Below are 55,909 nucleotides of genomic sequence, written 5' to 3'. Positions count from 1 at the left end.
TGGGCGGTGTGCCCGGCCATGCGCTGCGCGCGCACCCAGATGTCGGCCTGGATGTAGCCGACCAGGTGGCCCAGGTGCAGGTGGCCGTTGGCGTACGGCAGCGCGTTGGTGACGAGAAGCTGGCGGCTCATGCGGATGCGTGGCGTGGCGGACCTGCAATTATGTCATGCCCGGAACGCGCCTTCGGACGGCACCGGAAGCGCTTCGCTACAATGACGGCCCTCCTTTGGATTTTCGTCCGATGAACGCCGCGAGCGCCGAGTACGTCAAGCAGCTGCTGTCCGCCGTGGTCGATCCGCACGACGGGCGCGACCTGGTCGGTTCCGGCGCGCTGCGCGGCGTCGGCGTCGACGGCGACCGCGTCACGGTCGACATCCAGCTGGCCTATCCGGCGGCGACCTGGCAGGCGGAACTGGCCGAGCGCGTGCGCAGCGTGCTGGAGGCCGATCCGGCGATCGCCGCGGCCGCGGTCGGCATCGGCACGCGCGTGCACGCGCACCAGGTGCAGGAAGGCCTCAAGCCGCTGACCGGCGTCAAGAACGTCATCGCGGTCGCCTCCGGCAAGGGCGGCGTCGGCAAGTCCACCGTGGCCGCCAACCTGGCGCTGGCGCTGAAGGCGGAGGGCGCCGCGGTCGGCATCCTCGACGCCGACATCTACGGCCCCAGCCAGCCGCGCATGATGGGCGTGTCCGGCCGGCCCGAATCACCCGACGGCAAGACCATCGAGCCGCCGCGCGGCCACGGCGTGCCGACGATGTCGATCGGCCTGCTGGTCGACGAGGAGACGCCGATGATCTGGCGCGGCCCGATGGTCACCCAGGCGCTGCAGCAGCTGCTCGGCGACACGCGCTGGGGCGAGCTGGACTACCTCGTCGTCGACCTGCCGCCGGGCACCGGCGACATCCAGCTGACCCTGAGCCAGCGTGTGCCGGTGGCCGGCGTGGTGATCGTCACCACGCCACAGGACATCGCCCTGCTCGATGCGCGCAAGGCGCTGAAGATGTTCGACAAGGTCAAGGTGCCGGTGCTCGGCATCGTCGAGAACATGGCGACCCACGTCTGTTCGGCCTGCGGGCACGAGGAACACGTGTTCGGCGCCGGCGGCGGCGAGCGCATGGCCGCGCAGTACGGTGTGCCGCTGCTCGGCAGCCTGCCGCTGGACATCCGCATCCGTGAACAGGCCGACGGCGGCACGCCGACGGTGGTGGCGCTGCCCGACTCGGACCTGGCGGCGCGCTACCGCGCGATCGCGCGCCATGCGGCGGCGCAGCTGTCGCTGCGGCCGCGCAACAAGTCGATCGCGTTCCCGAAGATCGTCGTCCAGAACGGCTGACGGCGGCGCCCCGCGGCCCGGCCGCGGGCAGCGGTCGATGCCAGGCGCTTCAGGCGCCGGTCGCGACCGGCCGTGAGCGGTCGCCGACCCAGCCGCTCCACGAGGGTGCGAACAGGCGCGAGCCGGGGAGGCCGGCGTGCGCCATCGCCAGCAGGTTGTGGCAGGCGGTCACGCCCGAGCCGCACATGTGCACGACCTCGGCAGGCGGACGGGCCTCGGTCAGCGCGGTGAACTCGGCCGCGAGGACGGCCGGCGGCTTGAAGCGGCCGGCCGCGTCCAGGTTGTCCGAGAACGGCCGGTTGCGCGCGCCGGGCACGTGGCCGGCGACCGGGTCGATCGGCTCGACCTCGCCGCGGTAGCGCGGCGCGGCGCGTGCATCGAGCAGGACGACCGATCCGGTGGCGAGCGCCGCCTGCAGTTCGGCATAGCCGATCGTCGCCTGCGCGTCGAAGCGCAGCGCGACCTCGCCCGCCGGCGCCGCAGCGACCTCGCCGCTTTCGAGCGGCAGGCCGGCCGCGCGCCAGGCACCGAAGCCGCCGTCGAGGACGGCCGCATCGGTGATGCCGGCCGTGCGCAGCAGCCACCACAGGCGCGCCGCGGCGAGGGCACCGCCGGCATCGTCGTAGGCGACGACCGGCAGGCCCGGCCGCCACCCCCAGCGCGCGAGCACGGCCGAGAACGCCTCGGCCGTCGGCAGCGGATGGCGCCCCAGGCCCGGGCGCGAATGATCGGAGAGGTCGCGGTCGAGGTCCGCATGCACCGCGCCGGGCAGGCGGGCCTGCGCGTGCTCGGCGGCGCCGCGGGCCGGATCGGCCAGGTCGAAACGGGCGTCGACCAGCAGCAGCGGGCCGGCGGCCAGGCGCGCGGCCAGGGCCGGGCCGTCGATGATCGGTTGCGTCACTGCACGGCCTCCAGGCGCTGGATCAGGTTGAGGATGATCGCCGCGGTCGCGCCCCAGACGCGATGGCCGGCGTAGTCGAACTCGTGGATGCGCCGCTGCGCGCCGCGCCATTGGACGCGCGTCGTCTGCATGCGGCCGGGCGTGAGGATGTAGGCGAACGGGACCTCGAACACCGCGCTGACCTCGGCCGGGTCAGGCGCGAGCGCGAAGTCCGGCTCGACCAGGCCGACGACCGGCGACACGCAATAGCCCGATACCGTGTCGAACGCGTCGAGATAGCCCAGCGGCTGCACGAAGGCCGGCGCGATGCCGGTCTCCTCCTGTGTCTCGCGCAGCGCGGCGCCGACGGCACCGTCGTCGTCGTCCTCGATGCGCCCGCCCGGGAAGCTGACCTGGCCGGCGTGCGTGCGCAGCGTGTCGGTGCGGCGCGTCAGCAGCAGGGTGAGGCCGTCGGCGCGACGCACCAGCGGCACCAGCACCGCGGCGGCGCTGCGCGGCGCGGCGGGATCGTCCGGGACGAGGCGGTCGGCGGCCGTGGGTGGGCACGGCGGCGTGTCGAGCGGATGCACGGCGCGGCGCAGCCGTGCGATGTCCGGCGTACCGCCGGCACGCAGCGCCGCGCTCACGGCCGTTCCTTCTCGCGCTGCGGCAGCACCACCGCCATCAGGTGCTCGCGCTCGGCCGGCGTCATCGACAGCCAGCCGGCGATCTCCGCGCCCGTGCGCAGGCAGCCCTCGCAGCGGCCGTCGCGATCGAGCAGGCACAGGCCGATGCAGGGACTCTGCACCGGTTGGGGCGGACGAGGAGCGGGAAGCCAGGCCATGCGCGGGAGGTGATCGGAACCCAAGGACGTCGGACCGTCATTCTACGCCCGGTGGCCCGGGCGGCCGCCCCAAACGCGAACGCCGCGGCAGGCCGCGGCGTTCGGCGTGTGACGTCAGGCGATGCCGCTTACTTGACGTCGACGATCTTGATTTCCCAGATCACGACCAGGTTGTTGGTGCTCTGGTCCGGCGGCAGGAACACGCGCCAGTAGTCGCCCACCTTCATGCGCTGGACGACCTCGGCCAGGTTGCCGTTGCCGGAGACCTGGGTCAGCTCGGGCGTCTTGAGCTTCGGCGGCGGGCCGGCGAAGGTGCTGCGCAGCTCCTGGCCGTCGGTCTTGGAGATGCGGAAGTGCATGGTGACTTCGGCGGCGGCCGTGACCTGCTTGCCGGAGCCCTCGTCGATGACCTGGTACTGCACGCCCGACGGCAGCGCGACGATGCCCTTCTTGCTGCGGTTGCTGGCCATGAAGGCGTCGCTGGAGCGCTTGTTGGCGGCCAGCTCCTGGTCGGCCTCGCCCTTCTTCTTCTCGGCGTACTTCTCCATCGCCGCGCGCAGCTGGTCTTCCGGCACCGCCGGGCCGCGGCCGGCGAAGCCGTCCTGCAGCGCCTTGACCACGGTGTTGATGTCGAGATCGGCACCCGACTGCGCCTTCATCTTGGCGCCGAGATCGTAGCCGACCGCGTACGAGACCTTTCCTTTGTCGCTCGAGGTGTCCTGCGCAAACGCGGAGCCCGCCACGACCAAGCCCGCCAATGCGAGCGACCAACCGAACTTCATGCCTGCCTCCGGAGATGGGGTTGATGCATCGGTCGCGGACGGCAGCCGCAGACCGGTGAAAAGCGGTCCAGTGTACCCGACAACGGGACCCGCACCAACGCGATTGGTTCCTCGCGTCCGGGTGCGGCATGGACGGGCTGCTATGATCCGCGCCCTTCCTGAACTTACGGCAAGGAGAGGCGATGGCCTTCCGCAACCTGCTCAGCACCGACCGCGGCGGCGTCCGCACGATCACGATCAACCGGCCGGACAAGCTGAACGCGCTCGATCGCCAGACGATCGGCGAACTGCAGATCGCCTTCGAGCAGGCGCGGCACGACGAGGCGGTGCGCGTCGTGGTGCTGGCCGGCGCCGGGGAGAAAGCCTTCGTCGCCGGCGCCGACATCACCGAGCTGGCCACGCTGACGCCGGTCCAGGCGCAGGCGTTCGCCCGCGCCGGCCAGCGCATGGTGCGCGCCATCGAGACGCTCGGGAAGCCGGTGATCGCCCGGCTGAACGGCTTCGCGCTGGGCGGCGGCCTGGAGCTGGCGATGGCCTGCCACCTGCGGATCGCCTCCACGCGGGCCAAGGTCGGCCAGCCGGAGATCAACCTCGGCGTGATCCCGGGTTTCGGCGGCACGCAGCGCCTGGCGCGCCTGGCCGGTCGCGCCGCTGCGCTGGAACTGTGCCTGCTGGGCACGCCGATCGACGCCGCGCGCGCGTATCAGCTCGGTCTGGTCAACCGGGTGGTCGAGCCGGAGGCGCTCGACGAGGCCGTCCAGGCCGTCGCCGATCAGCTCGCCGCGTCCGCGCCGCAGGCGCTCGCCGGCGTCCTCGACACCGTGCTCGCCGCCACCGAGCTGGCCATCGAGGAAGGGCTGGACTACGAAGCCAAGGCGTTCAGCCTGTGCTTCTCGACCGAGGACATGCGCGAAGGCACGGCCGCCTTCCTCGCCCGCCGCAAGGCGGTCTTCAGCGGACGCTGAACCGGGCGCTCGAAGGCGGCGGCGCGTTCAGTCGCCGTCCGCGGGCTCGGATTCCTCGACGAACGGCGGCGTGACGCAGCCGCTGCGGATCGCCGTCGCCGGTACCAGCAGCCAGTTGCGCCGGTTCGACGTGCCGATCGGCAGTGCCTCGGCGCGTGCCACGCAGGGACTGAGCGCCTCGTCCAGCACGAACAGCCAGCGGTCGCGCGGCGCCGCGGCGCCCCAGGCGGCGGCCTCCTGCCACTGCAGGTGCCAGGGCTGCTTGAAGCCGAACTCGGTGACCGGCCGGTCGGCCTGCAGCAGGTTCTGCTCGCGCCAGGCCACCATGCCCAGTTCGGCCGCCGGGCCGATGCGCGTGCCGACGCGGGCCATCAGGCCGCGGGTCGAGGCGGTCGCGTCCAGCGCAGGGGCCAGGGCCAAGCCGTAGGTCGTCCACAGGACCGCAGTGAACACCGCCAGCGCGGTGCCGCCGCGGCGCAGCCGTGACCAGGCGGCCAGGGCCAGGCCGGCCAGGCCGAGCGCCAGCAGGCCCAGCAGGAACCGGCGCAGTGCGTCGCTGGCGATGCCGCGCTGCGCGGCCAGCCCCTGCGCCCAGGAATGCAGGCCCGACAGGCCGCCCGCCGCCAGGTGGGTCGCGACCAGCGCGGCGACCAGCAGGTAGGCGCCGAGCAGCCGTTGCACGCCGCGGCGCCGGAGCAGGGCCGGCAGCAGCGGCGCGGCGGCCAGGCACAGGGCCGGCAGCGCCGGAAACAGGTAGACCTCGCGCTTGCCGGGGCTGGCGCTGAAGAACACCAGCACCAGTGCGCTCCAGCCCAGCAGCAGGATCTGGCGCCGGTCGCCCCGGCGCAGCCGCCGCCACCAGGCCGGCAGCAGCCAAGGCAGCAGCAGGGCGCCCGGCAGCCACAGCGTCGCGATGACCTGCAGGTAGTACCAGGCCGGCTGCACGTGGTGCCAGGCATGGGCGTAGCGCGCGGCCGTCTGCTTGAACACCAGCTCCTGCGCGTAGGCGCGCAGCGCCGGATCGTCGCCGGCGGCCAGCGCCGCCAGCAGCGGGCCGAGCCAGAGCGCGGTGCCGGCGAGGAACGCCAGGCCGGCACCGGCCCAGGTCGCGAACGGCCGCACATCGGCCGGCGGCGCACCGGTCCGGCGTGCGAACAGCCACGGCAGCACGACCAGCAGCGGCAGGAAGCCGACGCCCTTGGTGACGGTGCCGACGCCGGCGGCGAATGCGCCGAGCCACAGCGCCCGGGGCGCCGGGCCGCGGAGCAGGTGGCGCAGCAATCCCCACAGCGCCAGCGTCGTCATCGCCACCAGGACCATGTCGATCTGGCCGCGCCGGGCCTGCAGGCCGAACTGCAGGCACACCCACAGCGCGGCCGCCGCATGCAGCGCGACGCGCCGGTTCCACAGCCGGCGCGCCAGGTCCCAGGTCAGCCCCAGCGTGGCCAGCGCCGCCAGCCAGGACGGCAGCAGGAAGGCGACGCGCCAGTTGCCGGTCAGCGTGTATGCCGCCGCCTGCAGCCACATGAAGACCGGAGGCTTTTCCGCATAGAACTCGCGCCCCCGCTGCGGCACCAGCCAGTCGCCGCTCTCGACCATGTGCCTGGCGGCGAGCACGAAGCGCGGCTCGTCGGGCGGTGACGGCTCGCGCAGGCCCAGGCCGGCGCCGAGGCTCGATGCGGCGAGCACGACGAGCAACAGCCAGCGCCATCGCAGGTCCTGCGGTGGCGTGCGTGCGATGACCGTCATCGGCGCGACCGGGCAAGGAAAACCGCCATCCTCGCCGGTGCGGTGTAGGACGGATGTCGGAATGGCCGGCGGTTGCCCGCGGGGTTCGCGGGGTGGGGCGGCGGTGTACGCTTCGAGCGGCCCGGCACCCCGGCCTCGCGTTCGCACCGGCCAAGGACGTTCCTCGATGAGTACCGGTTTGACCTGGTTCGGATGGGCCTTGCTGTCGGCGCTGTTCGCCGCGCTGACCGCGATCTTCGCCAAGGCGGGCCTGCAGCGGGTCGATCCGGACCTGGCCACGTGGATCCGCACCGGCGTGGTCTGGGGCGCACTCACGCTGCTGCTGACGCTGGCCGGGAAATGGAGCGACCCGTCGGCGCTGCCGGCGCGCACCTGGACCTTCCTGGTGCTGTCGGGTCTGGCTGCCGGGGCGTCCTGGCTGTGCTACTTCCGTGCGCTGAGCCTGGGCGACGCCTCGCAGGTCGCGCCCGTGGACAAGGCCAGCCTCCTGCTGCTGGTGCTGTTCGCCTACGTGTTTCTCGGCGAGCGCCCGTCCTCGCGCGAGTGGCTGGGCATCGCGCTGATCGGCGCCGGCGTGCTGCTGCTGGGCTTGCGTCGCTGAAAGACCGCTGCCGATCCATCCGCGGAGCGCCCGAGCCGCTGCCTGCGCCCGCACCGGCGGCATCATCGACGCGCAGGCCGACCTCGCGCAGGTGCAGGCCGCAGCGCATCGAGCGGCCCGGATAGCACGCCCGGTGCCGGCGATGGCCGGCACCGGGCCAGGTGAGGACGCGCGTGGCCGTCCGCGACGGCGGGCGGTCAGGCCGGGCGCTGCAGCGACGGCCCCAGGTCGAGGGTGACGCGGGTGCCGTGGCCGACGCTGGAATCGACCGTCAGGGTCCAGCCCAGGTGATCGCAGATGCGCGCGATCAGCTCCAGGCCGATGCCGCCGCCGTCGCGGCCGCCGCCACGCGCCAGGCGCATGTGGATCGCGCTGATCTCCTCCGGCGACATGCCGTGGCCGGGATCGTCGATCGTGACCACCGCGTCGGCGCGCAGGGTGATCGTGATCGTGCCGCGATCGCTGTTCTCGATCGCGTTGCGCAGCAGGTTGCCTATCGCGGTCTGGACGATGTGGAACGGCGCGACCAGCTCGCAGGCCGGCAGCGGGCCGAGTGCCAGCTCCAGGTCCTTGTCGCGGCACAGGTACCGGTGATCCTCCACGATCACCGGAAGCAACTGGTCCAGCGCGATGTGGTCGCTGACCTCGGCCAGCCGCGCCGGGTCCTTGGCCAGCACCAGCAGCAGCGCGATCAGCCGCTCCACGTCGCGGGCGGTGCCGTGGATGCGCGCCAGCTGGCCGCGGACCGCCGGCGGCAGGCCGGCGCTGGCCCCGGCGATCTCCGCGGCCCCGGCGATGACGGCGATCGGCGTGCGCAGCTCGTGGCTGGCGCTGTTGATGAAGGCCCGCTCGCGCGCGACGAACTGCTCGTTGCGCTGCAGGTAGTCGTTGAGCGCATCGGCGATGATCGCCAGTTCCGCGGTGGCGCCGTCGGGCAGCGGCAGGCGCTGGCCGGTCTGCTGCGGCTGCAGTCCGGCGATGCGTCCGGCCAGTTCGCTGAGCGGCCGGGTCAGCAGGCCCACGCCCCAGGCGACGGCACCGGCCATGACCAGGACCATCGCCAGCGCCGAGGCCAGCAAGGCCCAGCCCAGGTCGTATTCGCGCCGCTCCAGGTCGCCGATGTCGAGCGCCAGGACCAGGCGCTGGCCGTCGACGTCGCGGATCAGCACGACACGCTCGCGTCCTTCCAGCATGAACTCGTCGTGGACGCCCGGTTCCAGCGTGTCGAGCGGCGGCGGGATCGTCGATCCGGCCGGAAAGGTCAGCAGTTCCAGCGTCTGCGTATCGGGCCAGCGGTAGTCCGGATCGGTCGCCCGGCGGTTGAGGAAATGGTCCATCTCCGCATGCAGCAGCGATTCCCAGACCAGGTGCTCGGCGTTCTCGTTGACGAAGAAGCCGTGCACCGCCACGGCGATCGACAGCACCACGGCGTAGGCGATCAGGCCGACGGTGATGCGACGCCTCAATCCCCAGCGCGGCTTCATCGCGTCCGGGCCCGCAGTCTTCTCATGGCGGCGATGATACCGATCCGGCCGCCGCCGGCGCAGCGGCACCGCCGTCAGCCGCCGGCCAGCGCGGGACGGCCGGACGGCCGGCGGCAACCGGCGAACAGGTCCTGCTCCGGCGCGTAGGCCGCGGTGGTGACGTCGAGCAGGCCGAGCACCGAATGGAAGAGGTTGTCGTGGCTGGCCGGCGCCTCGGCGCGCCGGCGCAGGCAGGCCGCGTCGATCCCGTCGTCGGCCAGCCAGGCCGGCGACAGCCAGGCGATCATCGGCACCTGGGTCTGCGTGCGCGGCGCGATCGCGTACGGGACGCCGTGCAGGTACAGCCCGCCCTCGCCGAGCGATTCGCCGTGGTCCGAGACGTAGATCAGCGCAGTCTGGCGCGTGGTGTCGGCGGCCAGCAGCGCGATCGCGCGCGCCAGGAAGCGGTCGGTGTAGAGCAGGGCGTTGTCGTAGGCGTTGACGATCGCCTCGCGCGAGCAGTTGCCGAGCTCGGCGTCCTCGCAGGCCGGCGTGAAGCGGCGCAGGTCCGGCGGATAGCGCCGGTAGTAGCTCGGCCCGTGATTGCCGAGCGGGTGCAGCACCACCACCCGGTCGCCCGGCTGGGCGTCGACCGCCTCGCGCAGGCCCTGCAGCAGCACCTCGTCCAGGCAGCCCTGGGCATCGCAGTAGACGTCGTCGCGCCCGTGCTCGTAGGACTCGAACGGCAGGCCGTCGCAGACGCCCTTGCAGCCGGTCTGGTTGTCGCGCCAGAGCGTGGCGATGCCGGCGTGGTCGAGCACGTGCAGCAGCGACTCGGAGCGCTTGATCCGCTCCTTGTCGTAGTCGCGGCGGCCGTACGGCGAGAACATGCACGGCAGCGAGATCTCGGTGCTGGAGCCGCAGGCGGTGACGTCGGTGAAGTTGACCGGACCGATCCGCGCCAGCTCCGGCGTGGTCTGGCGCGCGTAGCCGTTGAGGCCCCAGTTCTGCGCACGGGCGGTCTCGCCGACCACCAGCACCAGCAGGCGCGGCTTGGCGGTCGCCGGGCGCGCGGCGACGCGGGCATCGGTACCCACCGGGATGCGCGGGCGGTCCTTCGCGGCGGTGTCCTCGGCCAGGACGCGCACCAGCGACACCAGGTAGTTGCCCGGTGTCGCCAGGTGGCGGAGCTCGCGGTGGTTGCGCATCAGTGCCGACAGGCTCTGGAAGGACACCAGCGCGGCGGCGGCGACCGTCGCCAGCGCCGCCGCCAGCACCAGACCGCGCACCAGCAGCGCCCGGCCGAGCGGCCGCTGCCGGATGCGCACGCGCCAGAGCAGCAGCGCCGGCAGCACGCCGAGCACCAGCACGCTGGCGACCAGGCCCGGCGCGATCAGCTCGCGCGATTCCTTGCCGTCGGTATGCAGGATCGTGCGCACCATGTCGGGGTCGAGGTAGACGGTGTAGGCGCGCATGTAGTAGACCGCCATCGCGGTCACGACCAGCAGCACGGTCAGCACCGGCTTGGCGGTGCGGCGGGTCAGCAGCAGGCCGAGCAGGAACACGTTCGCGGCGGTCAGCATCACGAACAGGCAGATCGCCGTCAGCGCGCCGGCGCCGTCCAGGCTGCCGGTATCGCCGACCGCGGCCCAGAACCGGCCGTTGCAGAACAGCGAGAAGTACACGGCGGCGATCAGCGCCAGGGTCTCGCTGGCCAGTTCCGGCCGCCATGCGGCCCATGCCGCCAGCCGCTCGGCCAGCCGGTGCGGACCGCCCGCGTGGACGACCGCGCTCATCGTGCGGGCTCTACGTCCGTGACGCCGCGGACCAGGACCGCGTAGCCGGCCAGCGCGACCAGCCAGCAGATCGCCAGGGTCCACAGGTCGTGCGAGAGGAAATGCGCGCCGCGCAGCTGCTGGCCGATGCCGAACACGGCGCCGAGGCCGAGGCCGGCCGCCAGGCCGGCCCAGCGCCAGGCCGGCCGCGTCGCGCGCAGGAAGAAATACAGCGCCACCCAGGCATAGCCGGCGCTGGCGTGCCCGGCCGGGAAGCAGATCCCGCGCGGCAGGCCGGCCGGACGCAGTGCGAACAGGCCGGTCAGCGGGCGCTCGCCGCCGTAGCGCACCAGGTCCCAGGGGCAGTCCACGTTGGTCCACGACTTGGTCCAGGCGACCAGCAGCGTCGCCGTCAGCGTGGCCAGCGCGAGGTAGCCCAGCGGCCGGCGCCAGCGGCGCAGGCGCGGGCGGATCGTCGCGGTCAGCCAGGCCGCCGCCGCCGCGAGCCACAGCGCGGTGCTCGCCTGCTTGCCGAAGTCGTGGATCAGCGTGGCGGTGACCGGATGCGACTTCAGCGACCAGGCATGGCCTTCCCAGGCGTACAGCCGGTCGGCCAGCCACTGGTCGCCGCCGAACGTGCGCAAGACCAGCGTCGCCAGCACCAGGGCCAGCAGCGGCCAGGCCAGGTGCCGCAGCAGGAACCCGGGTACCGCGGCCGGCATGCCGGAACGCGGGAGGGGAAGCGCCGGGGTGGAGAGCGGGTCGATCACGGGCACGGGCGGGTCGCACGCCGGCAGTGGCGCGACGGGATCATCGGCGGCGCGACGTCGGAGCGCGGTCGGAGCCGTGTTGCCGCAGCGTTAGCGCGTACCGGGGAGGCTGAACCGGGTGCGAAGGCCGCCGCGGCGATCCGGGCCGGCCGGGGCGGCCGCCCGGCCCAGGGCCACCATGCGCCGCGCGACGAGCCTTCGCACCGGCGCGACGCCTCCCCGTTCGAGGTCCGGTCCGGGCGCTGTGCCAGAATCGACGGCATTCCGACCCGGCTCCGACGGCGGCGGCACCAGACTGCCGGCCGCCGCGCCGCAGGGTCGCCGGAGCACCGCATGCGCCTCCTGGTCATCGAAGACAACCGCAACCTGGTCGCCAACCTCTTCGAGTACTTCGAGGCGCGCGGCCACACGCTGGACGCCGCGCCGGACGGACCGACCGGCTTCCACCTGGCCAGCACCCAGCCCTACGACGCCATCGTGCTCGACTGGATGCTGCCGCGCCTGGACGGCCGTCAGGTGCTGCAGGCGCTGCGCGAGCAGCGCGGGCTGGACACGCCGGTGCTGATGCTGACGGCGCGCGACGAACTGCCCGACAAGATCGCCGGCTTCCGCGCCGGCGCCGACGACTACCTGACCAAGCCGTTCGCGCTGCCGGAGCTGGAAGTACGCCTGGAGGCGCTGGTCGCGCGCGTGCAGGGCCGCGGCCGCAGCCGCGTGCTGCAGGTGGCCGACCTGCGCCTGGACCTGACCACGCTGGAGGTGTTCCGCGGCGGCCGCGCGCTGCACCTGTACCCGGCCTGCCGCAAGCTGCTGGAGGTGCTGATGCAGGCCAGTCCCGCGGCGGTCACGCGCGAGCGGCTCGAACAGGCGCTGTGGGGCGACTCGCCGCCCGACGGCGACATGCTGCGCTCGCACGTCTACGACCTGCGCCGCAGCGTCGACGGGCCGTTCCCGGTCAAGCTGATCCACACGCTGCCGCGGGTCGGCTATCGGCTGGCCGAGCTCGCTCCCGGGACCGACGCGCCCGGCTGAGCGGGTGCCGCCGTCAGCGCGGGCGGACGGTTTCGGGCGCGGGCGGCGTTCCGGGCGTATCCCAGGCCTCGTCGGCGCCGCGGCTGCGCGCCAGCACGCGGATGCCGACGCCGTCGCGGCGCTCGATCAGGCTGGTGAACGCGAACGGGACCTCGTCGAGCACGATCTGGCCGCGCGCCAGGAAGTAGCTGCTTTCGACGCCGAGCAGGCGCTGCGTCGGCGGATCGAGCGCGACGCCGGTGCCACGCAGGAAGTCGCCGAACGCGGCCACGTCGTTCCATCGCGCCTGGCCGCCGTTCCAGGCACGCTCGGCCACGCCCTGGGTGATCGTCTCGGCCAGCGCCATCAGCACCGGCACGCCGGCGGTGTTGACGTTGATCCGCGAGCCGGCCGGCACCGCGCAGACGTACGGCGCCAGCCGCGCCTGGACCTCGCCGGCGACACCGCGCACCAGCCGCAGCTCCGAGGCATGGGCGAAGGCCCGGCGGGCCGGCCGGTACGGCACCGGCTGGGCCAGGTAGTAGCCCTCGTCGTTGCCGGCCTGGCTGCCGAGCCAGGCGGTGACCGCGTCGGCGATCGCCGGATCGGCGCCGCGCACCGACAGCAGGCGCCGGAACACGCGCTGCCAGGCGGCCAGGTCCGGCCGGTCCGGCGCCAGGTTGTTGAGGTTGAAACAGCCGTTGAGGTCGCGCAGGCGCGCGCTGATGAGCCCGCCCGGCACCGGCTGCGCCGGCAGCGGCGTGTTCCAGACGCTGGCGTTGTGGTCGATGCGGCCGCCTTCGCTGCGCGTACGCAGCAGTACCTGCGCGGCATAGGCTTCCAGGCCTTCGGCATAGGCCTGGGCCTGCTCGCCGCGCAGCACGTTGCGGGTGCGCGCCAGCGCCAGCTCGCCGCGGTCGAGCAGGCCGGCGAGCAGGATCACCGCCAGCGCGACCACCAGCAGGGCGACGATCAGCGCGACGCCGCGCTGGCCGCGCGGCGACGGCGGGCATGCGCGTGGGTGGCGCGCGCTCATGGCTGCTCCGGTGCCGGGCCGCCGGTCGCGTCCGGCGCCAGCGGCGGCAGGGTCGAGGGCAGCGCCAGGATGCGGCGCAGCTCGCCGAGGTCGGTCAGCGTCAGGCGCAGCTCCACCGCCCGCGGCAAGGTGGCCGGGTCGGCGCCGTCCGGCGGCCAGGCTTCGCGCCAGGCGCCGTCGCCACCCAGGTAGCGCAGCCGCAACGAGCGCACCCGGTCGAACCGGTCGCGCGTCGCCGGCACCGTCGACGGCGCCCGGTCGAGCACGGCGTAGCGGCCCTGCTGCAACGTCTCGCCGTCCAGTGCCCAGACCACGCGTTCGAGGTTGCTGCGCGTTTCGGCCAGCGGGTTGGCGAAGCCGAGTCGCGTCAGCTCGACGTGCTCGGGCGTGCCGACCAGGGCCGGGCGCAGCTCGCCGTAGGTGCCGCGTACCGGCCGCGCGATCGCCTGGCGCAGGTCGCGCGCGAGGTCCGACACGCCGCGCACGACGTCGGTGAAACGGTCCTGCTCGGCGGCCAGCGTGCCGCGCACCTGGGCGATCCGGTCGAGCGCACCGTAGGCGATCGCGGCGACGGCGGCGAAGACCGCGAGCGCGACCAGCAGCTCGACCAGGGTGAAACCGCGCAGCGCGCGCCGGCTCACGGCTGCGGTTCCAGGCCGGAGAAGCCGGCCAGTGTCGCCGAGGCGGCATCGGCATCGGCGGCGTACACGCTGACGTCGATCCGGCGGATCGCCGGATCCGGCGTGGCCTGCACGTCCACGGTCCAGCGCCAGTCGCGGTCGGCATAGCGCACCCGGCCGTCGCGCCGGCCGGTCGGCGGCAACGGCGTGGCCAGCCGCGTCTCGGTCAGGACGTCGGCGGCGATCCAGCCGGCCAGCGTGCGCTCGCGCAGCGCGCCGAAGGTCTCCACCTGCAGTGCGGCCGTGCGCGTCAGCGCGAGCAGCGCCAGCGCGACCACGGTCAGCGCGATCAGGACTTCCAGCAGCGTGAAGCCGCGTGCGCGCCGTTTCATCGCGGCGCCACCGCATCGACCCGCAGGCGGCCGTCGCCCTCGCCGCGCACGCGCCGCGCTTCCTCGGCGTCGCCCAGGCGCAGCACCAGGTCGAACGGCGTCAGCTCGCCCGAGGCGAAGCACACCAGTTGCGGCCGGTCGGCGGCCTCGGCGATGCGGACCGGCCGGCCGTCGCGGCTGAGGCGCGCCTCCAGGCCTTCGGGCCAGTCGCGCGCGCGCAGCTCGCCGTCGGCCGGCAGCGGCCGCCAGCCGTCGCCGTCGAAGCGGCTGAAGCCGTAGCCGCGCGCCAGCAGGGCGATGCCGACGTCGCGCCCGCTCAGTTCGGCATGGGCGCAGGCGTGCGCGGCCAGGGCGGCGAAGCGGTCGGCCTCGCGCGCCAGGCGGCGTTCGGCGGGACGGCCGATCGCCAGCGTGACGGCGAGTGCGAGCACGCCGACGATGACCACGACGACCAGCACCTCGACCAGCGTGAAGCCGGCGCCGGGCGCCGGGCGCGGCACGCGGGAAGCGCGGCGGCCCTCGTCCATCGCGCGGCGCGGGCCGTGCGCTCAGTTGTCCCAGTTGCCGACGTCGGCCGCTTCGCCGTCGCCGCCGGCACGGCCGTCCGCGCCGAGGCTGAAGACGTCGACCGCGCCGTGCTGGCCCGGCATCTGGTACTGGTAGGCGCGGCCCCACGGGTCCTTCGGCATCTGGTTGAGGTACGGGCCCTTCCAGTTGGGTGCCTCGGGCTGGCCGGACGGCCGCGCGACCAGCGCTTCGAGCCCCTGCGCCGCGCTCGGGTAGGTGAAGTTGTCGAGCTTGTAGAGATTGAGCGCGGTGACGATGCCCTGGATGTCCTGGCGCGCCCGCGTGACGCGGGCCTCGCCGGGCCGGTCCATGAACTGCGGCACCACGATCGCCGCGAGGATGCCGATGATCACGACGACGACGATGATCTCCAGCAGCGTGAAGCCGCGTGGCCGGCGGAAGGCGCGACGGGACGTGGGCAGGCGCATGGTCGACCCCTTGTGCGGATGCGAAGTGGCGCCGATCATAGCAAGCCATGTCCGTTTCCCGCTCCGCCGCGCTCGCCGCGCGCGATCTCGCCGTCGTCTGGCACCCTTGCACGCAGATGCACGACCACGAAACCCTGCCGATGCTGCCGGTCGAGCGTGCCGAAGGCGTCTGGCTGCACGGCTACGACGGCGAGCGCTGGATCGACGCGGTCAGCTCGTGGTGGACCAATGTGCTCGGCCACCGCCATCCGCGCATCGTCGCCGCGCTCAAGGACCAGCTCGACCGGCTCGACCACGTGATGCTGGCCGGCTTCACGCATGCGCCGGCGGTGGAACTGGCCGAGGCACTGGTCAGCGTCGCGCCGCCGGGCCTGGCGCGGGTGTTCTACGCCGACAACGGCTCCAGCGCGATCGAGGTCGCGCTCAAGCTGTCGTTCCACTACTGGCGCAACCTCGGCCGCGGCACGCGCACGCGCTTCGTCGCGCTGACCGGCAGCTACCACGGCGAGACGCTCGGCGCGCTGTCGGTCACCGACGTGGCGCTGTACCGGCGCACCTACGCGCCGCTGCTGCTGGAGCCGTTCCTGGTCGCGCCGCCGGACGGCCCGTCGCGCCGGCCCGGCGAGACCGTCGAGGGCCAGGTGGCACGCAGCCTGGCCGAGCTGCGCGAGTTGCTCCAGGCACAGGCCGACGTGGTCTGCGCCGTCATCGTCGAGCCGCTGGTGCAGTGCGCCGGCGGCATGCGCATGTACCCGCCGGCCTACCTCGCCGGCCTGCGCGCGCTCTGCGACGAATTCGACGTGCACCTGATCGCCGACGAGATCGCGACCGGCTTCGGCCGCACCGGCACCCTGTTCGCCTGCGAGCAGGCCGGTATCGCGCCGGACCTGATGTGCGTCTCCAAGGGCCTGACCGGCGGCACGCTGCCGCTGGCCGCCGTGCTGTGCACGGCCGACATCTACGCGGCGTTCTACGCCGACTACGCCAGCGGCAAGGCGTTCCTGCACTCGCACAGCTACACCGGCAACCCGCTGGCCTGCCGCGCCGCCTGCGCCACCCTGGCGATCTTCCGCGACGAGCCGGTGCTGGCGCGCAACCGCGACCTGGCCGCACACCTGGCCGCCCGGCTGGCCGGGCTGGCCGATCATCCGCACATCGCCGACGTGCGCCAGACCGGCATGATCGCCGCCTTCGACCTGGTGCGCGACCGCGCGCGCGGCCTCCGCTTCGCCGCCGCCGAGCGGCGCGGCCTGCGCGTCTACCGCCACGCGCTGGAGCACGGCGTGCTGCTGCGCCCGCTCGGCGACGTGGTGTACTTCATGCCGCCGTACGTCATCACGCCCGAGCAGATCGACCATATGGTCGCGGTCGCGGTCGCCGGCGTGGAGCGCGCGGCCGCCGATTGAGCGCGGCCGGCTACAGGCTGCGGGTCAGGAAGCGGCTGTACGGATCGGCCGGGTAGTCGGCGAACGGCGCGTCGTCGGCGAAGCCGAAGCGCAGGTACAGCGCGTGCGCCGGCGCGAACGCCGGGCCCGAGCCGGTCTCGAGACTGAGCCGGCGATAGCCGCGGCGGCGCGCTTCGGCGAGCAGGTGCTCGAGCAGGCGCGCGGCGACGCCGCGCCGGCGATAGGCGTCGACGGTCCGCATCGACTTGATCTCGCCGTGGTCGGGAGCGAGCGCCTTGAGCGCGCCGCAGCCGGCGAGGTGGTCGCCGTCCCAGACGCTCCAGAACGCGATCGGCGCGGCGCGCAGCGCGGCGGCGTCCACGTCGAGCGCGTGCACGCTCTGCGGCGGCGAGTGCCGGGCGAGGTCGGCGCGGTGCGCGCGCAGCAACGCGACGACGCGCGGGTCGGACAGGTCGTCGGGGCGGATGTCCATGCGGGCGGGGCGTTGTCGGCGGCCGGGGGCGCGCGCAGCATAGCCGGTACGCGGCGGTGCGGCTGTGAGATTTTCCGCTGTGCCGCGAATCACTCCTCGACCCTCTTCGCAGCCGAGCGCCCGTGTCCGCCACGCACGCCACCGTTTCCGTCCCCGCCGACTTCACCGGCCTGGTCGACGCGCACCGCGGCATCCTGTTCAAGGTCGCGGCCAGCTACGGCCGCAGCGCCGAGGACCGTGCCGACCTGGTCCAGGACATCACGCTGCAGCTGTGGCGTGCCTGGCCCGGCTACGACCGCGGCCGGCCGTTCGCGACCTGGATGTACCGCATCGCGCTGAACGTGGCGATCTCGCAGCAGCGGCGCGAGCGCCCGCTGGACGCGCACGACCCGCTCGGGGACGAGCACGCCGACCTCGTCGGCCTGGCCGACGTCGATGCCGAGGACCGCGAGCGCCTGGCGCTGGTCCGCCGCGCGATGCACGCGCTCGGCGCACTCGATCGCGCCCTGTTGTTGCTGCACCTGGACGGCTGCGGCCATCGCGAGGTCGGTGAGGTGCTCGGCATCAGCGAAGGCAACGTCGCGACCCGGCTCGGTCGCATCAAGCAGCACCTGCGCCGGCAGACCGGCGCGGCATCCCGGTCCGAAGGAGACCCGACATGAACTTCGAAGAACTCGAGCACGCCTGGCGCGGCCTCGGCGAGCGGCTCGACCGCTGCCAGCTGTCGATCGACCGTCAGCGTCGCCGCGATGCGCTCGGCGCGGCGCGGGCGCGGCTGCGGCTGGTGTCGCTGGGCCAGATCGTGCAGCTGGCGGCCGGCCTGGTGATCGTGCTCACGGCCGGCAGCTACTGGTTCGACCGGCTCGGTCAGCCGCATCTGGCGGTCTACGGCATCGCGATCCATCTCTACGGCGTGGGGCTGCTGATCGCGGCCGGCGCGCAGCTCGCCCGGCTCGCGCGGATCGACTATCGCGCGCCCGTGCTGGCGGTGCAGCGCGAGCTGCTGGCGCTGCGGCGCCTGCGCGTGAACTGCGACCGCTGGCTGCTGATCGCCGGCTTCCTGGTCTGGGTGCCGTTCGTGTTCGCGCTGCTCGCCGCGGCCGGCCTCGACGTCTGGCTGAGCCGTCCGGCCGTGGTCGTCTGGAACCTCGCCGCCGGCGTCGCGCTCGCGGCGCTGGCCGGCTGGCTGACGGTCCGCTTCCGGGCGACGTTCGAGCGTGATGCGGCCGGCCGCAGCCTGCGCGAGGCGCAGGCCGACCTCGCCGAGTTCGAAGGCGCTGACTGAGATGCCAGCGGCTCGGCGATTTTCGTACACTTCCCGCCGTCATGCGCATTCCCCGTGTCTACGTCGCCGCCACCCTGGTCAGCGGCCGTGAAATCGATCTGCCGGTCCAGGCCGGCGAGCACCTGATCCGCGTGCTGCGCCTGGATCGCGGCCACCCGCTGGTGCTGTTCAACGGCGACGGCGCCGAGTACGCCGGCGAGATCGTCTCGCTGGCCAAGCGCAGCGTCACCGCCCGCATCGGCGACAGCCGGCCGCTGGCCGATCGCGAGAGTCCGCTGCAGCTGGTGCTGGCGCAGGGCATCGCGCGCGGCGAGAAGATGGACTGGATCCTGCAGAAGGCGACCGAGCTGGGTGTCGGCCGCATCGTGCCGCTGATCACCGAACGCACCGAGGTGCGGCTGGACGCCGAGCGCGCCGAACGGCGCCTGGCCCATTGGCAGGCCGTGCTGGCCGGCGCCTGCGAACAGTCCGGCCGCAATCGCCTGCCGCTGCTCGACGCGCCGGTCAAGCTGGCCCACTGGGCGGCCGCGCTCGGCGCCGAGGCCGGCCGGCGCCTGGCGCTGGACCCGGACGGCGCGGTGCGGCCCGCCGACCTGACCGCGCTCAGCGCGGCCACCGTCGTGGTCGGTCCGGAAGGCGGCCTGTCCGACCAGGACCTGGCGACGCTGGGCCAGGCCGGCTTCGAGGGCCTGCGGCTCGGGCCGCGGATCCTGCGCACCGAGACCGCCGGCCTCGCCGCCATCGCCGCGCTGCAGGCCTTGCACGGCGATTTCTAGCTTGATGCCGCGAAAGCGGCCTCCTGCCGCTTCCCCGGTCGAGCGACGCGAGCGCAGCTCGCGTACCCCCTCCGGGCCTCGACCGCTGCGCGTTCGCGGCCCGAGCGGGCCATCCATGGCCCGCACCGCAGCCCGCGTCTCGGCTGCCTGCGGGCCGATGCCGTGAAAGCGGCTTCCTGCCGCTTTCCTGATCGAGCGACGCAAGCCAAGCTCGCGTACGCCCTCCGGGCCTCGACCGCTGCGCGTTCGCGGCCCGAGCGGGCCATCCATGGCCCGCACCGCAGCCCGCGTCTCGGCGGCCTGTGGGCCGATGCCGTGAAAGCGGTCTCCTGCTGCTTTCGCGGTCGAGCGACGCGAGCCAGGCTCGCGCATGCCCTCCGGGCCTCGACCGCCGGCAGGGCCGGCGCGCGCGCCGGATGCCGCGGTTCGTTCTGCCTGCATTGCGGCGCCGTCCGCCGGCGCGCGACTATGGCGGAACCCCGCGCCGATGCGACAATCGGCGTTTCGCGCGCACCTGTGGACCCGGCATGCAGGACACCACCCAACGCCTCGCCAACGCCCGCGATCGGCAGATCAAGCCGATCGACGCCGATGCCATCCCGCTCACCGTCAACGGCAAGCCGTACTTCCACGGCGGCGACCCGGAGATGCCGCTGGTCTGGTTCCTGCGCGACGTGCTGCGCCTGACCGGCACCAAGGCCGGCGGCTGTGGTGACGGCGGCGACTGCGGTGGCATCTGCACGCTGCTGGTGGAAGGCCGCGCCGTGCGCGCCTGCCGCACGCCGATGAAGCAGCTGGCCGGCAAGCGCGTGGTGACGATCGAGGGCCTCCAGGAAGGTGCGCTGCACCCGGTCCAGCAGGCCTGGATCGAGGAGGACGTCTCGCCGACCGGCTATGCGCAGCCGGCCGCGATCATGGCCGCGGTGGGGCTGCTGATGCGCAACCATCGCCCCGGCGAGGAGGACCTCGCGCGGATCGCGGTGCTGTGCCGCGACGGCTCCTATCCGCGGATGCGCAAGGCGATCCTGCGTGCGGCCGAGCTGATGCGGGCGGCCGACGCATGAGCGCGTCCGATCGTTCGAAGACGGCCGATCCTTCGCGGCGGCGCTTCCTCGGCGTGGCGCTCGGCGTCGGCGGCGCCCTGCTGGTCGGTTTCCGGTCGGCGCAGGCGGCGCAGTTCCCCGAGGATTTCCCGACCGAGCTGCTCGGCGACGACCTGACCGCGCTCGGGCCCTTCGTGCGCATCGAGCGCGACAACCGCGTGGTGATCGGTGCGTCCGGCTGCGACGTCGGCCAGGGCGTGACCACCTCGCTGCCGATGCTGATCGCCGAGGAACTGGACGTGGACTGGCAGCAGGTGCGCGTGCTGCAGCTGCCGTATGGCTACGGCGGCACCGGCGCGGACGCGTCGAACCGCTACGGCCGGCAGGGCGGCGCCGAGCCCGGCCGTGTCGACGAGGAACGGACCGACCTGCGCCAGGCCGGCGCCACCGCGCGCTGGCTGCTGGTAGCCGCCGCTGCCGAGGAGTGGAAGCTGCCGGCGGACGGGCTGCGCACCGCGTCGGGGCAGGTGATCGCACCGGACGGCCGGCGCCTGAGCTACGGGGCGCTGGCGCGCAGCGCGGCCACGCTGACGCCGCCGGCCGATCCGGTGCCGCTCAAGCCGGCCGACCGCTTCGGCATCATCGGCCGGCCCACGCGCATCGTCGATGCGCAGGACCTGGTCACCGGCCGCACGCGCTACGGCAGCGACGCCTATCGCGCCGGCGCGCTGTTCGCGGTGGTGCTGCGCTGCCCGTACCGCGACGGCGCCATCGACCAGGTCGACGACACGGCGGCCCGCAAGGTCGCCGGCGTGCGCGAGGTCATCACCTTCGAGGGACCGCCGGCCGACGAGCCGCTCGACGGCCACCAGGCCGCCGGCGTGGCCGTGCTGGCCGACTCGACCTGGGCGGCGCTGCAAGGCCGCGAGCGCCTGGCGGTGACCTGGAAACGCGGCCCGTGGGCCGAGGAATCGAGCGCCGCGCTCACCGCCCAGGCGCACGCCGCGCTCGACAGCGGCGAGGGCGCGCTGGAGCTGCGCCGCGACGGCGACCTCGTGCGCGCGCGCCGCCAGGCGCTGCGCCTGGTCGAGGCGCGCTACGAGCTGCCGTTCCTCGCCCATGCCGTGGACGAGCCGCCCGGCGCCTTGATCGAGCTCAAGCAGGACCGCGCGCTGCTGATCGCCTCGCTGGAGAATCCGGACGAGGCCTCGGTGATCGTCAGCCGCCTGACCGGCCTGCCGCGCAGCGCGGTCGAGATCCGCCTGACCCGCGCCGGCGGCAGCTACGGGCGCCGCCTGCGCAACGACTTCGTGGCCGAGGCGGTGCTGATCGCCAAGGCGGCCGGCAAGCCGGTCAAGCTGGTCTGGACCCGCCAGGACGACCTGCGCCACGACTTCTATCGTCCGCTCGGCGTGCACCAGCTGGCCGCGACGCTCGATCGGCGCGCACGCATCACCGGCTGGTCGCACCGCTGCGCGGCGACGCCGCGCAGCTATCGCGACCGGCACCTGGCCGGCCAGCCGATCTGGACCGGCTGCCTGGAACCGGACAGCTTCCCGGCCGGACTCGTCGAGCATTTCGAGAAGACCTTCCAGCCGGTCACTGCCGGCCTGCCGCGCGGGGATTTCCCGGGCGGCGCGCACACCTTCAGCGCGTTCGCCGAGCAGTGCTTCCTCGACGAGATCGCGGTGGCCACCAAGCAGGATGCGGTCGCGCTGCGCCTGGCCCTGCTCGGCGAGCCGCGGACGTTGCCGTACCGCGGCGCCGGCGGCCCGACGTTCGACACCGGCCGCATGGCGCACGTGCTGCAGGCCTGCGCGACGCGCCTGGGCTGGGGCGTGCGCCGCAGCGACGGCCATGGCCTGGGCATCGCCTGCCACTTCACCGACGGCGGCTACGTCGCGCAGGGCATGGAGGTGTCGGTCGAGGGCGACGCGCTGGTCATCCATCGCGCGCTGTGCGTGGCCGACATCGGCCGCCTGGTCAACCCGCTCAACACCGAGTCGCAGCTCTCCGCGGCGATGCTCAATGGCATCTCCTGCGCGCTCGACCAGGCGATCACGGTCAAGGACGGCCAGGTCCAGCAGAAGGACTTCGGCGACTACGCCTTGCTGGCCGCCGCGCAGGCGCCGCGCCAGGTCGAGGTGGTGATCGTCCCGTCCGACGCGGCGCCGGCACCGGCCGCCGATGCCGCCACCGCACCGGCGGCACCCGCGCTGGCCAACGCGATCCATGCCGCGACCACGGTGCGCATCCGCAAGCTGCCGCTGCGGCCGGAGCTGATGCGGATGCTGTAGCCCGCCCGCATCGTGCCGGCGGGCTGCGGCGCTTTCAGTGCTTGCGCTTGAACAGCTTCGGCAGGGCGCTGCCGAACGCGACCACGGCCAGCGCGATCAGCTTCCAGAACTTCAGCAGCACCAGGCCGATCTTGGCGAACAGTCCGGTCTTGGCGGCCAGCGTGCCGGCGACCAGGGCGCCGATCCCGTAGGCGGCGGCCTTGTCGGTGGCGGCGTCGTAGTCGGCGTAGCGGTAGCCCGCGTCGAACTCGGCCATCGTCAGCAGCTCCTGCATGCCTTCGCGCACCTGCGGCAGCGCATCGAGCGGGGCGATCGCATTCAGGCTCAGGTAGCCGTGCCGGCCGAGCGTGCGGATGTCGTAGTTGAGCGTGTGGTCCGGGCTCTCGCCGAAGACCAGGTCCTTGGCCCAGTACAGCTTGTTGCTGGCGCCGTCGTAGCGCGGTGATTCAGCCCAGCCGGTCAGCTCGACCGCGTCGTAGCCGTTCTCCTGGCGTGCCGGATTGGCCTCGCGCGTGGCGGCCTGCATGTCCGTGAGCATCTGCGCGTAGTCGATCGTGGCCGCTTCGGCGTCGGAGACGTGACCGTCGTCGGAATAGGTCACGGCCACCGCCCAGCTGCGCTCGTCCAGCAGGCTGTCGCGACCCTGCGGCAGGATCAGGCCGAGGATGTCCGTATCGGGCGGGTTGCCCCAGAGCTGTTCGAGCACGGCCTGGGCGTCGGTCGCATCCAGGTAGGCATAGCCGGGCTTGAGCGCCAGCGTGGCGTGTGCCTCGGGCACCACCACCGTGCCCGACCTGAAGGTCAGGCCGGCGAGGAACGCCTGCAGCTCGGCATCGCCGGTTTCTTCTTCGGCACGGCCGGACGCCGGCAGCAGCAGGGCGATCAGGACGATCGCGCGCAGGAACGATGACATCGGAGGGACTCCCTGGATCAGTAGGTGACGGCCGCGCCCGCAACGGCGCGCCGGACGCCGGCTTCGGACGCCGCACGCGCGCCCATTATCGCCGGCCGGGCGGTGCGGCGGGTGGTGGCGCGGGTGGTGGCAGCCGCAGGTCCAGGCGCGGCGGCGCCTCCGATACCGGCGGATCGGGCGTGGCGCCGGGCGTGGCCGGCGGCGGCGCCGCGGCATCCGGCGCACGGCGCGGCATCGGCGGATCGGCGCGCATCGCCTTGATCTCCTCGATCGTGGCGTGCGGCGCCTTGCCCCAGGTGCAGCCGCCGAGGATCAGCATCCACGCGCAGTGCAGCTGATAGCCCTGCGGCAGGTCGACCGTGCGCTCGGCGATGGCGTTGCGCAGCAGTTCGCCGCCGAGCGTCTCGTCGCGCGGGACCCAGTACTTCTCGAAGCGCGTCGGCGTGTACGGCAGCATGTCGCGGTTGACCATCGGATTGACCGCCTGCGGGTCCATCAACGGGCGGTTCGAGAACGTCCGGGCCGGCGCGGTCGCGGCGCCTTCAGGCAGCTGCACGCGTCCGTTGCGGTCGCGCAGGCGCGGCACCGGCGCCGGCGGACCCGCCGCGGTCGCGGCCGCCTCCGGCACGGCCGCCGTCGCGGCCGGTGGCGGCGCTGGCGTGCCGGTGTAGGGCACCGGCTGCAGCGGCGCGGGCATCGGAAGCGGCATCGGCACCGCGGCCGGCGCGGCGACCGGGTCGTCGATCAGGCGCAAGTGCATCACCGTGTCGTCCGGGTCGCGCTGCGTGGGTGCCGCGTCCGGGTGCGGCCGCGCCGCCAGGTAGGCGCCGATCGCCAGCAGCAGGTGCAGGCCGGCGGCCAGTGTCGCGGCGGCGATGCGCCGCCGGCGGTCGGCCGCATCGGCTGCGCGGTGAAACGGCCGGTGGATGGCGAGGGCGGCGGCAGCGGGGGAGGACATCGAGGCGGGCTGCCGGTGCGTGGGTTGGCTGGGTCAGCGCGCCGGGTCGCAGCCGTCGCTGGCGCGCCCTTCGCGCTGCGCGGCGTTGCGTTCGATCGCCGCGCCGTCGGCCAGGCCGATCCACGCCAGGTACTTGCGCGCCACCTCGTCGCCGGCCGTTTCGTCGCGGCGGAACGATCGGGCGAAGCGCGTGCGCTGGCAGTCCAGCGGATTCTCGCCGCGCTGCCGGATCTCGGCCCAGCGCTGCTGGCCGGCCTGCTGCGGATTGGCCGGCGTGGCCGGCGCGCCGGTGCGCTCGGGCAGGCGTACCGAGCCGTCGGCATTGAACAGGCCGGTGGCGGCACCGGGACCGATGCGCCCCTGCGTCGTCGTCTGCGGCTCGGCGGTGGCCGGCGGCGGTGGTTCGATGCGGGCCTGCGGCGGCGTGACCGCGATCCGGCTGGGGCGCACCGGCAGCGCCGCCGGCTGCGGTTCGGGCGGCAGCGGCTGCACCGGTGCCAGGTCGATCACGCTGACCTCGATCGGGCGGTCGGCCTGCCGCGCGGTGCGGATCGAGCGGTGCATGCCGGTCACGAAGCCGGCCAGCTCGATCAGCGTCATCACGATCGCGAACACGATCCCCAGCGCCAGCCGGCGGCGATTGATCTCCGGCTTCTGCCAGCGCAGGCTGCGCTGCCACGGGCCGCGCGGCACCAGCGCGCGCAGGTCCTCGTCAGTGAACGGTGCCGGGCGTCGCGTGGGGGCCGAGGCGTCGGCAGGGGGCACAGGCGGTGGCGGAGCGATGACGAGCCTCGGTGGCGGCAAAGCGGCGCGACAGCATAAGCAACGACGGCTAAAGCGCCGTTAACTCGGCGGTCATCCTGGCGCCGGCATCGCGCGGCGCACTCAGCTCTTCGTACCGCCGCGCCGGCCGATGCCGACCAGGTCGAACAGGCCGGCCTGCTGGCGCTTGCCGAGCCGGTCGAACCATTCGAGCAAGGCGGCCTGCTGCGGACTCAGCATCGCGTAGGGGCTGTCGTCGTCGGCGATCGCGTCGATCGGCTGTCCCTGGATCTTCGGGCCGCGGCCGGTCGCGAGGTACTCGAAGGCCAGGCCGGTGCGGCGCGCCAGCGCGATCAGGTTCTCCACGTTCGGGCAGGTACCCTCGACCATCTCCCACTGCGCGACGGCACCGCGCGAGACGCCGAGGTCGGCGGCGAGGTCTTCCTGCGACAGGTCCACTCGCGCCCGCGCTTCGCGGATTCGTAGATACAGCTTGCTCACGCCCCTGCCCGTGCTGATCGGCAGTCCTGTATAGCGCGGCGGTTCGCAGCGGCGTGTTCATATCGCTTGCACGAGGCGTTATGAAAGTAATACTTTCTGCTTGCGGAGGCGATCGGCGGACCGGACGGGCCGCCGGTGGGACATCGAACGGAGACGGCCATGTCATGGAACATCATCGAGCAGGCGCCGGCGGCCCTGCTGATCGCCGCGGTCGGGGCGGCGGATGCCGGCAGTGGCGCCGGCCGCTGCCGGGCGATCAACCGCCGCTTTCGCGAGCTGACCGGCTACGACCGGCGCGAGATCCGCGACGTCGGCCGCTGGCTGGCACGGGTGCAGGCGGACCGGCCGCAGGGCACCGCCGCCGCCCGGTTGCGCCAGGCGGTGCGGGCCGCGCCGGCGGCGCGCCCGTTCGAGGCCTGCATCGTCCGCAAGGACGGCCAGGCACGCTGGTTCGCGATCGACGTCGCCCGCTGCGAGGGCGACGCCGAGGCGCTCTACGCGATGGTCTTCACCGACATCACCGAACGCGTCGGCATCGGCCACCGGCTCGAGCGGCTGGCACGGGCCGATCCGCTGACCGGCCTGCTGTCGCGGCAGTCGCTGCTCGAACGGCACGCCGCGGCGACGGCATCCGGCTACGGCCTGCTGCTGTGCGACGTCGACGGCTTCCGGTGCATCAACGAACGCCACGGCCACGCCGCCGGCGACGCGGTACTGGTGCGCTGCGCGGCGCGGCTGCGGCGGCTGGCCGGGCCGGCGGCCCTGGTGGCGCGCTGGGAGGGCGACCGCTTCGCGGTCCTGGTCCCGGGCGGCCGGGCCGCGGCACTGCACCGGCTGGCCGGGCGGATCGCCCGCGGTGCCGGTGCGACCTCGCCGGCGGTCACGCTGACGATCGGCGGCACCTGGGCGACCGCCGGCACGCCGATCACCGAGGCCTTGCGACGCGCGGCCGGTGCGCTCGGCTTCGGCAAGAGCGCCGGCCGCAACCGCGTCGAGTTCGACTGAAGGCCGCCGTCAGGCGTCCGGCGCCGGCAGCCGCAGCGACAGCCAGGCGGCGGCCCGCTCGGCGCAGCCGGCGGCGGCGCGGCCGAGCAGGGGATCGACGTGGCCGATGTCCGGCGGGCAGACGAAGTCGGCGCCGATGCGCGTCGCCAGTGCGCGGCCCACGCTCGGCGGCACGTCGGTGTCGAGCGCGCCGCAGAGCACCAGGACCGGGCAGCGCGGCGGTTCGACGGCGACGCCGGCGCGCGCTTCGGCGATGACGGCACCGGACTCGTCGCGCCAGCGGCGGTAGGCGTACAGGCAGGCGGCATCGTCGCAGCCCTGGAGCGCGCGGCGCGTGCCGGCCAGCGAGCGCTCGCTGCCCCACGGCACGATCGGGCCGGGCGGTGCGTGCAGCGGCCGCGCGAGGATGCCGGCGGGCGGCAGCGGATTGACGAGGATCAGCGCGGCCGGCCGCACCTGGGCGGCGGCGGCCAGCGCCAGCAGGCCGCCGAGGCTGGCGCCGGCCAGGATCGGCGCGGTGCCGGCGGCCTCGCACCAGGCGACGACCTGGGCGCGGTAGTCGGCCAGGCGCGTCGCCGCCAGCCCGTCGCCGGCCGGCATCAGGTCCGGCGCGATGACCGCGTGGCCGCGCGCGGTGAACACGCGCGCCCAGATCGCCCATTCCCAGCCGCCGGCGCCCGCGCCGTGGACACACACCAGGGGCGGCGCGCTTTCCTGCATTGCGACTTGACCGTTGACGACGAGGGGAGAAGTCTAGGCCCTGTCATCGATGCCGCACCACAGGTGGCGTCACCCGGCGGTCCGAGCCGCCGTGTCCCGCACCGCACGCGACGCGGCACCGATGACCGGCCGGCTCCCCGCTGCGCACGTCGCGCCGCCCGAGCCGGCCGGACATGCCGTTCCGCGAACCTCCCGCCGGTTCGCCGAGAGGGCCGGAGCGGCCGCGACGATCACCCGCCGGATGGCGGGACGCCGGCGGCGGCCGGCGTCGCGCGACGGGCGATCCGGACCTTCCTGGACCCGAGAGGATCGACCATGCCCTACAGCACCGCAGACATCCGCAACATTGCCCTGGCAGGACACGCGGGCGCCGGCAAGACCACGCTTTTCGAAGCCCTGCTGCTGGCCGGCGGCGCGATCCAGGCGGCAGGCACCGTCGAGCGCGGCTCGACCGTCTCGGATTTCGATCCGATGGAGAAGGAACGCAAGCATTCGCTGCAGGCGGCGATCGCCGCGATCGACCGGCCCGGCTGCCACATCAACCTGATCGACACGCCCGGGCTGCACGACTTCCGCGGCCCGGCACTGGCCGCGCTCGATGCGGTGGAGACCGTCGCGGTGGTCGTCAACGCCGCTTCCGGCATCGAGCACTCGACACGGCGCCTGATGGAGCATGCGCGCCTGCGCGGCGACGCGCGGCTGCTGGTCGTCAACAAGATCGACCAGGAAGGCGTGGACCTCGCCGCCCTGGTGGACGCGCTGCGCGAGGCGTTCGGCAACGAGTGCCTGCCGATCAACCTGCCGGCGGAAGGCGGCCGGACCGTGGTGGACTGCTTCTTCCAGCCGTCCGGGACCAGCGATTTCTCGTCGGTCGCCGAGGCGCACCAGCGCATCATCGACCAGGTGGTGGAGATCAACGAAGGCCTGATGGGGCGCTACCTCGACGACGGCGAGGCCGGCCTGGCCGGCGCCGACCTGCACGCGGCGTTCGAGCAGTGCCTGCGCGAGGGCCACCTGGTACCGATCTGCTTCGTCTCCGCGCGCACCGGCGCCGGCGTGAGCGAGCTCCTGGACCTGGCCGAGCGGCTGCTGCCGAACCCGGCCGAGGGCAACGCCCCGCCGTTCGTGAAGGGCAACGGCCCCGACGCGCGGCCGCTGCAGGCCGCGCCGGACCCGGAGCGCCACGTGATCGCCGACGTGTTCAAGATCGTCAACGATCCCTTCGTCGGCAAGCTCGGCATCTTCCGCGTCTACCAGGGCACCGTGCGGCGCGACACGCAGCTGTTCGTCGACGACGGCCGCAAGCCGTTCAAGGTCGGCCACCTGTTCCGGCTGCAGGGCAAGGAGCACGTGGAGATCGACCAGGCGATCCCCGGCGACATCGCCGCCGTCGCCAAGATCGAGGACATCCACGTGGACGCGGTGCTGCACGACTCGCACGACGAGGACCACATCCACCTCAAGCCGGTGGCGTTCCCGCAGCCGATGTTCGGGCTGGCGGTGGAACCGGCGCACAAGGGCCAGGAGCAGAAGCTGGCGACGGCGCTGGCGAAGCTGTGCGAGGAAGACCCGTGCCTGCGCGTGGAGCATCATCGCGAGCTCAACGAGACCCTGCTGCGCGGCCTCTCGGACCTGCACCTGAAGCTGGCGCTGGAACGCATGCGCCAGCGCTACGGCGTCGAGGTCACGACGCGGCCGCCGCGCATCGCCTACCGCGAGACGATCGCGTCGGCCGCCGAGGGCCATCACCGCCACAAGAAGCAGACCGGCGGTGCCGGCCAGTTCGGCGAGGTGTTCCTGCGGGTGGAGCCGCTGGAGCGCGGCTCGGGCTTCGAGTTCGTCGACGAGGTCAAGGGCGGCGCGATCCCCGGGCAGTTCATCCCGGCCGTCGAGAAGGGCGTGCGCCAGGGCCTGGCGGCCGGCGTGGTCGCCGGCTTCGCGATCCAGGACATCCGCGTCTGCGTCTACGACGGCCGCTCGCACCCGGTCGACTCCAAGGAGGTCGCCTTCGTCGCCGCCGGCCGCAAGGCCTTCGTCGACGCGGTCGCCAAGGCGCAGCCGGTCGTACTCGAGCCGATCGTCAACCTCGACATCAGCGTGCCCGACACCAGCATGGGCGACGTGACCGGCGGCCTGGCCGGCAAGCGCGCGCGCATCCACGGCACCGATGCGCGGCAGGGCGGCGAGTGCGTCATCAAGGCGCAGGTGCCGCTGGCCGAGGTGGTCGGCTACCAGACCGAGCTGAAGGCGATGACCGGCGGCCGCGGCCGCTACGCGATGGAGTTCAGCCACTACGAGGCCGTGCCGGCGCAGGTCCAGAAGCACCTGGTCGGCGCCTGGCGGCCGGCGGCGGACGAGGACTGACACCGGCCGCGATCGCGCGCCGCCACCGGCGCCGGCGGTCATGGCGATCGGCTATGCTCGCGGCGGCGGCGGTGGCGCGCCGCCGTGCCGGCGCCTGCCGCCGTCCGTGCCGAACTTCCGCGATCCGAGCCTCCCATGCCCATCCTTCCGCTACGCCGGCTGTGCGTCGGCCTTCTCCTCCTCGTGCTGGCCGGCTGCGGCCTGGCGCCGCCGCACAAGGCCGGCGACCTCAAGATCGCCAGCTGGAACCTCGAGCATCTCGCCGAGGCCGACGGCAGCGGCTGCCGGCCGCGCACCGAGGCCGACTACGCGGCGCTGCGCCGCTACGCCGACCAGCTCGATGCCGACGTGGTCGCGTTCCAGGAAGTCGAATCGGCGCAGGCGGCGCGGCGCGTGTTCCCGCCGGACCGCTACGACATCGTCTTCTCGCGCCGGCCCGACAGCGGGCGGCACGGCTATTGCCGGCGCGGCGGCGAGGAAGGCGGCCTGACGATCCGCCAGCAGAGCGTCGGCTTCGCGATCCGCAAGGGGCTGCCGTATGCGCGCCACCCGGACCTGAGCGCGCTGGCGCTCGGAAACCCGGACCTGCGCTGGGGCGTGGACGTCACGGTACGCGGCGCGCAGCCGGTGCGCCTGCTCGCCCTGCACCTCAAGAGCGGCTGCTCCAGCGGGGCCAAGGCCGAGGCCTGCCCGACGCTGTTCGACCAGATGCCGGTCGTCGGACAGTGGATGGCGGCGCGCCGCGACGAAGGCGTCGCCTTCGCCGTGCTCGGCGACTGGAACCGGCGCCTGGCGCTGGCCGGCGATCCGCTGTGGCCGCAGCTGGCGCAGGCCGCCGGCGTGCCGCTGACCGACGCCGCCGGCGGCCGTGGCGCCACCTGCAAGCAGCGTTTCCGCGACTTCATCGACCACATCGTGCTGGGCCCGGCCGCCGCCGGGCGCCTGGCGCCGGATTCGTTCGAGGAATTCACCTACGGCGTCGCGGAAGCCGAGCACCCGTCGGACCATTGCCCGATCGCCGTCCGCCTGCGCTGAGGCCGCCGCCACCGCGCAGTACCGGCCGGCGCCAGATTCGCATACGCTTGGCATCCACATCCGCCGCCGCCGCCGGCACGGCAGCCGCCGTGCCCGGATCGGCCGTGGCCGGTCCATCCGTATCTACGCAGGAACCATCCGATGGGCAGAGGTCCCAGCATCGAAGGCCGCAAGAACGCCGAGGACGCCCGGCGCGGCAAGATCTTCACCAAGCTGATCCGCGAGATCACGATCGCCGCCCGCAACGGCGCCGATCCGGCGACCAATGCGCGCCTGCGCATGGGCGTGGACAAGGCGCTGTCGGCCAACATGTCCAAGGACACGATCGAGCGCGCGATCAAGCGCGGCTCCGGCGCGGACGGCGCCGACAACATGCAGGAGCTGCGCTACGAGGGCTACGGTCCGGCCGGCGTCGCGCTGATCATCGACTGCATGACCGACAACCCGGTGCGCACCGTCGCCGACGTGCGCCATGCATTGTCGAAGAACGGCGGCAACCTCGGCACCAGCGGCTCGGTGGCGTTCCAGTTCGCGCGGGTCGGCGAGCTGGTGTTCGACACGGCCGCGGCCGGTGCCGAGGACCGTGTACTGGAGACCGCGCTGGAGGCCGGCGCCGACGACGTGCAGAGCGAGGGCGACCGCAGCACGGTGCTGTGCGCGCCGGAGCAGTTCGAGACGGTCAAGCAGGCGCTGGTCGCCGCCGGCCTGGCGCCGCTCAGCGCCGACGTCGTGATGCGGCCGGGCAACCGCGTGGCGGTGAGCGGCGAGGCTGCCGAGACGCTGACCGACCTGCTGGACTGGCTCGAAGAGCTCGACGACGTGCAGGACGTCTACCACAACGCCGCCTTGCCGGCTGCCTAGCGGCCAGCCGTCCGCTGGCCGCGTCGGTGCCGCCGGGCGCTCAGCGCCCGCTGCCGCCGCGCGGTGCGGCCGGCGGCGCCGGCGGTGCGGGCGGCGGTGATGCCGGCACCGCGGGCGGTGCCGGCGGTGCCGTGGCGCCCGGGTAGGGCGGCGGTGTCGGCGGCTTGGGGGGCGGCGGCGGTGCCGCGGGTGCCGCCGGCGGTGGGGGCGGCGCGACGAAGTCGACGTCGTAGATCGCCTTGTACTCCGGCGCCTTGGTCTTGAGCGCGAGCGTCTTGCGGTCGCGCAGCACGCTCACGTCCACGTCGCCGCCGGCCGGCTGGTCGCGCAGCGCGCGCAGTGCGTCTTCCGGCCGCGCGACCTTCTTGCCGGCCACCGACTGGATCACGTCGCCGGGCTTGAGGCCGGGCAGGGCGCGTTCGCCGGTCTGCAGCACCAGCACGCCTTCGTCGGTGCCGAAGTAGCGGCCGAGGTCCGGATTGAGCGAGGCCAGGTTGATGTTCCACCACGGCATCGTGTCACGGACGAACTCCAGGCGCGCCAGGTCGGCGTGCTTGCCGGCGTCGATCGCCACCACCCGCGCGCGCTTGCTGATCTCGGCGGCATCGACTGCCGCCAGGCGCGCATGCGCGGTCGCCCGCCGGACCCTGTCGTCCAGGTCCGGCGGCAGGCCGGCGCCGTCGATCTCGATGCGGGTGATTTCCTGGCCGTCGGCGTTGCGCTCGGTGCTGCGGTCGACGAACACGCGCGGCCACTGTTGCGCCTGGCGGCGCTCGGCGGTGAGCTTCAGGTCGGGCTGGGTCTTACCGTCGCGCTGCCAGGCCAGGCGGATCTCCTGGCCGGCCTTGATGCCGTCGAGCAGGCTGCGCGCCTTTGCCAGCGACGCGTCCGGATCCTTCTTCGCGAGCTTCTGGCCGTTGACCGCGGTGATGAGGTCGCCGCTGCGCAGGCCGGCACGGGCGGCCGGGCCGTCAGGCGTGACGCCGTTGACGCGCACGCCGTCGGCCTCGGTGCCGAGCACCACGCCGATGATCGCGCGGTCGGGCTCGTTGAGGTAGCGCAGCGCGTAGGCGCGCGGGCCGGTATCACCCAGCTCGCGCGACAGGTCGGCCATGCGCCGCGACAGGTCGCTCATCTGCTGGCGCAGCTCGCCCAGTTCCTTGCGGGCCGCTTCGGTGTCGGGTGCGGCAGGCGCCTGCGTGTCGGCCGCCTGGACGTGGGCGCAGGCGATGGCCAGCGCGAGCAGTGAAATGACGGGCTTCATCGGTTTTCCTCGGTGCATGTTCGGGGTTCAGAGCGCGGCGCGGAGAGCGTCGCTTCCATCGGCCAGCGTGCGGCTGCCGGCCAGGCTGTAGGGCGTGCTGCGGATGACGGCGAGGTCCTCGAGCAGGGCGACGCGCTGGCGCCACAGCGGCAGCGCCTCCTCGGCGTTGCGCGACGCGCCCAGCTGCATGTCGACCAGGGCGATCAGGTCCTCGGTCTCGACGGTCGCCATCAGGTTGCGTCCGTCCTGCTGCGAGGCGGCCGGCAGCGCGGCCAGCCAGCGCTCGATGCTCTGCGAGCGGTCGCGCAGGCGGGTGGTCTCGGCCGCGACCGCGGCGTCCGCTCCGGCGGCCGGCGTCGCCGTCGCAACGGTGTCGCCCGGGGCGACGCCGGGTCGCAACGGCAGCCACAGCAGGGCCGCCGCCACCAGCGAGGCGGCCAGCGCGGCCGGCAGGACGGTGCGGCGCCAGACCGGCGGGCGCCGGCCGGGCAGGTCGCGGGCGATTCCCGCCCACAGGTCGGCCGGCGGCGCGGCGGCCGGCAGCCGCCGCAGTGCGGCACCGAGGCCGGCATCGGCCGGGTCGGGAGTCATGCGGGCACGGTCAAGCATGGCGCCACCTCATCGATCGGTTGCAGCAGCCGGCGCAGGCGGGCCGTGCCGCGCGCCAACTGGGACTTGGAGAAACTCGCCGTCATGCCGGTCATCTCGGCGATCTCGGCATGGGTATAGCCTTCCACGTGGTAGAGCCAGATCACGCTGCGGGTCATCGCCGGCAGGTGGGTCAGCGCGCCTTCGAGGCTGCTCGCATCGGCCTGCAGCCACGGCGCCGGCGCCTCGCTGGGCAGGTTGTCGTCGGTGTCGATCTCCTCGAACACCACGGTGCGTTCGCGCCGCAGGCGCATCAGGGCCTCGTTGAGGACGATCTGGCGCAGCCAGCCCCAGAACGGCGCGTCGCCGCGGAACTGCCGCACCTTCTCGAACGTGCGCAGCATCGCGTCGTGGACCACGTCGCGGGCGCCCTCGGCATCGGCGGTCAGCCGCAGCGCCAGCGTGTAGGCTGGCCGCTCGAACAGGCGATAGATCTGCTCGAAGGCCGCGGCCTCGCCGCGCCGGGCGCGGGCGACGAGGGTGTCGGGGACGTCGATCTGGAAGGAACTCGTGCTCACGTCGATGCCGGATGCGCAGGCGCGCCCAAGGGTCGCAGCGGCAGGGCACGCCGTTCAAGCGCCGCGGACCGGCGGCGCCGGCCGATCCCCGCTGTCCGCGTGTCCGGACGTCCCGGCCGGACAGCGGCACCGCGCCCGTGATCCGCATATAAATACATCAATATCAATTACTTGTTTGTTGGCATTGCTCTTGCTTGGGGCCGGGTGTGGCGGTCAACCGACCGCGGGAGGCCAGAATGATTCGTGACACATCAGCTCAGGACCGGGTGATGGCCGCAGTACCCCAGCGGCGCCGGATGTTCGTCTGGGTCGGCATCGGTGCGGCGGCGGTGGTGGGGCTCGCCCTGCTGGTACCGACCGTGGCGCGCCTGTTCTCGGCCGATTCGGCCGCCAGCATCAGCCGGCTGCGGATCGCCGAGGTGACGCGCGGGACGCTGACCCGCGACGTCTCGGTGCAGGGCCGCATCGTCGCGGCGGTCAGCCCGACGCTGTACGCGCGCACCGCCGGTACCGTCAACCTGATCGCCCAGGCCGGCGACCAGGTCAAGAAGGGCGACGTGCTGGCCGAGATCGACAGCCCCGAGCTCAGCAACCGCCTGCAGCAGGAGCAGGCCACCCTGCAGAGCCTGGATCTGGACGTGCAGCGCGCCAGCCTCGACCACCGCAAGCAGGCGCTGGCCGCCAAGAAGCTGCTCGACCAGGCCAAGATCGACCGCCAGACCGCGGCGCGCGACGTGGAGCGCACCGAGAAGGCCTGGAAGGCCGGCGCGATGCCCGAGCTGGACGTGCTGCGCGGCAAGGACGCGCTGGCCAAGGCCGACATCGACGTGGCCAATGCCGAGCAGGACATGAAGCTCGACATCGAGACGCTCGACTTCGACCTCAAGTCCAAGCGCCTGGCGCTGGATCGCCAGCGGCTGCTGACCGTCGACCTGCAGCGCCAGGTGGACGAGCTGAAGATGCGCTCGCCGGTGGACGGTCAGGTCGGCCAGCTGATCGCCCAGCAGCGCGCCAACGTGGCCGCCAGCGCACCGATCCTGACCGTGGTCGACCTGACTGCGCTGGAGGTCGAGGTGCAGGTGCCGGAGGTGTTCGCGCACGACCTGGCGATCGGCATGCCGGCCGAGATCCAGGACAACAGCGGCAAGTACACGGGCGAGATCCGCGCGGTGTCGCCGGAAGTCATCGACGGCCAGGTCACCGGCCGCATCCGCTTCGGCGACAGCAAGCCGGCCGGGCTGCGCCAGAACCAGCGCCTGACCACGCGCATCCTGATGGATTCGCGCCCCGATGTGCTGATGGTCGAGCGCGGTCCGTTCCTCGACGCCGGTGCCGGTCGTGTCGCCTACCGGGTGCGCGACGACATGGCCGAGCGGGTCGCGATCCAGGTCGGCGCGACCAGCCTCAATGCCGTGGAGATCGTCAGCGGCCTCGCCCAGGGCGACCGCATCGTGATCTCCGGCACCGACCAGTTCAACGGCGCGCAGCGGATCGCCCTCTCGCGCTGACACCTCTTTGCACCCGCCGGCGCACCTGCGCCGGCGGATCGTCCCTCTCCCCGCCCCGGCCGCCCCGCGTCCACCCCAGGAAACCGCCATGCTGAAGATGACCCACCTGCAGAAGGTCTACCGTACCCACCTGATCGAGACGCACGCCTTGCGCGACTTCTCCATCCACGTCCGCGCCGGCGAGTTCGTCGCGGTGACCGGTCCGTCCGGCTCGGGCAAGACGACCTTCCTCAACATCGCCGGCCTGCTGGAGGAATTCACCGGCGGCGAGTACTGGCTCGACGGCGTGGACGTGCGCGGCCTGGACGACAACGCGCGCTCGAAGCTGCGCAACGAGAAGATCGGCTTCATCTTCCAGAGCTTCAACCTGATCCCCGACCTGAATCTCTTCGACAACGTCGACGTGCCGCTGCGCTATCGCGGCTTCCCGGCGGCCGAGCGCAAGCGTCGCATCGAGGAGTCCCTGGGCCGCGTGGGCCTGTCCTCGCGCATGAAGCACTACCCCTCGGAGCTGTCCGGCGGCCAGCAGCAGCGCGTGGCGATCGCGCGTGCGCTGGCCGGCTCGCCGCGCCTGCTGATGGCCGACGAGCCGACCGGCAACCTCGATTCGCTGATGGCGCGCGGCGTCATGGAACTGCTCGAGGAGATCAACCGCCAAGGCACGACGATCGTCATGGTCACCCACGATCCGGAGCTGGCTGCGCGCGCGCAGCGCAACGTGCACGTCATGGACGGCCAGGTCACCGACCTCGGCGACGAGATCAGCCTGCGCCGGCACAAGGCGGCGGGCGCGTCCGATCACGCGGTCGCCGGCTGAGGAGACCCCGATGTTCAACTACTACCTGCAACTGGGCCTGCGCAGCCTGCGGCGCAACCCGATCCTGACCGCGCTGATGGTGCTGGGCATCGCGCTCGGCATCGGCGCCAGCATGACGACGCTGACCGTCTTCTACCTGATGGGCAGCGATCCGATTCCGTGGAAGAGCAGCAAGCTGCACTACGTGCAGCTGGACAACTGGAGCCCGGACGAGGGCGCCAATTCGGACAACCAGCCGCCCGACCAGGTCACCTACCGCGACGCGGTCGCGCTGATGGACGCCGGCAAGGCCGACAAGCAGGCGGCGATGTACAAGATCTCGCTGCCGGTGCAGCCGGAGAACCCGGACGTCAAGCCGTTCATGGCGCTCGGCCGCGCGACCTACGCCGATTTCTTCGGACTGTTCGAGCCGGCGTTCGCCTACGGCCAGGCCTGGGGCCGCGACCAGGACGCCCAGCACGCGCGCGTGATCGTGCTCAGCGACCAGACCAACGAGACGCTGTTCGGCGGCGGCGACAGCGTCGGCAAGAGCGTGCGCATGGACGGCGTGGACTACACGGTGGTCGGCGTCCTCAAGAAATGGGACCTGCGCGTCAAGTACTACGACCTGACCAACGGCGCGTTCAACAATCCCGAGGAATTCTTCATGCCGTTCACGACGGCGATCGACACCAAGCGCCGCTCGACCGGCAACAACAGCTGCTGGCGCTCGCCGGGGGCCGGCTGGGAGGCCTACCTCGACTCGGACTGCGTCTGGATCCAGATGTGGGTGCAGCTCGACTCGCCGGCACGCCAGGAGGAATACATGGCCTTCCTCAACAGCTACGTCGAGGAGCAGAAGAAGCTGGGCCGCTTCCCGCGCCCGCTCAACAACCGGCTGCCCGACGTCAAGCAGTGGATGACCGACCAGGAAGTGGTCTCGCGCGACGTGGAGGTGCAGGTCGGGCTGGCGTTCGCGTTCCTGATGGTGTGCCTGATCAACACGATCGGCCTGCTGCTGGCCAAGTTCACGCGCCGTGCCGGCGAGATCGGCCTGCGCCGCGCGCTCGGCGCCAGCCGGCGCCAGGTGTTCGCGCAGTTCCTGATCGAATCGGGCGTGGTGGGCCTGAGCGGCGGCCTGATCGGCCTGGCGCTGACCGGCCTGGGCCTGGTCGCGGTGCGCAGCCTCTACCAGCAGTACGCCAACGTCACGCACCTGGACTGGACGATGGTGTTGATGACGATCGGCCTGGCGATCCTCGCCGCGGTGCTCGCCGGCCTGTATCCGACCTGGCGTGCCTGCCGCGTGCAGCCCGCCGCGCAACTGAAGATGTAAGGGGAGCCAAGATCATGGAAATCCGTCCGATTCTCTCCGCGCTGATGCGCAGCAAGGTCTCGATGATCCTGATCGGCCTGCAGGTGGCGCTGACGCTGGCGATCGTCTGCAACGCGCTGTTCATCATCGGCCAGCGCCTGGACCTCATGAACCGCCCCAGCGGCATGAACGAGGCCGACACCTTCACGATCGGCAGCATCGGCTTCGGCCAGGGCTTCGACGTGCGCTCGACGATCACCGCCGACCTCAACCTGCTGCGCGGCCTGCCGGGCGTCGCCGCGGCGACCACGACCAACGCGTTCCCGCTCAGCAACAGCGGCTGGAGCAGCGGCCTCAGTCTCGCGCCGGGGCAGCGCACGTCCACCGCCAACACGGCGTTCTACTTCGTCGACGAGCACGGCATCGCCGCATTCGGAACCCAGCTCGTCGCCGGGCGCGACTTCAAGGCCGAGGAGATCGGCTTCCGCACGCCCAACGACGAACAACTGCCGCGCGTGGCGATCATGACGCGGGCGCTGGCCAAGCTGATGTTCCCCGACGTCGCCGATCCGGTCGGCAAGTCGTTCTACTTCGGCGGCGACGATGACGCCGAGCCGGCCACCGTCATCGGCATCATCGACCACCTGCAGGCGCCGTGGGTCGGCTCCAGCATCGTCGACAACGCGCTGCTGCTGCCGTCGGTGCTGACCGGCGGCAGCTCGGCGAGCTACCTGATCCGCACCGAGCCCGGACGCCGCGACGAGGTCATGAAGGCGGTCGAGGAGAAGCTGGGGACCGCCAACCGCAGCCGCATCGTCCGCGGCCTGCGCTCGATGGAGGACCGCCGCACCCAGGTCTACGCCGAGGACCGGGCGATGACGATCATCCTCGGCAGTGTCATCGTCGCGCTGCTGGGCATCACGGCGCTCGGCATCGTCGGCATGGCCAGCTTCTGGGTCGCCCAGCGCACGCGCCAGATCGGCACCCGCCGCGCCCTCGGCGCCACCCGCGGCGACATCCTGCGCTACTTCCAGACCGAGAACTTCATCATCACCACGCTCGGCCTGATCGTCGGCGGCGTGCTGGCGTACGCGTTCAGCCTGTGGCTGATGAACAGCTACCAGTCGCCGCGGCTGCCGTGGTACTACGTGCCGGTCGGCTTCCTCTGCCTCTGGCTGCTCGGCCAGCTGGCGGTGCTGGGACCGGCGTTGCGCGCGTCGCGCGTGCCGCCTGCCGTCGCCACGCGAAGCGTGTAAAAATGCAACCTTTCGGCGCTGCCCTGCATCTGTGTGGGGCATGCGCCGTCCGACCTCCCAGCGAAAGCCCATGCGCACCATCCTGGTGATCGACGACAACCCCGCGGTCGGGACGGCACTCGACGTCCTGTTCTCGCTGCGCGAGATCCGTACGCTGACCGCCTCGTCGCCCGGGCAGGGCCTGGCCCTGCTCGAGCGCGAGGCGATCGACCTGGTCGTTCAGGACATGAACTTCACCGCCGACACCACCTCCGGCGAGGAAGGCGTGGCGCTGTTCCGCGCGATCCGCGAACGCCATCCGGACCTGCCGATCATCCTGCTGACCGCCTGGACACGGCTGGAGACCGCGGTGGAGCTGGTCAAGGCCGGCGCGGCGGATTACCTGGGCAAGCCCTGGGACGACAACAAGCTGCTGGCGACCGCCGAGAACCTGCTGGAGCTGTCGGAGGCCACGCGCGAGGTGACGCGCCACCGCGACGAGCGGCGGCGGCGGCGGCGCCAGCTGGACGATCGCTACGACCTGCGCGGCATCGTCTACGCATCCACCGCGCTGGAGCGCACGATCGAGCTGGCCTGCCAGGTGGCGCGCGCCGACGTGCCGATCCTCATCACCGGCCCGAACGGCGCCGGCAAGGAGCGCATCGCCGAGATCGTGCAGGCCAATTCGGCCGCCAAGGACGGGCCATTCGTCACCGTCAACTGCGGCGCGCTGCCGTCCGAGCTGATCGAGGCGGAGCTGTTCGGCGCCGATCCTGGCGCCTACACCGGCGCCGCCAACCGCGCCCGCGAGGGCCGCTTCGAGGCGGCCGACGGCGGCACGCTGTTCCTCGACGAGATCGGCAACCTGCCGCTGGCCGGCCAGGCCAAGCTGCTGCGCGTGCTCGAGAGCGGCCAGTTCGAGCGCCTGGGGTCCAGCCGCACGCGCCAGGTCAAGGTGCGCGTGGTCAGCGCGACCAACGCCGACCTGCCGGCGATGATCCGCGAGGGCAAGTTCCGCGAGGACCTCTACTACCGCCTCAACGTCATCGAGCTGCGCGTGCCGCCGCTGGCCGAGCGCATCGACGACGTGCTGCCGCTGGCCGAGTCGTTCCTGGAAGGCCGGGCCGTGCTCGACGAGAGCGCGCGCACGGCGCTGACCGCCCATACCTGGCCCGGCAACGTGCGCGAGCTCAAGAACGCGATCCAGCGCGCCAGCCTGCTGTGCAGCAACGGCGTGGTGACCGCGCGCGACCTCGGCCTGGCGTCGGTGCGCGTGCCGGCCGGCCGCGCCGGGTCGGACGCCGAGCCCGATCGCGAGGCGATCGAGTCGGCCCTGCAGCGCGCGCGCGGCGTCATCAGCCAGGCAGCGGCCGAGCTGGGGCTGTCGCGGCAGGCGCTGTACCGGCGCATGGACAAGCTCGGCGTTGCCGCTGCGAGCGACGCCTGAGATTTCTCCGGTTCGGAGCCTCGGAGCGCTACGCGTCCCGCGGAAATTCTTGAGTCGCGGCCCCGGTCTCTGTCCGGACTCCTGCTTGCGAATCGGGCACCTGCGTGGTCGATTCGATTCGATTCGGCCTGCCGGCCGCTCATGGTCTGGCCGCGAGGCTGAACATTTTTTGGTTCTCCGCGCACTGGCGGAGTTGCTCGGCTTCTGCCCCTGCTTTGGTTTTGGCTTTGGTTTTGGCTTTGGCCCTTGGCTTTTTCGCCCTAAAGCGAGCCGAGCATCGGAGGGCGGCGAGGCCGCAGAGGCGCCCCGTGTCTGAGCGAAGCGAGTTGGGGCGCCGTGCCTCGTCGTCCGAGAAGCGCAGGGGACGCCGGGCAAAGGGCTTTTGGTTCCTTTTGGCCCGTGTATGGACTGGATACATGGGTAACAGATGTATCAGGACATAGGTTACACATTGGCCCTACCCGCCAGGGCCTTCGGTCAGGTCGATCAGTGCCACTCGGTGGTGGCAGAAGTAGAGGTTGAATCGGCCATCGATCTTCGGGTCGGGACGAATGGCGATGGGTAGATCGCGCAACGCCTTGGATACGCGCCAGATCTGTCCGCGAAAGCGCACCACACCATGGGCCTTGACCGTGACGACGGTGTCGCCGTCGCCATACTCGATGGGCGGCAGCGTGTCGGGGAAGGGACGTGGACTAGGCCGGTAGCGGCTGGCCGGGACCGCCATGCCCAGGGCTTGGTGCGGACGTTCGTGGTTATAGACGGTCCGCCAGTGGTCGAACGCGCGCTGTGCGTGGTCGAGGTCGGCGAAGACACGTCCTGCGAGCACTTCGGCTTTGAGCGTGCGGTGGAAGCGTTCGTCCTTCCCGTTGGTCTGCGGATGAGCCGGACGGCTGAAGCTCACCCGCACGCCTAGGCGCACGAGCCAGACCGTGAGGGCCGAAACGCCATGCCAGGCGCTGGGACTGCCCCAGGGTTGGCCGTTGTCCACATTGATGCGCTCAGGCAGTCCGTAGTGGCGGAACGCCGCCTCTAGTACCGGCTGCACCTGCGCGCGGCTCTGTCCTTGGCATGCGTGCAGCGCCATCGAATACCGGGCGTGATCGTCCAACACGGTGAGCGGATGGCAGCGCCGCTCGCGCAACGGAAAGTCGCCCTTGAAATCCATCTGCCACAGCGCGTTGGGCACCGGATGTTCGAAGCGGTGATAGCGCGCGCCTTCACCCGGGAGGGGCGCCTCGAGCTGCCCATGCCGGCGCAGGATGTGCGTGATGGTGCTCGGATGCGGGACAGCGAGGTAGCCCAGATGCCGCAGGCGTGCGGCGATCTTGCGTCCACCCCATACCGGGTGCGCCTGGCGTAGCGACAGCACCTGTGCTTCGAGGGCTGGGTCGGTCCGCCGAGGCGAGGTGTGCGGCCGGCGTGATCGATCGACCACCTCATCGCGCGCCAGCCATTTGTAGCCGGTCTTGCGGCTGATGCCGAACCGGCGGCACAGCTCGCTCAGTGGCACGCTCTGGCCCGCAGCCAGCGCTAGAAACTCGCGACGTTGTGACATGCAGGTGCTCTCCGTCCAAGGCATGGTGTTCCCCCGCGATCGACCTCGATCCGAGGGTGTTACCCATGTCCTGATACGTTTGTCACCTATGTGTGCCGTCCATACAGCCCGTCAAAAAATGTCCGGGAGACATTTTTGACATCGCGTCAGCGATGGCCCGGAGGGCGGCGGCCAGGGATGGCTGCCGCAAAAGGGACTCGGCCGCGCAGCGGACGAAAGCTATTGATCCTGCTACTGTTTTGCTCCGTGCCGGCAGTCCCTCAAAAGCCACGGCGGAAGATCAAAGCAAAAGCTTCCGCACGCTGCGCGCGCGGGTCACTTTTGTCTTGGCAAAAGTAACCAAAACCGTGGTCGCCGGCGCGAGCCGGCACGGCTGCGCCGCGCCGGTCCCCTGCGCTTCTCGGCCGGCCAGGCACGCTGCCCCAACTCGCTTCGCTCAGACACGGGGCAGCTCTGCGGCCTGGCCGACCTGCGATGCTCGGCTCGCTTTAGGCGCCAACAGCAACGGCAACAGCAACAGCGAGAGCAGCAGCGAGAGCAACAGCGAGAGCAACAGCGAGAGCAACAGCGGTTGCGATGAAAGCGGTAGCTGATTGATTCCTGCGGGGGGCGCAGAATCTGGAAAACTATCGAGCGCTCAGCGCGTGCCGATCTGCAGCTTGAGGCCGAGCGGCTTGAAGTAGTCGGATTCCTGCTCGAGGTCGGCCCGCGTCAGCGGGTGCTGCTCGAGCCACAGCGACGGCAGGGTCAGCCGCAGCGAGCGCTCGCCGGCCTGCAGCAGCAGTCGCGGCAATGGCTCGTTGGTGCGGCCGCGGTGCAGCAGCACGGCCAGGCGGAGCAGGGCGGTCAGCCGGCGCGCGATCGTCTGCAGGCGCTCGGGCAGCGCCTCGAAGCCGCCGCGGTGCGGCCGTCGGCGCTGCGAGCGCAGGATCGTCTCCAGCAGCTGCTGGCCCTGCTGGCTGAAGCCGGCCAGGTCCGAATGGGCGACGATGTAGGCACCGTGCACGTGGTGCTGGCTGTGCGCGATCGCCAGGCCGATCTCGTGGATGTCCGCGCACCAGCCCAGCACGTCGCGGTCGATCGGCTCCAGCTGCCAGTCGGCGGCGGCCTGGTCGAACAGGATCAGCGCCGTCTCGCGCACGCGTGCCGCTTGCGAGCGGTCGACCGCGTAGCGCTCGACCAGGGCCGCGATCGCGCCGCTGCGCGGGTCGCGATGCATCGCGCGGCCGAGCATGTCGTAGAGCAGGCCCTCGCGCATCGAGGTCTCGCACACGCCCATCTGGACGACGCCGAGTGCGGCGAAGACCGATTCGAGGATCACCACGCCGCCGGCGATGACCTGCGCCCGTTCCTCGCTGAGGCCCGGCAGGTTGAGCGCCTGGATGCTGCCGGCGGCGATCAGCGCGTCGCGCAGACGCTCGAGCGAGTCGAAACTGATGCCGGCATCGGACCAGCGGTTGGCCTGGACGATGCTGCCGATGGCGCGCACGGTGCCGGACGAGCCGAACGCCTCGGCCCAGCCGCGGCTGCGGTAGTCGGCGGCGAACTGCTGCAGTTCGACGCCGATCTCGGTGGCCGCCTGCCGCCAGCGCTTGGGAGTGAGCTTGCCGTCCTCGAAGAAGCGGCGGGTGCTGGCGACGCAGCCGACCTGGATGCTCTCGCGCTCCAGCGCCTCGAAGTCCTGGCCGATGATGAACTCGGTGCTGCCGCCGCCGATGTCGACGATCAGGCGCCGCTGCTTGCCGCGCGGCAGCCCGTTGGCCACGCCAAGGTAGATCAGGCGCGCCTCCTCGCGGCCGGAGACGATCTCGATCGGGTGGCCGAGCGCGGTCTCGGCCGGCAGCAGGAAGGCCTGCGGGTTGGCCAGCTGGCGCACCGCGTTGGTCGCCACGGCGTGCACCCGGCTGTGCGGCAGCCCGCGCAGCCGCTGGCCGAACTGCGCCAGGCAGGCCAGCGCGCGCTGGCGCTGCGTCGTCGCGAGGCTGCCGTCGGGTCCCAGGCCCATGGCCAGGCGGACGCTGTCGCGCAGGCGGTCGATCACGCGCAGCTCGCCGTGCTCGTAGCGCGCAACGATCATGTGGAAACTGTTGGAGCCGATGTCCACGGCAGCCAGCAGTTCCCCGTTGCGGATTTCGTTGGCGTCGGTCACGCGGCTGGAGGGGCGGGGGATCGGTGCCGATTGTGGCAGACCGGCCGGCGGCTGTGCATGCCGCCGGCGGGCGCGGACGAGCACGGGCGCTGCGGCCGTCAGCCGCAGATCTTGGCCAGCAGCGACTGCTGGGCCGAATGCGGCATGTCCTCGCCCGGCGCGATCCGCTCGTAGCTGCCGTTGGGCAGCAGGCGCCAGGCCTGCTGGTTGTCGGCCAGGTAGTTGGTCAGGGCCTCGTCGTACACCCGGTGGGCGATGGCCGGATCCAGCAGCGGGAAGCAGGTCTCGACGCGGCGCAGCAGGTTGCGCTCCATCCAGTCGGCGCTGGAGCACCAGATCTCCGGCTCGTCGCCGTTCTGGAACCAGTACACGCGGCTGTGTTCGAGGAAGCGGCCGACGATCGAGCGTACGCGGATGTTCTCGGAGATGCCCGGCAGGCCCGGGCGCAGCGTGCAGGCGCCGCGCACGATCAGGTCGATCTGCACGCCGGCGCGCGAGGCGCGGTAGAGCAGCTCGATGACGTCCTCTTCGTTGAGCGCGTTGATCTTGGCGATGATCCGCGCCGGCCGGCCGGCCTCGGCGTGGTCGATCTCGCGCTGGATGCGGGCGATGATGCCGGTGTGCAGCGTGAACGGCGAGTGCAGCAGGCGCTTGAGCTTGACGATGGTGCCGAGCCCGGACAGCTGCAGGAACAACTGGTGCGCATCCTCGCCGATGTCCGGGTGCGCGGTCATCAGGCCGAAATCGGTGTAGATGCGCGAGGTCATCTGGTGGTAGTTGCCGGTGGCCAGGTGCACGTAGCGCCGCAGCGCGCCGCGTTCGCGGCGGACCACCAGCAGCATCTTGGCGTGGGTCTTGTAGCCGACCACGCCGTAGACCACCTGCACGCCGACCTCCTGCAGGCGGTTGGCCAGCTTGAGGTTGGCCTCCTCGTCGAAGCGCGCGCGCAGCTCGACGACGACCGTCACGTCCTTGCCGTTGCGTGCCGCCTCGATCAGGTGGTCGACGATCGGCGAGTTGTTGCCGACCCGGTACAGCGTCTGCTTGATCGCCAGCACGTCCGGATCGGTGCTGGCCTGGCGCAGCAGTTCGAGCACGGTCGAGAACGACTCGAACGGGTGGTGCAGCAGGATGTCGCGCTCGCGGATCGCGTCGAACAGGCTGCGCTCCTCGGTGACGGTCTTGCTGACGCGCTGGACGAACGTCGGGAACTTGAGGTCCGGCCGGTCGACCTGGTCGTAGATCGCCGTGATGCGGCTGACGTTGACTGGGCCGCCGCAACGGTAGATGTCCTGTTCGGACAGCTCGAAGTTCTGCATGAGCATCCGCGCGATCGGCTTCGGACACTGCTCGGTGATCTCCAGCCGCACCGGCTTGGCGTAGCCACGGATGTTGAGCTCGTCGCGCAACGCCAGGGCGAGGTTCTCCACGTCCTCCTCGTCGACGAACAGCTCGCTGTTGCGCGTCACGCGGAACTGGTACGCGCCGCGGACCTTCATGCCCGGGAACATCTCCTCCATGAACTCGTGCAGGATGCTCGACAGGAACACGAAGTCGTACGGCCGCTCGGCGACCTCCGACGGCAGCCGGATGATGCGCGGCAGCGAGCGCGGTGCGCGGACCAGGGCCATGTTGCCGTCGCGGCCGAACGCATCCTTGCCCTTGAGCACCACCGCCAGGTTCAGGCTCTTGTTGAGGATGCGCGGGAACGGATGCGCCGGGTCCAGGCCCAGCGGCGAGAGCACCGGCAGGATCTCGTTGCGGAAGTAGCCCTGCAGCCAGCTGCGCTGCTTGGCGTTCCAGGCGTCGCGGGCGACGAAGCGGATGCCTTCGGCGTCCAGCGACGGCAGCAGCACGTCGTTGAAGAAGTCGTACTGGGCCTTGACCAGGGCCAGCGTGCGCTCGCGGATGCGGGTCAGCACGTCGCTGGCGGACATGCCGTCCGGTCCGGGGCGTACGTCGCCGAAGGCGTGGTGGTGCTTGAGGATCGCCACGCGCACCTCGAAGAACTCGTCGAGGTTCGTGCACGAGATGCACAGGTAGCGCAGCCGTTCCAGCAGCGGCACGCTGGCGTCCTCGGCCTGCGCCAGTACGCGGAAGTTGAACTCGATCTGGGCCAGTTCGCGGTTGAGGTAGAGCCCGGGATCGGCCAGGTCCGGCGCGGCGGTCATCGACATGCTCATTCCAGTTGCAGGCGTTGTGCGTCCGCCTCGGTGGCGGCCAGCGGGATGAAACCCTCGCGGGCGACGATAGCCTGTCCTTCTGACGAAAGTATGTATTCGAGGAAGGCAGCCTGAAGCGCCGGCAGGGGACGGTGTGGAAGGCGGTTGTAGTAGAGGTACAGCGGCCGGGCCAGCGGGTAGCGGCCCGACCGCACGCCTTCGGCGTCGGCGGCCACGGCCTCGCCGGTGGCGGCGGCGAGCGCGAGCGGCTGCACGCGGGCGTTGACCATTCCGATCGGCGCGTAGCCGATCGCGGACGGGTTGCCCGCGACGGCGGCGATCGTGGCGCCGCTGCCGGGCCAGGCGACCACCGCGTTGCGGTAGTCGCCGCCGCAGAGCACGCGGTCGCGGAAGAACTGCGCCGTGCCGGAACCCTCGTTGCGGCCGATCGGAAGAACGGGCTGCTGCGCCAGCGCGCCGGTGCCGCCGAGCTGCGCCCAGGTGCGCAATGCGGGGCCGCCGCACCGCGGCTGCGCGGCATAGATGCCGTCGAGCTGGCCGAGCTCCAGCGTCCGCAGCGGGTTGTCGGGGTGGACGAAGACCACGATCGCGTCATGGGCGACCGCGATCCGCGACGGCCGATGGCCGTGGCGGCGCACGAACAGCGCCTCCTCGCCGGCGCTCATCGGCCGGCTCATCGGGCCGATGTCGGCGGCGCCCTCGACCAGGGCGAGCACCGCGCTGGTCGAGCCGAGTGCCTGCTCCTGGATGCGCACCGCCGGATGGGTGCTGGCGAAGCCGCGCGACCACTGCGCGATCAGCCCGCTGATCGTTTCCGATCCGGCGCTGGTCAGCGTGCCGCTGAGCGCTTCGGCGGCGTGGCCCGGGCCGGCGAGCGCCAGGCCGAGCAGCGACGTCCACACGCTGCGCATCACGCTTCTTCCGCCAGCGTCCGGGCCGGCAGCAGGCGCTCCGGGCCGAACACGCAGATGAAGCGGCTGCCGACCCCGACTTCGCTGCGGATGTCCAGCCGGGCCTGGTGCAGCTGCAGCACGTGCTTGACGATCGACAGGCCCAGGCCGGTACCGCCGCTCTCGCGCGAGCGGCTGGTGGAGACGCGGTAGAAGCGCTCGGTCAGCCGCGGCAGGTGCTGCGACGGGATGCCCGGGCCGGTGTCGATGACGGTCAGGCGCGCGCCGTCGGCGTCGCATTCCCAGCGCAGCACGATGCGGCCGCCGTCCGGCGTGTAGCGCACGGCGTTGCTGACCAGGTTGGAGAAGGCGCTGTGCAGGTCCTTGGTCGAGCCCTGCAGGTCCATGTCGCCGAGGCGCTCGAGCACGATCTCGTGACGGCCCTGGCTGAGCGCCGCCGCCTCGCGGCGCAGTGATTCGAGCAGTGCCGGCATGACCACGCGCTCGTCCGGCGTGCTCTGCTGCGCCTCCAGCCGTGACAGCGTCAGCAGGTCCTCGACGATCTGCGTCATCCGCCGCGACTGCATGCGCAGCTCGCGCAGGATCGGTTCGTACTCGGGCAGGCTCTCCGGCTCGATCATGTCCAGGTAGCCGTGCACGACGGTCAGCGGCGTGCGCAGCTCGTGCGAGACATTGGCGACGAAATCGCGGCGGACCTGCTCCAGCCGCTGCAACTGGCTGATGTCGCGGGCGACCAGCAGGCTGCGTCCGTCGGCGTAGGGGATGCGCCGCAGGCTCAGGCGGATGCGGTCGTCCACCGGCGAGGCGACGTCGGTCAGCGCCGGCTCGGCACCCTCGGCGAACCACTGCAGGATCCGCGGCGCCCGCAGCAGGTGGGTGATCTCGCCGCCCGGGTCATGGCGGGGGTCGAGGCCGAGCAGCTCGCGCGCGGCGGTGTTGAACCAGAGGATGCGGCGCTCCGGGTCCAGCACGACGACGCCGTCCGGCAGCGCCGAGGCACCGTCGCGGAACCCGCGCAACAGCTCCAGCAGCCGCCGGCGGGCCCCCCGGGTGGCCTGCTGGCGCTGGTACAGGCGCTGCCGGATGCGGCCCCAGATGTCGCGTTCGGAGGTGGGCTGCAGCAGGACCGTCGAATCGAGCAGGCGCCCCAGCCGCCGCAGCTGGACCAGCGTCAGCGCCAGCCAGCCGCCCACCGCGACCAGCCAGGCGGTGGGCAGGGCGCCGATCCACAGGCCGATCGCGGTGGCGACGGCGAGCAGGCCGGCCAGGCGCCACAGGCTCACTTGCCAGGCGCGGCTCAGCACGGGGGGAGGACTCCGCTCACGGAGGCGGCAGGGCCGGCATCGGAGCGCAGGTGCAACCGGGCCCGGTGGGCACGGCTACCGGCCGTGGAGGCGCGGAGCGACGGGACGGGGCGCCGCGCGGCCGATGCACTCACACGCTGGTGGAGAATCGGTAGCCGGCGCCGCGGACGGTCTGTACCAGCGCATCGTGACCGCTCGGTTCGAGCGTCTTGCGCAGGCGGCGGATGTGCACGTCGACCGTGCGTTCCTCGACGTAGACGCCGCCGCCCCAGACATGGTCGAGCAGCTGGCTGCGCGTATAGACGCGCTCGGCGTGGGTCATGAAGAAATGCAGCAGGCGGTATTCGGTCGGGCCGATCTGCAGCGGCTGGTCGCTGGCGTAGACGCGATGCGCGGCGCCGTCGATGCGCAGGCCGCCCAGCTCGATCACGCCCTCGACGTCCTCGCCGTGCGTGCGGCGCATCACTGCGCGGATGCGCGCGACCAGCTCGCGGGTCGAGAACGGCTTGACGACGTAGTCGTCGACGCCGGCGTCCAGGCCGCTGACGCGGTCGGTCTCCTCGCCGCGCGCGGTGAGCATGATGATCGGCACCTCGCGCGTCAGCTCGTCCTTGCGCAGCCGGCGGGCCAGGTCCAGGCCGCTGATGCCGGGCAGCATCCAGTCCAGCAGGATCAGGTCCGGGATGCGCTCGCCGATGGCGCTCTGGGCGGTGCGGGCATCGGTGGCGTGCATGGCGTCCATTCCGGCCTTGCGCAATGCGAAGGCGACCATGTCGCGGATGGCGGGTTCGTCTTCGACGATCAGGATGTTCTTCTGCACGTTTCGCTGCCGGAGGCTGCCGGAATCGGCATTCATGACGCGATTATTGCAACGGGAAACTGTTACGGCGCGATGACAGCGGCTGCTCGGGCCGCGAAACCGACAGCGCCGGCTCGGTCAGCGAGCCCTGCTGGGGGTCGCCGGGCTTGGTGCCGCGGCGGCGCAGTTCCAGCACCAGCGGGGTCATCGCGGTGATCCGCGCCTCGACCCGCGCGCGCTGGTAGTAGTCGAGGTCGTCCTGCTTGGTCAGCGCCTTGAGCTGGTTCAGGGCGTCCTCGGCGCGGCCCTTGAGCCAGGCCGCCTCGGCATAGGCCTCCGCCGCCCGGACCTTGTCGCCGGCCAGCTCGCTGGCGCGCGCGAAGCTGGTCTGCAGGTCCGGATCGTCGCTGTAGCTGTCCAGCAGCGGGCGCAGCAGGTTCTGGGCATCACGCGCGCTCTTGGGCTGGCCGCGTGACAGCAGCGAGTCGGCATAGGCCAGGCTGATCGCGCGGTTGCCCGGGAAGTCCTCGTGCAGGTCCGAATAGCGCCGCTCCGCCTCGGCGTGGCGGCCGGCATGGTCCTCGGCGGCGGCCAGCGCCAGCTGGAACGTCGCCTGGCCGGGATGGCGTTCGGCCAGGCGGGTCAGTTCCTCGACGGCGCGGTCGAGCTGGCGGGCCCGGGTCAGCGCGAGGCCGTAGCCGTAGCGGTTGGACGGCGTGTCGAACGCCGGGTCGGCCTTCAGGGTATCGGCGTAGTAGCCGACCATCGCGGCCGGGGAGCGGGCCGTGAGGACGCGCACGCGCTCGCGCATCAGCAGGAAGGTGTCGCGCGACCCGCTGCGGTCCAGGCGCGACAGGTTCGCGCTGATGGCGCCGGGCGCGGTCGAGGCGACCGACGGCGCGGGCAGCGCGAACGGGTTCTTGACCGGCGCGGCCGGCAGGGCCGCACCCTGGGGCTTGCCGCCGCCGGACGACTCCCCGACGCAGCGATCGAGCACGCCGTTCACGTAGCCGCAGGTGGTCATCTGCGCCGCCCGGGCCTTCGCGTCGGCGATGCGGTTGGTGTCGACCGGATGGGTACGCAGGAACTCGGGCACGTCGATGCCGTTGACGCGCATCGTGCGTCCGAGCGTGGCGAAGGTGTCGGCCATCGCGACGGGGTCGAAGTCGGCGCGTGCCAGGGTCTGGATGCCGATGCGGTCGGCCTCGATCTCGTCCTTGCGCGTGAAGTTGATCTGGCGCTGCTGCATCAGCGCGGTGCCGCTCATCAGGGCGGCCGGGGCGGTGTCGTCGCCGCGGCCGGCACCGGCGATCATCAGGCCGAGCATGGCCAGTGTGATCGGGATGCTCGACTTCTTCATGTCCTCGTAGGCGCGCAGCAGGTGCTGCTGGGTGACGTGCGCGATTTCGTGCGCGACGACCGCGGCGAACTCGTCCTCGCGGTTCATCGCGGTGATCAGGCCGGCGTTGGCGCCGATGTAGCCACCCGGCGCGGCGAACGCGTTGATGTCGTTGTCGCGCACGATGAAGAACGTGAACGACAGGTCCGGGCGGTCGCTCTGCGCGACCAGGCGATGGCCGAGGCCGTCGAGGTAGTCGTTGAGCAGGGGATCGTCGAGGATGTAGTTCATCGCCCGCATCTCGTGCAGCATGCTGGCGCCGTACTCCTGCATCTCGCGGGGCATCGCCAGCTCGCCGGCGGAACTGCCGATGTCCGGCAGCCTGATGCCGGGATCCTGCGCGCCGGCCAGGCCCGCGCAGGTGGCGAGCAAGGCGACCGGTAGCCAGTTGATTTTGCTCATGGTGAGCACGACCATGCGAAGCGGTGGGAAGCGGCGCGAAGCCTGGGCCGCGTGAGACCACCATAGCGCAGCGAGGTTCCCCCTGCCACCGTGCCCCGGTGGCGGACAGCGGGGATTCATTTGGAATCGACGATGACCGACGTGGAAATCTATTCGACCGCGATCTGCCCGTACTGCGTCGCCGCCAAGCAGTTCCTCGACCGCAAGGGACTGGGCTACCGCGAGGTGCGGATCGATACCGACCCGGCCGAGCGCGACCGCATGCTCCAGCGCAGCGGCGGCCGGCGCACCGTGCCGCAGATCTTCGTCAACGGCACCCATGTCGGCGGATTCGACGACCTGGTCGCGGCGGATCGCTCGGGCCGCCTGGCGCACCTGATCGGCGAATGAGGCGGTACCGGTCCGGCGGCCGGGTTCAGTCGGCGATCCGGACCAGGCGCGTGCGCCCGCCGGTGGCGGTGCGTCCTTCCAGGCGATCGATGCCGATCCGGTCGAACACCGCGACCACCTTCGAGCCGCCCTGGAAGAGTGTGCAGATGGCCGGCGGCAGATCGGCCGGCTGCGGGGCGATGCGGCAGGTCAGCGTGACGCCCGCCCTGGAATCCTCGAGCCGGAAGCTGTCGCCGTCCTCGCTGCCCGACGGGGTCAGTTCGAGCAATGGCGCGTAGTCGCGGTCGCCATCGTCGACCTGGACCCAGCGCCCGCTCCAGCCGCGTCCCGGCTCGGGACCGGCGAAGGCCGTGCGTTGCAGCAGCAGTGGCCGCACGTCGATCGCATCGGCCGAGCCGGTCGCCGACGGCCGCACCAGCCAGGCGCGTGCCTGCGCCGGGCCGGTGAACTCGATCAGCAGCTCCGGTCCGATCTCGGCCACCGGGTGCGCCGGCGCCTCGCCGAACAGGTCCTCGCCATTGCGCAGCCGGACCAGCGGAATGCGGGCGGTGCGCTGGTCGAGGCGGGCGCTGCCGAAGAACCAGGTCGGCGCGCCGCCGGCGTCGAAGCCGAACAGGCCGGCCGCCAGCTGGTCGCCCTGCCGTTCCAGGCTGATGCCGCTGCCGGCCAGGGCCGGCACGTGGTCGTCGCCCAGGGCGGCCGACCACCAGAAGCCGTTCTCGACCGCCGGGGCCGGCTCGTTCTCGGTGGCGTCCAGCAGGTCGATCCGATGCAGGTGAGGTGTCTCGGTGCCACGCGCCAGGTGGACGCGCACGGCATAGACGCGCGGCGGAAGGTGCAGCAGGCCGGCCTGCAGCGCCGGATTGGCGCGCTGCTCGTACGGCGTGGCCCCGGCGCGGCAGTCCAGCGTCGCGGTGCGCGCGACGACGTCGATCTCGCCGCCGGCGAGGCGCACGCTCTGGATCTTCGGGACGCAGCTGTCGGGCCAGGTGCCGTGCATGCGCAGCAGCGGCGCCAGCATCGGCGAGCTGCTGCCGGGCGCTTCCAGGTCCAGCGTCATCGGCTCGGCCGCGGTCGCGTCGACGGGCGCCGCCGTGGCCGCGTGCGCCAGCGCGATCACGCAGGCGAGGACCTGCGCGCATCGGCACAGTGTTCGGAAAACGCTCATTCCGCGATAATGCGCGTCTGCGCACGGCACCTGCAAGTGTCGGCCCCTTCTGAATTTCCCTTCCCTTGTTGCAGGAGTCTCAAATCCGATGAACGACACGATCGCGGTCATCCGCGGCGATGGCATTGGTCCTGAAATCATGGATGCCACGCTGGAAGTCATCGACGCGCTGGGCGTCGGTCTCCGCTACGACTTCGTCGAGGCCGGCCTGGCCGCACAGGAGGCGTCCGGCGAACTGCTGCCGCAGGCCACGCTCGATGCGATCGCCCGCCACCGGGTCGCGCTGAAGGGACCGCTGACGACGCCGATCGGCGGTGGCTTCAGCTCACTGAACGTCGAGCTGCGCCGCCGCTTCGACCTGTACGCCAACGTGCGCCCGGCGATCACGATTCCCGGCACCCGCGCGCGCTACGACGGCATCGACATCATCACCGTCCGCGAGAACACCGAAGGCGCCTACGGCGCCGAGGGCCAGACCCTGTCGGACGACGGCCAGACCGCGCACGGCGTCATCAAGATCACCCGCCACGGCTCCGAGCGCATCATCCGCTACGCCTTCGACCTGGCGCGGCGCGAGCGGCGCAAGAAGGTCACCCTGGTGCACAAGGCCAACATCATGAAGACGACGTCCGGCCTGTTCCTCAAGGTCGGCCGCGAGGTGGCGGCCGAGTACCCGGACATCGCCTGCAACGAGATGATCGTCGACAACACCTGCATGCAGCTGGTGATGAACCCGCAGCAGTTCGACGTGATCGTGACCACCAACCTGTTCGGCGACATCATCTCGGACCTGTGCGCCGGGCTGGTCGGCGGCCTCGGGCTGGCACCCGGCGCCAACATCGGCACCGATGCCGCGATCTTCGAGGCGGTCCACGGCTCGGCGCCGGACATCGCGGGGAAGGGCATCGCCAATCCCTGCGCGCTGCTGCTCGGGGCGGTGCAGATGCTGGGTCACCTGGGCCTGATCGAAGCGGCCCAGCGCGTGCGTGACGCGATCCGCGAGACGATCCACGCGCAGGACCACCTGACGCCGGACCTCGGCGGCGGCGCCAGCACGCGCGAGTTCGCCAAGGCGATCGCGGCGCGCGCGGCGGGCTGATCCGCTGCCGGCCCAGGGCCGGCCTTTCCCGTCGAGGGGCCGGCGACGGGCGGGCCGGTCCGGCCCGCCCGCGCTCGACGCGGCGGCGCGTCAGTTGCCGCCGTTCGGCAGTGTCAGCAGCGTGATCGGTGCGCCGCTGCGCGAGAACGTATAGCCCGACCCGGGGAAGGTCACCGTGAAGCTCGCGCGGTTGACGCCGGTTGGCTGGCCGCCGACCGTCGCCTCGGTCAGGGTCAGGCTGAACGTGCCGATCGTCGCGTAGGTCACCGGTACCGGCGTGCAGGTGCGGCAGTAGCCGTTGACGGTATAGACCGTCGTGGTGCCGCCCGAGGCGAAGCTCTCGAAGTCCGCACCGGCCCAGCGCAGCGTTCCGCTGGCGTCCGCCGGGTAGTAGAGCAGGTTGGGCGTGTAGGGGCCGCGGCCGTCCTGGCGCACCATCTGCGTGCCGATGCCCCAGCCGCTGTCCGTGCCGCCGTACCACTGGCCGCTGAGGTTCGGTGTCGGGTGCGAGGACGGCAGCACCAGCGGCTCGACGCACCACTGCCCGCGGGTCGCGCCGACCCGCCAGCTCATGACGCCCAGCTGCGCGGCGGCACGCGCCACGTTGCGGCAGGCCGGGGACGCCGCCGCGCTGTTGAAGTCGATGACCAGGTCGCCGCCGACGCTCGGGTCCAGCACCGAGGTGCGGCTGGCGGCGTCGTAGCGCATCCGCTGCATGCCGTTGCCGTTCTGGTCGCGGCCGCCGACGAACACGCCGTCGACGAGATTGCCGGTCGAGATGAAGATCTCCGGTTTGCCGGCGGCGTCGAAGGTGTAGAAGATCACGTTGTAGACGTCGCCGGCATTGGCGTCGCGGCGGGCCAGTTGCAGGTCGATGCCGTGGCCGGCGCGGCTGCGGTCGAACCACCAGCTCGAGATCGGCGCCGTGAACGCCGGCGGCGCGGCGGCGGCGTCGCTCCAGCCGACGGCGTCGAGCATCGGCTTGGCCAGGCCCAGCGTGCGCGGACCGGGGACCTGGTAGCTCGCGTTCATCAGGTCGCCGGCCTGGACCAGGTGGGACAGGGTGGAACCGCCCTGCGGCGTGCACGGCGACCCGGTGCAGGGCGCGTAGAGCATCGGCAGGTTGAACGGCGGCGTCTGCTGCCTGAGGGTGTTCAGCGGCGAGGCGACCGCCGCCGGTCCCCACCAGCGCAGGCCGTTGCCGGACACCAACGCGGCAGCGCGCTCGGCGTCGCTGGTCTGCGGATCGAGGAACGGCTTCCAGCTGGCGGCCGTCGTGTTGAGGATCGCTGCGTTCTCGCCGTAGACGTCGTTGTAGCCGGTGCCCGAATAGCCGCTGGCGCCTTCGCCGGAGAAGCGCGCGCCGAGCGGCGCCGGATCGGTGCTGTCGATGTTCACCAGGCCGATGAAGCCCAGGCCGTGCGCGATCTCGTGCATCGCGATCGAGATGAAGTCGAAATTGCTGCCGCTGGCGGCCGGGGTATAGCCGTAGTCGAACGTGCGGCCGCCGAGGACGTCGCTGGCACCGATCCTTGCGTTGAACGTCGCGACGATGTCCGGCTGCGAGCACGAGCCGCCGACGACGCCGCAGGAGCGCGTGCCGGCCAGCCGGGCCGCGGCGGCGATCGAGTACCAGCTGTAGCCGTTCGGCAGCCACGGCGCCGGCGCGTCGATGTCGTGCAGCGTGAGATTGCTCGGGCCGGCCTGGGCCAGTATCGCGCGTGTCGCGCTGGCTTCGAGGTCGCGCCAGCAGGCGCGGATGCGGATCGGCGAGGGCGTCTTGATCTGCGCCGCCAGCAGCTCGGAGGCGCGCTGCAAGGCGTTGCGCCGCTGCTGGCCGAGCGTGGTGCCCGGATTGCCGCCGGTCGGCGTGGCCGGGGTGGAGTCGTTCCACGGCGCGCCGTTGCAGGTGCCGCTGGTGGTGGTCGGGAACTCGAGCTGGATGCCGCCGTCCGTCGGCGAGGCTTCGATCGAGGCGGTCAGGCTGATCTGGGTCGACGGCTGCGACAGGTTGACGACAGCGATGTACCAGCGCCCCGGTTGCAGTGGCTGGCGGCTGGAGCGGCGCACGACGACCGATTCGGTCGAGGTGCCGCTGACCGAAGCGTAGTGCGCGTAGCGCTGGAACAGTTCGAAATACGCGTTGGCGCCGTGCAGCGTGCGATCGGCGAACGGCGTGTCGTAGCGCACGAACAGGTCGGC

50 protein-coding genes and 2 pseudogenes (2 of these 52 running past the window's edge) are annotated in these 55,909 nt (G+C 72.1%); 21 read left to right on the top strand and 31 right to left on the bottom strand.

Annotated features, from left to right (window positions below):
* A protein-coding gene (gene metG, locus I596_RS12965; protein WP_067648681.1) for a methionine--tRNA ligase crosses the window boundary here: on the bottom strand, positions 1 to 131 show its start. 2,005 nt of this gene lie to the left of the window's left edge; only the first 131 of its 2,136 coding nucleotides appear in the window; it begins with the start codon at positions 129 to 131; its stop codon lies beyond the left edge, outside the window.
* Between the two features lie 110 nt (positions 132 to 241).
* Between metG and apbC the strand changes: the two genes are divergently transcribed.
* Positions 242 to 1,333 carry an iron-sulfur cluster carrier protein ApbC gene (apbC, locus tag I596_RS12960; RefSeq protein ID WP_067648677.1) on the top strand — a complete coding sequence of 364 codons (1,092 nt, stop codon included), beginning with the start codon at positions 242 to 244 and terminating at the stop codon, positions 1,331 to 1,333.
* A 145-nt stretch (positions 1,334 to 1,478) separates the two neighbouring features.
* On the opposite strand, the pseudogene I596_RS12955 reads toward apbC, so the two are convergent.
* The 3 genes and pseudogenes from I596_RS12955 to I596_RS12945 form a co-directional block, all read right to left on the bottom strand.
* Positions 1,479 to 2,345: pseudogene (locus I596_RS12955) on the bottom strand (sulfurtransferase); the annotation flags it as partial.
* Positions 2,231 to 3,057 (bottom strand): annotated as a pseudogene (locus I596_RS12950) (CoA pyrophosphatase). The pseudogenes I596_RS12955 and I596_RS12950, both read right to left, overlap by 115 nt.
* A 128-nt stretch (positions 3,058 to 3,185) precedes the next feature.
* The gene (locus tag I596_RS12945; RefSeq protein ID WP_067648671.1) at positions 3,186 to 3,839 is read right to left on the bottom strand and encodes an FKBP-type peptidyl-prolyl cis-trans isomerase N-terminal domain-containing protein; all 654 of its coding nucleotides are present in this window, start codon (positions 3,837 to 3,839) and stop codon (positions 3,186 to 3,188) included.
* Between the two features lie 182 nt (positions 3,840 to 4,021).
* On the opposite strand from I596_RS12945, the gene I596_RS12940 reads away from it, so the two are divergent.
* A complete protein-coding gene (locus tag I596_RS12940) occupies positions 4,022 to 4,804 on the top strand; it encodes an enoyl-CoA hydratase/isomerase family protein (RefSeq protein WP_067648668.1) in 783 nt (260 codons plus the stop codon).
* Between the two features lie 27 nt (positions 4,805 to 4,831).
* Here I596_RS12940 and I596_RS12935 read toward each other — a convergent pair whose 3' ends face one another.
* Positions 4,832 to 6,553 (bottom strand): ArnT family glycosyltransferase, encoded by a 1,722-nt coding sequence (locus I596_RS12935; RefSeq protein WP_067648665.1) that lies wholly within the window; start codon positions 6,551 to 6,553, stop codon positions 4,832 to 4,834.
* Positions 6,554 to 6,719: 166 nt separating this feature from the next.
* Here I596_RS12935 and I596_RS12930 point away from each other — a divergent pair, with 166 nt between their 5' ends.
* Positions 6,720 to 7,154, top strand: coding sequence for an EamA family transporter (locus I596_RS12930; RefSeq protein WP_067648662.1), 435 nt, complete (start codon positions 6,720 to 6,722; stop codon positions 7,152 to 7,154).
* 197 nt (positions 7,155 to 7,351) lie between these two features.
* On the opposite strand, the gene I596_RS12925 is transcribed toward I596_RS12930, so the two are convergent.
* The 3 genes from I596_RS12925 to I596_RS12915 form a co-directional block, all read right to left on the bottom strand.
* Positions 7,352 to 8,638, bottom strand: coding sequence for a sensor histidine kinase (locus I596_RS12925; protein ID WP_067651932.1), 1,287 nt, complete (start codon positions 8,636 to 8,638; stop codon positions 7,352 to 7,354).
* Positions 8,639 to 8,712: 74 nt separating this feature from the next.
* Entirely contained in the window at positions 8,713 to 10,413 is a 1,701-nt protein-coding gene (locus I596_RS12920; RefSeq protein WP_083965560.1) for a phosphoethanolamine transferase, read from the bottom strand.
* Positions 10,410 to 11,114: a phosphatase PAP2 family protein gene (locus tag I596_RS12915; protein WP_067648659.1), complete on the bottom strand. Its 705-nt coding sequence runs from the start codon at positions 11,112 to 11,114 to the stop codon at positions 10,410 to 10,412. Before I596_RS12915 ends, I596_RS12920 begins: the two co-directional genes overlap by 4 nt.
* Positions 11,115 to 11,495: 381 nt before the next feature.
* On the opposite strand from I596_RS12915, the gene I596_RS12910 reads away from it, so the two are divergent.
* Positions 11,496 to 12,194: a response regulator transcription factor gene (locus tag I596_RS12910; protein ID WP_067648656.1), complete on the top strand. Its 699-nt coding sequence runs from the start codon at positions 11,496 to 11,498 to the stop codon at positions 12,192 to 12,194.
* A gap of 13 nt (positions 12,195 to 12,207) precedes the next feature.
* Here I596_RS12910 and gspK read toward each other — a convergent pair whose 3' ends face one another.
* Genes gspK through gspG form a run of 5 tightly spaced genes read right to left on the bottom strand, consistent with a single transcriptional unit; the run spans position 12,208 to position 15,216 of the window.
* Positions 12,208 to 13,209: a type II secretion system minor pseudopilin GspK gene (gspK, locus tag I596_RS12905; protein WP_067648653.1), complete on the bottom strand. Its 1,002-nt coding sequence runs from the start codon at positions 13,207 to 13,209 to the stop codon at positions 12,208 to 12,210.
* Entirely contained in the window at positions 13,206 to 13,850 is a 645-nt protein-coding gene (gene gspJ, locus I596_RS12900) for a type II secretion system minor pseudopilin GspJ (RefSeq protein ID WP_190278906.1), read from the bottom strand. The genes gspK and gspJ overlap by 4 nt, the downstream gene beginning before the upstream one ends.
* Positions 13,847 to 14,221 (bottom strand): type II secretion system minor pseudopilin GspI, encoded by a 375-nt coding sequence (gene gspI / locus I596_RS12895; RefSeq protein WP_067648650.1) that lies wholly within the window; start codon positions 14,219 to 14,221, stop codon positions 13,847 to 13,849. Before gspI ends, gspJ begins: the two co-directional genes overlap by 4 nt.
* Positions 14,218 to 14,748, bottom strand: coding sequence for a type II secretion system minor pseudopilin GspH (gene gspH / locus I596_RS12890; RefSeq protein ID WP_083965559.1), 531 nt, complete (start codon positions 14,746 to 14,748; stop codon positions 14,218 to 14,220). Before gspH ends, gspI begins: the two co-directional genes overlap by 4 nt.
* Before the next feature lie 21 nt (positions 14,749 to 14,769).
* A complete protein-coding gene (gspG, locus tag I596_RS12885) occupies positions 14,770 to 15,216 on the bottom strand; it encodes a type II secretion system major pseudopilin GspG (protein WP_067651924.1) in 447 nt (148 codons plus the stop codon).
* A gap of 47 nt (positions 15,217 to 15,263) precedes the next feature.
* Here gspG and I596_RS12880 point away from each other — a divergent pair, with 47 nt between their 5' ends.
* Complete coding sequence (locus I596_RS12880) at positions 15,264 to 16,622, top strand: adenosylmethionine--8-amino-7-oxononanoate transaminase (protein WP_067648644.1); 1,359 nt, start codon at positions 15,264 to 15,266, stop codon at positions 16,620 to 16,622.
* A gap of 10 nt (positions 16,623 to 16,632) precedes the next feature.
* Here the strand turns inward: I596_RS12880 and I596_RS12875 are convergent, their stop codons facing one another.
* The gene (locus I596_RS12875) at positions 16,633 to 17,094 is read right to left on the bottom strand and encodes a GNAT family N-acetyltransferase (protein WP_067648641.1); all 462 of its coding nucleotides are present in this window, start codon (positions 17,092 to 17,094) and stop codon (positions 16,633 to 16,635) included.
* 122 nt (positions 17,095 to 17,216) lie between these two features.
* Here I596_RS12875 and I596_RS12870 point away from each other — a divergent pair, with 122 nt between their 5' ends.
* The 5 genes from I596_RS12870 to I596_RS12850 all read left to right on the top strand — a co-directional run bounded on the left by I596_RS12870 (position 17,217) and on the right by I596_RS12850 (position 22,495).
* Entirely contained in the window at positions 17,217 to 17,756 is a 540-nt protein-coding gene (locus I596_RS12870; RefSeq protein ID WP_067648638.1) for an RNA polymerase sigma factor, read from the top strand.
* A complete protein-coding gene (locus I596_RS12865) occupies positions 17,753 to 18,379 on the top strand; it encodes a hypothetical protein (RefSeq protein WP_067648635.1) in 627 nt (208 codons plus the stop codon). The genes I596_RS12870 and I596_RS12865 overlap by 4 nt, the downstream gene beginning before the upstream one ends.
* 41 nt (positions 18,380 to 18,420) lie before the next feature.
* Positions 18,421 to 19,155, top strand: coding sequence for a 16S rRNA (uracil(1498)-N(3))-methyltransferase (locus I596_RS12860; RefSeq protein ID WP_067648632.1), 735 nt, complete (start codon positions 18,421 to 18,423; stop codon positions 19,153 to 19,155).
* A gap of 527 nt (positions 19,156 to 19,682) precedes the next feature.
* The gene (locus tag I596_RS12855; RefSeq protein ID WP_083965558.1) at positions 19,683 to 20,219 is read left to right on the top strand and encodes a (2Fe-2S)-binding protein; all 537 of its coding nucleotides are present in this window, start codon (positions 19,683 to 19,685) and stop codon (positions 20,217 to 20,219) included.
* Positions 20,216 to 22,495, top strand: coding sequence for a xanthine dehydrogenase family protein molybdopterin-binding subunit (locus I596_RS12850; RefSeq protein ID WP_067648629.1), 2,280 nt, complete (start codon positions 20,216 to 20,218; stop codon positions 22,493 to 22,495). Before I596_RS12855 ends, I596_RS12850 begins: the two co-directional genes overlap by 4 nt.
* Positions 22,496 to 22,529: 34 nt before the next feature.
* Here I596_RS12850 and I596_RS12845 read toward each other — a convergent pair whose 3' ends face one another.
* The 4 genes from I596_RS12845 to I596_RS12830 all read right to left on the bottom strand — a co-directional run bounded on the left by I596_RS12845 (position 22,530) and on the right by I596_RS12830 (position 25,629).
* The gene (locus tag I596_RS12845; RefSeq protein WP_067648625.1) at positions 22,530 to 23,408 is read right to left on the bottom strand and encodes a DUF2167 domain-containing protein; all 879 of its coding nucleotides are present in this window, start codon (positions 23,406 to 23,408) and stop codon (positions 22,530 to 22,532) included.
* An 85-nt stretch (positions 23,409 to 23,493) separates the two neighbouring features.
* A complete protein-coding gene (locus tag I596_RS12840) occupies positions 23,494 to 24,366 on the bottom strand; it encodes a hypothetical protein (protein ID WP_067648622.1) in 873 nt (290 codons plus the stop codon).
* Positions 24,367 to 24,399: 33 nt separating this feature from the next.
* Complete coding sequence (locus tag I596_RS12835; RefSeq protein WP_150132144.1) at positions 24,400 to 25,131, bottom strand: hypothetical protein; 732 nt, start codon at positions 25,129 to 25,131, stop codon at positions 24,400 to 24,402.
* Between the two features lie 120 nt (positions 25,132 to 25,251).
* Positions 25,252 to 25,629 (bottom strand): helix-turn-helix transcriptional regulator, encoded by a 378-nt coding sequence (locus tag I596_RS12830; protein ID WP_067648616.1) that lies wholly within the window; start codon positions 25,627 to 25,629, stop codon positions 25,252 to 25,254.
* Positions 25,630 to 25,788: 159 nt separating this feature from the next.
* Here I596_RS12830 and I596_RS12825 point away from each other — a divergent pair, with 159 nt between their 5' ends.
* On the top strand, positions 25,789 to 26,634 hold the full coding sequence (locus I596_RS12825; RefSeq protein ID WP_067648613.1) for a GGDEF domain-containing protein: 846 nt from the start codon (positions 25,789 to 25,791) through the stop codon (positions 26,632 to 26,634).
* A 9-nt stretch (positions 26,635 to 26,643) separates the two neighbouring features.
* Here the strand turns inward: I596_RS12825 and I596_RS12820 are convergent, their stop codons facing one another.
* Positions 26,644 to 27,354, bottom strand: a complete 711-nt coding sequence (locus tag I596_RS12820) for an alpha/beta fold hydrolase (protein ID WP_067648610.1) — start codon at positions 27,352 to 27,354, stop codon at positions 26,644 to 26,646.
* A gap of 315 nt (positions 27,355 to 27,669) precedes the next feature.
* Between I596_RS12820 and fusA the strand changes: the two genes are divergently transcribed.
* The 3 genes from fusA to I596_RS12805 all read left to right on the top strand — a co-directional run bounded on the left by fusA (position 27,670) and on the right by I596_RS12805 (position 31,614).
* Complete coding sequence (gene fusA / locus I596_RS12815; protein WP_067648607.1) at positions 27,670 to 29,718, top strand: elongation factor G; 2,049 nt, start codon at positions 27,670 to 27,672, stop codon at positions 29,716 to 29,718.
* A 135-nt stretch (positions 29,719 to 29,853) separates the two neighbouring features.
* A complete protein-coding gene (locus I596_RS12810) occupies positions 29,854 to 30,753 on the top strand; it encodes an endonuclease/exonuclease/phosphatase family protein (RefSeq protein WP_067648604.1) in 900 nt (299 codons plus the stop codon).
* 141 nt (positions 30,754 to 30,894) lie between these two features.
* Positions 30,895 to 31,614 carry a YebC/PmpR family DNA-binding transcriptional regulator gene (locus I596_RS12805; RefSeq protein WP_067648601.1) on the top strand — a complete coding sequence of 240 codons (720 nt, stop codon included), beginning with the start codon at positions 30,895 to 30,897 and terminating at the stop codon, positions 31,612 to 31,614.
* Between the two features lie 40 nt (positions 31,615 to 31,654).
* Here I596_RS12805 and I596_RS12800 read toward each other — a convergent pair whose 3' ends face one another.
* From I596_RS12800 to I596_RS12790, 3 genes are read right to left on the bottom strand one after another with little or no spacing between them, the layout of a single operon-like run.
* A complete protein-coding gene (locus tag I596_RS12800; protein ID WP_067648598.1) occupies positions 31,655 to 32,878 on the bottom strand; it encodes a PDZ domain-containing protein in 1,224 nt (407 codons plus the stop codon).
* 27 nt (positions 32,879 to 32,905) lie between these two features.
* Positions 32,906 to 33,487: a hypothetical protein gene (locus I596_RS12795; protein ID WP_150132143.1), complete on the bottom strand. Its 582-nt coding sequence runs from the start codon at positions 33,485 to 33,487 to the stop codon at positions 32,906 to 32,908.
* Positions 33,466 to 34,044: an RNA polymerase sigma factor gene (locus I596_RS12790; RefSeq protein ID WP_223303829.1), complete on the bottom strand. Its 579-nt coding sequence runs from the start codon at positions 34,042 to 34,044 to the stop codon at positions 33,466 to 33,468. The genes I596_RS12795 and I596_RS12790 overlap by 22 nt, the downstream gene beginning before the upstream one ends.
* A gap of 269 nt (positions 34,045 to 34,313) precedes the next feature.
* Here I596_RS12790 and I596_RS12785 point away from each other — a divergent pair, with 269 nt between their 5' ends.
* From I596_RS12785 to I596_RS12765, 5 genes are all read left to right on the top strand, one after another.
* On the top strand, positions 34,314 to 35,552 hold the full coding sequence (locus I596_RS12785; protein WP_223303828.1) for an efflux RND transporter periplasmic adaptor subunit: 1,239 nt from the start codon (positions 34,314 to 34,316) through the stop codon (positions 35,550 to 35,552).
* An 88-nt stretch (positions 35,553 to 35,640) separates the two neighbouring features.
* Entirely contained in the window at positions 35,641 to 36,369 is a 729-nt protein-coding gene (locus I596_RS12780; protein WP_067648585.1) for an ABC transporter ATP-binding protein, read from the top strand.
* A gap of 10 nt (positions 36,370 to 36,379) precedes the next feature.
* Entirely contained in the window at positions 36,380 to 37,684 is a 1,305-nt protein-coding gene (locus I596_RS12775; RefSeq protein ID WP_067648582.1) for an ABC transporter permease, read from the top strand.
* 14 nt (positions 37,685 to 37,698) lie between these two features.
* Positions 37,699 to 38,919 (top strand): ABC transporter permease, encoded by a 1,221-nt coding sequence (locus tag I596_RS12770; protein WP_067648579.1) that lies wholly within the window; start codon positions 37,699 to 37,701, stop codon positions 38,917 to 38,919.
* Positions 38,920 to 38,989: 70 nt separating this feature from the next.
* Entirely contained in the window at positions 38,990 to 40,345 is a 1,356-nt protein-coding gene (locus tag I596_RS12765) for a sigma-54-dependent transcriptional regulator (protein WP_067648576.1), read from the top strand.
* 457 nt (positions 40,346 to 40,802) lie between these two features.
* On the opposite strand, the gene I596_RS12760 is transcribed toward I596_RS12765, so the two are convergent.
* The 7 genes from I596_RS12760 to I596_RS12730 form a co-directional block, all read right to left on the bottom strand.
* The gene (locus tag I596_RS12760; protein WP_067645852.1) at positions 40,803 to 41,927 is read right to left on the bottom strand and encodes an IS481 family transposase; all 1,125 of its coding nucleotides are present in this window, start codon (positions 41,925 to 41,927) and stop codon (positions 40,803 to 40,805) included.
* A gap of 613 nt (positions 41,928 to 42,540) precedes the next feature.
* Positions 42,541 to 44,052 carry an exopolyphosphatase gene (ppx, locus tag I596_RS12755; RefSeq protein WP_150132142.1) on the bottom strand — a complete coding sequence of 504 codons (1,512 nt, stop codon included), beginning with the start codon at positions 44,050 to 44,052 and terminating at the stop codon, positions 42,541 to 42,543.
* Positions 44,053 to 44,150: 98 nt separating this feature from the next.
* Positions 44,151 to 46,235 carry a polyphosphate kinase 1 gene (gene ppk1, locus I596_RS12750; RefSeq protein WP_067648573.1) on the bottom strand — a complete coding sequence of 695 codons (2,085 nt, stop codon included), beginning with the start codon at positions 46,233 to 46,235 and terminating at the stop codon, positions 44,151 to 44,153.
* Entirely contained in the window at positions 46,232 to 47,146 is a 915-nt protein-coding gene (locus tag I596_RS12745; protein WP_067648570.1) for a PstS family phosphate ABC transporter substrate-binding protein, read from the bottom strand. Before I596_RS12745 ends, ppk1 begins: the two co-directional genes overlap by 4 nt.
* Positions 47,146 to 48,450, bottom strand: a complete 1,305-nt coding sequence (gene phoR / locus I596_RS12740) for a phosphate regulon sensor histidine kinase PhoR (protein ID WP_067648566.1) — start codon at positions 48,448 to 48,450, stop codon at positions 47,146 to 47,148. The genes I596_RS12745 and phoR overlap by 1 nt, the downstream gene beginning before the upstream one ends.
* Before the next feature lie 130 nt (positions 48,451 to 48,580).
* Complete coding sequence (gene phoB, locus I596_RS12735) at positions 48,581 to 49,270, bottom strand: phosphate regulon transcriptional regulator PhoB (protein WP_067651915.1); 690 nt, start codon at positions 49,268 to 49,270, stop codon at positions 48,581 to 48,583.
* Between the two features lie 43 nt (positions 49,271 to 49,313).
* Entirely contained in the window at positions 49,314 to 51,050 is a 1,737-nt protein-coding gene (locus I596_RS12730; protein WP_083965799.1) for a beta-barrel assembly-enhancing protease, read from the bottom strand.
* A gap of 132 nt (positions 51,051 to 51,182) precedes the next feature.
* On the opposite strand from I596_RS12730, the gene grxC reads away from it, so the two are divergent.
* The gene (grxC, locus tag I596_RS12725) at positions 51,183 to 51,440 is read left to right on the top strand and encodes a glutaredoxin 3 (RefSeq protein WP_067651912.1); all 258 of its coding nucleotides are present in this window, start codon (positions 51,183 to 51,185) and stop codon (positions 51,438 to 51,440) included.
* A 25-nt stretch (positions 51,441 to 51,465) separates the two neighbouring features.
* Here grxC and I596_RS12720 read toward each other — a convergent pair whose 3' ends face one another.
* Complete coding sequence (locus I596_RS12720; protein WP_150132141.1) at positions 51,466 to 52,608, bottom strand: hypothetical protein; 1,143 nt, start codon at positions 52,606 to 52,608, stop codon at positions 51,466 to 51,468.
* An 88-nt stretch (positions 52,609 to 52,696) separates the two neighbouring features.
* Between I596_RS12720 and I596_RS12715 the strand changes: the two genes are divergently transcribed.
* Positions 52,697 to 53,707, top strand: a complete 1,011-nt coding sequence (locus tag I596_RS12715; protein ID WP_067648556.1) for an isocitrate dehydrogenase — start codon at positions 52,697 to 52,699, stop codon at positions 53,705 to 53,707.
* Between the two features lie 90 nt (positions 53,708 to 53,797).
* Here the strand turns inward: I596_RS12715 and I596_RS12710 are convergent, their stop codons facing one another.
* On the bottom strand, positions 53,798 to 55,909 hold the 3' portion of the coding sequence (locus I596_RS12710; protein ID WP_067648553.1) for a hypothetical protein. Its footprint extends 222 nt past the window's final position; 2,112 of the gene's 2,334 nt are visible here — the last part of the coding sequence; its start codon lies off the right edge, out of view — the gene reads right to left on this strand; its stop codon occupies positions 53,798 to 53,800.

This window comes from Dokdonella koreensis DS-123 (genome assembly GCF_001632775.1).
GTDB lineage: Bacteria > Pseudomonadota > Gammaproteobacteria > Xanthomonadales > Rhodanobacteraceae > Dokdonella > Dokdonella koreensis.
This window is presented reverse-complemented; position numbering and strand designations above follow the sequence as displayed.

Excerpts from the sequence above, each read along its gene's own strand:
- apbC (WP_067648677.1), top strand. The coding sequence starts at position 242 with ATGAACGCCGCGAGCGCCGAGTACGTCAAGCAGCTGCTGTCCGCCGTG.
- I596_RS12945 (WP_067648671.1), bottom strand. The coding sequence starts at position 3,839 with ATGAAGTTCGGTTGGTCGCTCGCATTGGCGGGCTTGGTCGTGGCGGGC.
- I596_RS12940 (WP_067648668.1), top strand. The coding sequence starts at position 4,022 with ATGGCCTTCCGCAACCTGCTCAGCACCGACCGCGGCGGCGTCCGCACG.
- I596_RS12935 (WP_067648665.1), bottom strand. The coding sequence starts at position 6,553 with ATGACGGTCATCGCACGCACGCCACCGCAGGACCTGCGATGGCGCTGG.
- I596_RS12930 (WP_067648662.1), top strand. The coding sequence starts at position 6,720 with ATGAGTACCGGTTTGACCTGGTTCGGATGGGCCTTGCTGTCGGCGCTG.
- I596_RS12925 (WP_067651932.1), bottom strand. The coding sequence starts at position 8,638 with ATGAAGCCGCGCTGGGGATTGAGGCGTCGCATCACCGTCGGCCTGATC.
- I596_RS12920 (WP_083965560.1), bottom strand. The coding sequence starts at position 10,413 with ATGAGCGCGGTCGTCCACGCGGGCGGTCCGCACCGGCTGGCCGAGCGG.
- I596_RS12915 (WP_067648659.1), bottom strand. The coding sequence starts at position 11,114 with ATGCCGGCCGCGGTACCCGGGTTCCTGCTGCGGCACCTGGCCTGGCCG.
- I596_RS12910 (WP_067648656.1), top strand. The coding sequence starts at position 11,496 with ATGCGCCTCCTGGTCATCGAAGACAACCGCAACCTGGTCGCCAACCTC.
- gspK (WP_067648653.1), bottom strand. The coding sequence starts at position 13,209 with ATGAGCGCGCGCCACCCACGCGCATGCCCGCCGTCGCCGCGCGGCCAG.
- gspI (WP_067648650.1), bottom strand. The coding sequence starts at position 14,221 with ATGAAACGGCGCGCACGCGGCTTCACGCTGCTGGAAGTCCTGATCGCG.
- gspH (WP_083965559.1), bottom strand. The coding sequence starts at position 14,748 with ATGGACGAGGGCCGCCGCGCTTCCCGCGTGCCGCGCCCGGCGCCCGGC.
- gspG (WP_067651924.1), bottom strand. The coding sequence starts at position 15,216 with ATGCGCCTGCCCACGTCCCGTCGCGCCTTCCGCCGGCCACGCGGCTTC.
- I596_RS12880 (WP_067648644.1), top strand. The coding sequence starts at position 15,264 with ATGTCCGTTTCCCGCTCCGCCGCGCTCGCCGCGCGCGATCTCGCCGTC.
- I596_RS12875 (WP_067648641.1), bottom strand. The coding sequence starts at position 17,094 with ATGGACATCCGCCCCGACGACCTGTCCGACCCGCGCGTCGTCGCGTTG.
- I596_RS12865 (WP_067648635.1), top strand. The coding sequence starts at position 17,753 with ATGAACTTCGAAGAACTCGAGCACGCCTGGCGCGGCCTCGGCGAGCGG.
- I596_RS12860 (WP_067648632.1), top strand. The coding sequence starts at position 18,421 with ATGCGCATTCCCCGTGTCTACGTCGCCGCCACCCTGGTCAGCGGCCGT.
- I596_RS12855 (WP_083965558.1), top strand. The coding sequence starts at position 19,683 with ATGCAGGACACCACCCAACGCCTCGCCAACGCCCGCGATCGGCAGATC.
- I596_RS12850 (WP_067648629.1), top strand. The coding sequence starts at position 20,216 with ATGAGCGCGTCCGATCGTTCGAAGACGGCCGATCCTTCGCGGCGGCGC.
- I596_RS12845 (WP_067648625.1), bottom strand. The coding sequence starts at position 23,408 with ATGTCATCGTTCCTGCGCGCGATCGTCCTGATCGCCCTGCTGCTGCCG.
- I596_RS12840 (WP_067648622.1), bottom strand. The coding sequence starts at position 24,366 with ATGTCCTCCCCCGCTGCCGCCGCCCTCGCCATCCACCGGCCGTTTCAC.
- I596_RS12825 (WP_067648613.1), top strand. The coding sequence starts at position 25,789 with ATGTCATGGAACATCATCGAGCAGGCGCCGGCGGCCCTGCTGATCGCC.
- I596_RS12820 (WP_067648610.1), bottom strand. The coding sequence starts at position 27,354 with ATGCAGGAAAGCGCGCCGCCCCTGGTGTGTGTCCACGGCGCGGGCGCC.
- fusA (WP_067648607.1), top strand. The coding sequence starts at position 27,670 with ATGCCCTACAGCACCGCAGACATCCGCAACATTGCCCTGGCAGGACAC.
- I596_RS12810 (WP_067648604.1), top strand. The coding sequence starts at position 29,854 with ATGCCCATCCTTCCGCTACGCCGGCTGTGCGTCGGCCTTCTCCTCCTC.
- I596_RS12805 (WP_067648601.1), top strand. The coding sequence starts at position 30,895 with ATGGGCAGAGGTCCCAGCATCGAAGGCCGCAAGAACGCCGAGGACGCC.
- I596_RS12800 (WP_067648598.1), bottom strand. The coding sequence starts at position 32,878 with ATGAAGCCCGTCATTTCACTGCTCGCGCTGGCCATCGCCTGCGCCCAC.
- I596_RS12795 (WP_150132143.1), bottom strand. The coding sequence starts at position 33,487 with ATGCTTGACCGTGCCCGCATGACTCCCGACCCGGCCGATGCCGGCCTC.
- I596_RS12785 (WP_223303828.1), top strand. The coding sequence starts at position 34,314 with ATGGCCGCAGTACCCCAGCGGCGCCGGATGTTCGTCTGGGTCGGCATC.
- I596_RS12780 (WP_067648585.1), top strand. The coding sequence starts at position 35,641 with ATGCTGAAGATGACCCACCTGCAGAAGGTCTACCGTACCCACCTGATC.
- I596_RS12775 (WP_067648582.1), top strand. The coding sequence starts at position 36,380 with ATGTTCAACTACTACCTGCAACTGGGCCTGCGCAGCCTGCGGCGCAAC.
- I596_RS12770 (WP_067648579.1), top strand. The coding sequence starts at position 37,699 with ATGGAAATCCGTCCGATTCTCTCCGCGCTGATGCGCAGCAAGGTCTCG.
- I596_RS12765 (WP_067648576.1), top strand. The coding sequence starts at position 38,990 with ATGCGCACCATCCTGGTGATCGACGACAACCCCGCGGTCGGGACGGCA.
- I596_RS12760 (WP_067645852.1), bottom strand. The coding sequence starts at position 41,927 with ATGCCTTGGACGGAGAGCACCTGCATGTCACAACGTCGCGAGTTTCTA.
- ppk1 (WP_067648573.1), bottom strand. The coding sequence starts at position 46,235 with ATGAGCATGTCGATGACCGCCGCGCCGGACCTGGCCGATCCCGGGCTC.
- I596_RS12745 (WP_067648570.1), bottom strand. The coding sequence starts at position 47,146 with ATGCGCAGCGTGTGGACGTCGCTGCTCGGCCTGGCGCTCGCCGGCCCG.
- I596_RS12730 (WP_083965799.1), bottom strand. The coding sequence starts at position 51,050 with ATGAGCAAAATCAACTGGCTACCGGTCGCCTTGCTCGCCACCTGCGCG.
- grxC (WP_067651912.1), top strand. The coding sequence starts at position 51,183 with ATGACCGACGTGGAAATCTATTCGACCGCGATCTGCCCGTACTGCGTC.
- I596_RS12720 (WP_150132141.1), bottom strand. The coding sequence starts at position 52,608 with ATGAGCGTTTTCCGAACACTGTGCCGATGCGCGCAGGTCCTCGCCTGC.
- I596_RS12715 (WP_067648556.1), top strand. The coding sequence starts at position 52,697 with ATGAACGACACGATCGCGGTCATCCGCGGCGATGGCATTGGTCCTGAA.